Origin of the sequence: Streptomyces sp. PR69, assembly GCF_026420845.1 — a bacterium.
GTDB lineage: Bacteria > Actinomycetota > Actinomycetes > Streptomycetales > Streptomycetaceae > Streptomyces.
The window spans coordinates 56,862-113,903 of the sequence record NZ_JAOWCB010000017.1; the positions used below are offsets into that span (position 1 = coordinate 56,862).

Below are 57,042 nucleotides of genomic sequence, written 5' to 3' on the forward strand. Positions count from 1 at the left end.
GCCCTCGTAGTAGTAGAGGGTGACGACGGTCTTCTCCCGCTCGGGCAGGGTGTTGACGGCCTTGGCCAGCAACCGCCGCAGCTCCCGGTCCTCCGCGACCTCGACGGGGTTGTCCGCCGCGGTGTCCTCCAGGGTGTCCATCACGCTGAGCCCGTCGCCGCCCTCGCCGCCCACATGCAGCAGCTCCTCCAGGGCCACCACATTGGCCAGGGACAACTGGCTGAAAACCGCGTGCAGTTCGTCCACCGCGATGCCCATCTCCGAGGCCACCTCGGCCTCGGTGGGAGTGCGCCTCAGCTGGGCCTCGAGCGTCGCATACGCCCGCTCCACGGCCCGGGCCTTCTGCCGCACGGAGCGCGGAATCCAGTCCAGCGCGCGCAGCTCGTCGATCATGGCCCCGCGGATCCGGGTGATGGCGTAGGTCTCGAACTTGATCGACCGGTCGAGATCGAACTTCTCAATGGCGTCGATGAGCCCGAAGACTCCGGAGGAGACGAAGTCCGCCTGCTCGACATTGGACGGCAACCCCACGCTCACCCGGCCCGCGACATACTTCACCAGAGGCGAGTAGTGCAGGATCAGCTGCTCCCGCAGGCGCTCGTCGCCCGTGGCCTTGTACGACCGCCACAGCTCGTCGAGCGACGAGGGAGCGGAGGGCCGCACGGCGCCACGGGCAGCGGGGGGCGCTGCCGCGCGGTCAGACCCGGAGGTGTGCTGGGGCATGCGTTGCCTTGAGCCGTTCTGCTGTGACGCGGGATGGGGCGGGCGTCGTCTGTGAGGGAATTCCGGTGAGCGTAGCGTGACTGACACGTCGCGGTGGGCGATCCTCGGGGGAGTGAACCTGTGCGGGTACAGCCCGTCGGCCACACCTTCGAACCAGGGCCGACGCCAGACGCGCCGGCCCCTCGGATGCTGACGACGGGGCTGCAGAGGTCATCGGCCTCACCCTGTCACCCGAATGCGTCAGGTCAAGCACCGCCTCGCCACACGTTCGGGCCGTGGCTCGCACACCGCGTCAACTGCCAGCGGTCACCCACCCTTTCGACGAACCCCAGGGAGTGCAGTTCATACAGCCTGCCGCCGGTCTCGTCCGGGGTCAGCCCCACGGCGCGCGCCAGGCCCTCGGGGTCCGCCGTGCCGCGGGCCGGAAACGCCGCGAGCAGCCGCGCGCTGAGCGGGTCGAGCAGATCCCTGGGCAGCACAGGCCCTCGGCGCTCCGGGGCGAGGTCGCCCATCTCGCCGATGAGCTCGACGACTTCGTCGGCGTCCGTGACCAGCGTGCCCTCACCGCGCAGCAGTTCATGCACCCCGGCCGAGAGTCCGCTGGTGACGGGTCCCGGGACGCCCATCGTGTGGCGGCCCAGCCGCTGCGCGGCCCGTGCGGTGACCAGCGAGCCGCTGCGGTACTCGGCTTCGACGACGACCGTGCCGCGGGTGAGCGCCGCGATCACACGGTTCCTGAGGATGAATCTGCTGGGCGTGGGATGGTCGCCTGGCGGCAACTCCCCGATGACCAGGCCCTGTTCCGCGACACGCCGGATCAGCTGCGCATGGCCGCGCGGATAGACCACGTCGACCCCGCAGGCGAGCACGGCGACGGTCGCCCCGCCCGCGGCCAGCGCGCCTCTGTGCGCCGCGCCGTCGATCCCGAAGGCCGCCCCGGAGACCACGACCCAGCCGCGCTCGGCGAGTCCCGAGCCGAGGGAGGCTGCCAGATGCGCGCCGTAGGGCGTGCAGGCCCGGGCGCCGACGACGGCGACCGAGCACAGCGCCCATTTCCGCAGATCCGGGCGGCCCCGCACCCATAGTCCGAGGGGTCTGGCGTCACCGAGGTCGTCGAGCTGGGTGGGCCACTCGGCGTCGCCCGGGACGATGAACCGGCCGTCGGCCGCGGCGGCGGCCGCGAGGTCGCGTTCGGGATCGGCCGCGGCTGCCCGTATGCGGTAGCCGGCCAGCCGTCTCGGGGTGGCCCCGGGCAGCGCGTCCGGTTCGTCCGGCGGCGCGGTGAGGCGCTCCAGCAGCCCGCGCGCCCCGAACTCCCGCAGCCAGCGGCCCCCGCGTTCGTCGCCGGGCTCGATGACCCGGGTGAGCGCCGCCCGTGCCAGCCGCTCTCCGTCGGCGGCCGCCCGCGGGGCCTGCCCTGTATGCCCGGAGCCCGTGGAGCCGTCTGGGGCCACGCCCCTGCTCCCCGGCTCTGCCTCCGGCAAGGGCTTCGCGCCGCCCCTGGAACCGTACGCGGTGACGGCGCCCGGCGCGCTCCCGCTGCGCGCTGCCGCCGCCCCGTCCGCGGGCTCGCCGGGCGGCCCCTCAGCGTGATCGGCCGGCTCGTCGTCGAGCGCCCCCTCGCCCCGCCTCATACGACGCCTCCCGCGGCGGCCATCGGCGCGCCCCGCGCGACGCCGGTGCGCAGTTCCAGGGCGAGGTCGATGTCATGGGACTGCGGGCGGTCCCGTCCGGCGAGGTCGGCGATGGTCCAGGCGACGCGGACGACGCGGTCGAGCCCGCGGGCGGTGAGCAGACCGCGCTCCATGTCCCGCTCGGCGGCGGCGAGGGCGCCGGGGGCGAGGGTCCATCGGGTGCGCAGCTCATGGCCGGGCACTTCGCTGTTGACGCTCCAGGGCGTGCCGCTCAGCCGGGCGGCGGCGCGTTCGCGTGCTGCCAGCACACGGGCCGCGACCCGCTCGGTGGGCTCCCCGCGGCCGCCCTGGCCCATGAGGTCGCCGCGGTCGACGGGCTCCACCTCGACGCGCAGGTCGACGCGGTCGAGCAGTGGCCCGGAGAGCCGTGCCTGATAGCGGCGGATGACGGCGGGCGGGCACTCACAGCCCGCGCCATGGAGGGTGTGCCGGCCGCATGGGCAGGGATTCGCGGCGAGCACCATCAGAAAGCGCGCCGGCAGCCGCACCACTCCCCCGCTGCGGGCGACCACCACATGCCCGGATTCCAGGGGCTGCCGCAGCGCATCGAGGGCTTTTGTGGAGAATTCAGGGGTTTCATCCAGGAAGAGCACTCCTCTGTGCGCCAGGGAGACCGCACCCGGTCTGGGCAGGCCGTTGCCGCCGCCGACCAGGGAAGGCATGGTCGCCGAGTGGTGCGGGGCGCAGTAGGGCGGCGTGCGCACCAGGGGTTCGCCGGGCGGCAGGATGCCCGCGACGGAGTGGACGGCGGTGACTTCGAGCGACTCGCGGCGGGTCAGCGGCGGCAGCGCTCCGGGGAGGCGCTCGGCGAGCATGGTCTTTCCCGCGCCGGGCGGGCCGTAGAGCAGCAGATGGTGGCGGCCCGCGGCGGCCACCTCCAGAGCCGTGCGGGCGGCGCGCTGCCCTGCGACATCGGCCAGGTCGGGGCCGTCGCCGGACGGGGCGGAGATCCCGGCGCCCACGCCCGCACCCGGCACCATCAGACCGGCGAGCATGGAGTCGGGGCGGCCGGGCGGCTCGGCTTCCTCGTGGGGCACGGGCTCCTTGGTCAGGATGGCGATGAGCTGTCGCAGGCTGCGCACACCGAGGACGGACACGCCGGGGACGAGCGACGCCTCGCCGGCGGTCTGCTCGGGGACGACCACCTGGCGGTAGCCGGCTTCCGCGGCCGCGAGGACGGCGGGCAGCACCCCGCGCACGGGGCGGACGCGGCCGTCGAGGCCCAGTTCGCCGATGAGCACCAGATCGGCGATGTCCTCGGGGGCGATGCGCTCGGCCGCTCCCAGGGTGGCCACCGCGACGGCCAGGTCGAAACCGCTGCCCGCCTTGGGCACGGAGGCGGGGCTGAGGCCCACGGTGAGCTTCTTCTGCGGCCACTCCGCGCCGGAGTTGACCACGGCCGCCCGCACCCGGTCCCGGCTCTCGACGAGGCTCTTGTCCGGCAGCCCCACCAGGGTGAAGGCGGCGACGCCGGGCTCAAGGTCGGCCTGCACCTCCACGACCACGCCCTCGACGCCAACCAGCGCCACGGAACACGCACGCGCGAATCCCATCAGGCCACCCCCCGCGCATGCTGCACCACGGGCCCGCCCTGCCGGGGCAGCAGCACACCCACGAGGTCGATGCGCACCCCGCCCGGCGGCGGGCCGCCGTGCCGCTGCAGCCAGCATTCGGCCAGCCGTCTGAGCCGGGCGGCCTTCCGTGGGGTGATCGCGGCCATCGGGTGTTCGAAGGCGGCCGCCCTGCGGGTCTTGACCTCGCAGACGACCAGCGCATCCCCGTCGCGCGCCACGATGTCGATCTCGCCGGACCGGCCGCATCGCCAGTTCCTCGCCAGCACCGCCATGCCGGAGCATGCCAGCAGCCGCGCCGCCAGCTCCTCGCCGTACCGTCCCAGTGCCCCCGTCGCGTTCATCTCGGCACCACCTCCGGCACCGACTGTGACGCGTCACACCGTTACGTGTGGATCTTGGTGGACAACCCGTCCGCTGTGGATAACTCCGTCACCCGATTCAGCGATGGGGGCCCTGACCAAGCGGTCCCCTTCAGCCGCCCGGAAGCTCGAGGTCGCTCTTGTTCAGCTCCTCGATGTTCACATCCTTGAATGTCAGCACACGTACCTGCTTGACGAACCTGGCCGGGCGGTACATGTCCCAGACCCAGGCATCAGCCATCGAGACCTCGAAGAAGACCTCGCCCTGGACCGAGTGCACCTGCATCTCGTAGTCGTTGGTGAGATAGAAGCGCCGTTCGGTCTCGATCACATATTTGAACAGCCCGACGACGTCGCGGTACTCCCGGTAGAGCTTCAGCTCCATCTCGGTCTCGTACTTCTCGAGGTCCTCGGCGCTCATGGCATGTTCCCCTTCAGCCGTGCGTCCCCCCATTGTGCGTCAGCCATCCGCACCCCTAGACGATTTTCCGGGGCCAGGACTGCCGGCGTACGCGGGGGACCCCCGTCGAGCAGCGTGCGCCGCAGCTCGGCGAGCCTGGTCGGATACACCGTCTCATGCGCTGCGGACAGCGTGTCGGCGCCGTGCCACCGGCCCGTACGCCGCCCCGCCCAAGATCAGCGCCACGCCCGCCGCGATCGCCCCGACGATCAGCCGCACCGGTCCCGGCCGGGAGACCCCGCCCGGCAGCGCCGCGAAGGAGCCGGGCCGCTCCACCAGACCGCCGTCGAGCGGCCAGGCCACCGCGTCCAGCCGGGCGCTCACGGCCGACCGCGGCACGGAGCCTTCCCCGGGCTCCTGAAGATGGACGCGGGAGTCGACCGACCCCGTGCGCTCGTCGCCGAGCAGAAACAGCTGTCCCTCCGGGACCGAGGCGCTGAAGCCCTGTGGCGAGGCCGGCCCGCCGCCGCTCAGATACGGCTCCTCCACCGCCGTGCCGTTGACGGTCAGCCGCCCTTGCGCGTCGCAGCAGGCGATCTCATCGCCGCCGACGCCGACGACCCGCTTCACCATCGGCAGATCGCCCCATGTGGAGTCGGTGAAGACGACGATGTCCCCGCGTCTGACCTCGTCGCCGGATATCCGCTCCGCCAGCACCCGGTCGCCCGCCTGCACGGTCGGCGACATCGAATCCGTCGGCACGGTGTAGGGCTGGTAGACGACGGCGCCCCAGCCGAATCCGCCGAGGAAGAGCACACAGCCGACGGCCACGGCCAGCCCCGACAGCGCGCTGCCGAGGCGGCCGCGGCCGCCCGAACGTCCCGTTCCGCCCATCCCCAGCGCTCCCCGCCTCGGCGTTCTCACCGGCCCCCACGCGGCGGGCCGGAGCTCTGGGACGGCACCCTACCTGCCGGTCCTACCCGGCGGTATGCCCCGCGGCGGCCTGCCGTACGGTGCGGGCGGTCAGCCTGCGCCTGCGCCACAGCACGAGCGGCAGCGCGCCCGCCAGGCCCAGCGCCGCCGGAGCAGCCGAGGAGGCCGTGCCGAGCGACCGCGCCGCCAGCGCATTGATCCCTGGCTGATCGAAGGTGTCCGGCACCGGCAGCGTCGACCAACGGTTCACCGGCCAGGCGATCACCACGGCGCGCCCCACGACCTTGTCGACCGGGACGAAGCCGCCGTTCTTGTCCTCCATGTGGTAGCGGGAGTCCTGGGAGTTCTGACGGTGGTCGCCCATCACCCAGATCATGCCGTCCGGCACCTTGAGCGGCCCGAAGGGCTGGTCGTCGCAGGGGGTGTTGCCGGGGAAGACATAGGGCTCGTCCAGCACCTTGCCGTTGACCTTGACCGGGCCGCCCTTCTTGCACTCCACCGTGTCGCCGCCGATGGCGATCGTCCGCTTGATCAGGTCCTTCTCGTCGGCGGACGGCATCAGACCGATGAGGCTGAGGAACCGCTGGATCACGTTCGGGTCGGCCGTGGGCTCGCCCGCGAGCCAGCCGGCCGGGTCCTCGAAGACCACGACCTCGCCACGCTCGGGCTCGGAGCCGAACCACGGAGTGAGCTTGTCGACCAGCACCCGGTCACCGCGCTGCAGGGTGTTCTGCATCGAGTCCGACGGGATCGAGAATGCCTGCAGCAGAAACGTCTTGATCAGCAGCGCGAGGATCAGCGCGATACCGATCAGAAGAGGCAGCTCCTTCCAGAAGGACCGCTGCTTCTTCTGTCCCGTACCGCCGCCGTCCTTGGCCTCACCCTCACCGGACTCCTGAGGCTCTTGCGGCTCCTGCGGTTCCCTCGGCTGATCCGTCACAGCTGGGGGCTGCCTGTCCTCGGACCCATCGTGGCCGGATCGTGCACCGACTGCCACATCCCCCACATCCACTCCTCATCTCCGTGCGAAACCGTCTGCCCCACAGAAGGCGCAGACCCACCACTCCCATAACGAGCGGGAGTTCCGCAGGGCTCGGGAGCAGGACCATTCCCTTGAGATCCTGAGGTGACACCCTATGCGACACGGGCAGGGCGGCGGTCGGCCCGGAGGGCGCGTTGGGCACCGAGGCGTAGGTCTCACGCTCCTCCAGCGTGCGCCAGTGGCTCACCGGCCAGGCGATCACCACGGCGCGCCCGACGACCGAGTCCTCCGACACGGTGCCGCCCTGCTCGTCGAGGTGGAAACGGGAGTCGCCGGAGTTGGAGCGGTGGTCGCCGAGGACGAAGAACCGCCCCTGGGGCACCCGCACGTCAAACGCGATCTCGGAGGGGGCGTCTCCGGGGTTGAGGTACGGCTCGGTCAGAGGCGTTCCATTGACGGTCACGCGGCCGTCCGCATCGCAGCAGACCACCCGGTCGCCGCCCACCGCGATCACCCGCTTGATCAGATCCTGCTCGTCCTCGGACGGCAGCAGCCCGATGAAGCTCAGGACCTGTTTGATCTGTTTGATCCCGACCGGATCCTCTCCGGTCTGCTGGCTCTGCTCCTGCTGCAGCCAGCCGCCCGGGTCCTTGAACACGACGACGTCGCCGCGCTGCGGCTTGGAGCCGAACCACGGGGTCAGCTTGTCGACCAGCACCCGGTCCTGAATCCGTATGGTCTGCTCCATCGAGCCCGACGGAATGACGAACGCCTGCACCAGAAACGTCTTGAGCACCAGGGCTATCAGCAAGGCCACCACGATCAGGAGGGGTATCTCCTTCGCGGCGGAACGGCGACGCCGGCGTTTGACCTTCTGGGCCAGCCTGCGCCGCTCCGCGCGCCCCGGTAGCGCCCGTCCGCCGTCCGTGGGGCGCGTTCCGGTCGGCAGCCGGGTGTCCGCGCGGTGGCTCGCCTGCCGCCCCCGGCTACCCATCGCCGCCGCCCGGACCGCCAAGGGCCCCGCGCACGCCGCCAAAGGCCCCGCCCGCGCCGCCCGCGGAGTCCGGGACCGCGTCGAAGGCGTCCGTCCGGGCCACGGACGACCAGCGGCCCGCCGGCCAGCCGATCCAGTCCGCCCGCCCGACGACCCTGTCCACCGGCACCATTCCTCCGCCGGGCTGTCCCAGGTGGTCACGGGAGTCCTGCGATCTGCTGCGGTGGTCTCCCATCACCCAGAGCCTGCCCTGTGGTACGACGATGTCGAAAGGCACCCGGGAGGGGGCGTCGCCGGGGTGCAGATACGCCTCGTCGACCGGTACGCCGTTCACCTCGACCCTGCCCCCCTCGTCGCAGCAGACCACATGATCCCCGCCCACGCCCACCACGCGCTTCACAAAGTCGGTCTCCGCGGGCTCCGCGAGCCCCACCATGGCCAGCGCGCCGCGGGTGAAGGCGCTGACCGGGTTCTCCTCGGCGCTCTCGCGCACAAAGGACCCCCGCCCGTCGAAGACGACGACGTCCCCGCGCTCGGGCCGGTCACCGAAACGGTACGCCAGCTTGTTCACCAGCACCCGGTCCCCGACTTGGAGCGTGGGCTCCATCGAGCCGCTGGGGATCTGGAAGGGCTGGATGACGAAATGGCTCAGCAGCAGGACGAACACCGCGCAGACCGCGCCGAGCAGCCCCGTGCTGCGCCAGCTCAGCCGGTGCAGCGCCGCGCGACCCGCCGCACGGACCCTCCCGGGCCCAGAACGCCCAGCGTGCGCCGGGGGCGCAGAACGCACGGAGCGCGACCCCTCTCCCTCCTCCCCGGTCTCGGGGGCGGAAGAGCGGTCGCGCTCCGTGTGCAGTGCTTCGGTGTCCATCGGGGCCAGATGCTATCCGGCCCTGCTGTGAACGCGGTGTGAGCCAGCGGCCGACCAGGTCGGCGGCGGGGCTCAGTTCTCGCGCTTCTCCTTGATCTTCGCAGCCTTGCCGCGCAGCTCACGCAGGTAGTACAGCTTGGCACGGCGGACGTCACCGCGGGTGACGAGCTCGATCTTCTCGAAGATCGGGCTGTGCACCGGGAAGGTGCGCTCGACGCCGACGGAGAAGGAGACCTTGCGGACCGTGAAGGTCTCGCTCACACCCGCGCCCTGGCGGCGGATGACCACGCCCTTGAACTGCTGGATACGGGAGCGGTTGCCCTCGATGACGCGCACGTGGACGTTCACGGTGTCGCCGGGGCGGAAGTCGGGGACGTCGGTGCGCAGCGAAGCGGCGTTGACGTCGTCGAGCAGGTGAGCCATGGTGGTCTGCTTCCTCGCCGATGCCACAGGTCATCAGCGGAATGATCGTGATGAGAATCAGGGTGCCGTATACGCCGGGCGGGCGTCGGTCCCCCTGTGGCAGGGGCGCCGGCCGGACGCACAGCAGCGGCTCATTCTTCCACGTCCGCCCGTCTGCGCCAAAATCGGCCGCCGGGCTCCGGCTCCCAGCCCAGTATGGAGAGGATCTCCCGGTCCTTCTTGTCGAAGGCAGCGGAGTCACAGCGCTCGATCAGATCCGGCCGGTTGCGGGCGGTACGGCGGAAGGCCTCGTCCCGGCGCCAGCGTGCGATCTTCCCGTGGTGGCCGCTGAGCAGCACCTCGGGGATGGTGCGGCCGCGCCACTGGGGCGGCTTGGTGTAGACGGGGCCTTCGAGGAGGTTGGCCATCGCGCCGGGGGCGAAGGAGTCGTCGCGGTGGGATTCGGCGTTGCCGAGGACGCCGGGCAGCAGCCGGGCCACGGCTTCGGTGATGACCAGGACGGCCGCCTCGCCGCCCGCCAGCACATAGTCGCCGATCGACACCTCGTACACCGGCATCCGGGTGGCGTACTCGTCGATGACCCGGCGGTCGATGCCCTCGTACCGGGCGGGGGTGAAGATCAGCCACGGCTTCCGGGAGAGCTCGACCGCGACCTCCTGGGTGAAGGGGCGGCCGCTCGGCGTGGGGACGACGAGGACGGGCTCGCGGGCGCCGGACTCATAGCCGTCGGCGAGGGTCTGGTCGAGCGCCTCGCCCCAGGGCTCGGTCTTCATCACCATGCCGGGGCCGCCGCCGTAGGGGGTGTCGTCGACGGTGCTGTGCCGGTCGTACGTCCAGTCCCGCAGGTCGTGGACGTGGACATCGAGCTGGCCGCGGGCGCGGGCCTTGCCGACGAGCGAGACGTTCAGCGGCTCCAGATACTCGGGGAAGATCGTGACGACGTCGAGCCGCATCAGTTCCCGCCCTCGTCCGCCGGAGCAGCGTCCGCCGGGGCGGCGTCCGCCGTCCTGGTGGACGCGATCTCCGCCTGGCTGTCGTCGATGAGACCGGGCGGCGGGGTGATGACGGCCCGCTGCTCTTCGAGATCGATCTCGGCGACGATCTCCTCGACGAACGGGATCATGACCTCGCTGCCGTCGGGGCGCTCCACGATGAACAGATCCTGCGACGGCAGATGCGAGATCTCGGTGATCCGCCCGACGGCCGTCCCGTCGGCGAGGACGACGTCCAGATCCATGAGCTGGTGGTCGTAGTACTCGTCGGGGTCCTCGGGAAGCTCGTCCGGGTCGACCTCCGCGATGAGGAGGGTGTTGCGCAGCGCCTCCGCGGCGTTGCGGTCGCGTACGCCCTCGAAGCGCAGCAGCAGCCTGCCGCTGTGCACCCGGCCGGACTCGATGGTCAGCGGGCCGGCAGAGGCCGGCTCGGTGGCCAGTACGGCGCCGGGGCCGAGCCTCAGCTCCGGCTCGTCGGTCCGCACCTCGACGGTGACCTCGCCCTTGATGCCATGGGCGCGGCCGATCCGCGCGACTACCAACTGCACGCTCAATGCTCCTGTCATACGACGACGGGCCGGGGCGGGCCCATAGGCCCTCCCCGGCCCGTGCCGGCGCTTCTCAAGGCAGAACAGCCAACTGCTCAGCGGACCTGGTCCACGTCGACGAGGTCGACGCGGATGCCGCGGCCGCCGATGGCACCGACGACGGTGCGCAGGGCACGTGCGGTGCGGCCGTTGCGGCCGATCACCTTACCGAGATCGTCGGGGTGGACCCGGACCTCGAGCACGCGTCCGCGGCGCAGATTGCGCGAGGCCACATGGACGTCGTCCGGGTAGTCGACGATGCCCTTCACGAGGTGCTCGAGAGCCTCCTCGAGCATGCTCAGGCCTCGGTCGACTCGGTGGACTCGGCCGCCTCAGCAGCCTCGTCCGCCTTCTTGTCGGCCTTCTTGGCCTTGGGGGTGATGGCCTCGCCCTTGGCCTCGTCGCCCTCAAAGGCCTTGGTGAAGGCCTCGAACGCGGCGCGCTTGTCCTTCGGCTCGGCGACCTTCAGCGGCTCGGGAGCCGGCAGGCCCTTGTGCTTCTGCCAGTCGCCGGTGAGCTTCAGAATCGCGAGGACCGGCTCGGTCGGCTGGGCGCCGACGGACAGCCAGTACTGCGCGCGCTCCGAGTTGACCTCGATGCGGGAGGGGTTCTGCACCGGGTGGTACAGGCCGATCTCCTCGATGGCCCGGCCGTCACGGCGGGTACGGGAGTCGGCGACGACGATGCGGTAGTGAGGCGAACGGATCTTGCCCAGACGCTTCAGCTTGATCTTGACTGCCACGGGAGTGGTGTCTCCTGGTGTTGACGTGGTGGGGCACAACGAGATGCCACGTGGGGTTGCGGTACTCGGGGTGCCCGATGGACGCGCCAGCCGGAGGCGAGAGGGGTCCTGTGCGGCTGTCGAGTACAGCTAGCCATTGTGCCACACCGCGGCGGGGCGCACCGGCCCACCCCCGCAGCCGGCCCACCCCCGCAGCCGGTCCGCACCCCCAGCCGGTTCGAGTCCGGCACGGGGCACGGGGCGCGGGCGCGGGTCAGCCAGCCGCGCCCACGGTCTCCGGAATCCGGAAGGGTTTGCCGCAGCCGCCGCAGACGATCGGCGCCTGGGCCAGCACCGAGGGGACGACCCTGACATTGCGCCCGCAGTCGCACACGGCCTTCACTCGCACGCCGCCGCCCGACGAGCCGTGCCGGGCGGCCGGACCGCGGAAGGAGCGTTTGGTGTCGGCGGCCGTGGCGGCCGTATGCGCCCGCAGGGCGCGCTGCAGTCTCTCGATCGTGGACCGATAGCGCCGCTTCGCCTCGGGGTTGAGCGTCACCAGCGAGAAACCGCTGCTTGGATGCGGCTCCTCCGGATGGTCCAGACCCATCTCCTCGGCGATCGCCAGGAATCGGCGGTTGTGGTAGCGGCCGGCGCGCGAAGTGTCGCGGACGCCGCGCGCGGCGGCGATGCCATGGACTGCCTCATGGAGCAGCCGCTCGAAGGAGAGCTCCGCGCCGCATGCGGACGAGGACTCTCCGATCAGGGACTCTGGCGCAGCGAGATCCGGCAGCTCGGGGTGGTGCCGTTGAATGTCGGCCCACGCCTGCGCCAGCTCCGCTGCGAGAACAGGTGGTGTCGTGCTCACGTCGTGATAACGAGCCGCAGCGCTCACGGGTTCCATTCCGGGGCATCTCAAATAATTTGCACGTACCCGTCAGTTTCCATTGAGCCAACACAGCTCCCACCAAGGTGGTACGTACCTGACAGCGCCGAGGACGGCCGCCGGCGCCCGCCTCGTGTTCCGTACGCTCAGTAGGCGCGCGCCACGACGGCGACCGCGCCGGGCTCGTCGTCCGACGCCGGCACGGAACCGTCCTCCGCGATCAGGCAGCGTACCGACACAGCCTGCTCCGCGAGGACGGCCTCACCCTCCTGGCCCAAAGTCGCCCACGGAATCCGGGCCCAGCCTCCGGCGTTCGCCGCCTCCGCGGCCTCCGCGAGCGTGGAGACATCGCTGGTCCGCGCCTCGCGACGGTCCCGGGACTGCCGCAGCAGCAGCGCCTGGTCCTCTTCGAGGATCTTCGGGAGCAGTTCGGCCAGCGACTCGATGCTCACCGGCTCCTTCCCGCCGGGAATCCGGCGGGCCAGCATCGCGTTCCCGGCCGCCAGATCGCGCGGACCGACCTCGATCCGCACCGGGACGCCCTTGAGCTCCCAGTCCACGGCCCGGCGGCCGAACGGGGTGTCCGTGCGGTCGTCGACCTGCACCCGCACCCCCGCCGCCGTCAGCCGGTCGCCGATCTCACGGACCTTGGCGAGCACCGCGTCGTCGCCCCTGACAGCCAGCACCACCGCCTGGACCGGGGCGAGACGCGGCGGGACCCGCAGTCCGGCGTCATCGCCATGGGACATGATCAGCCCGCCGACCATCCGGGTGGAGGAGCCCCAGGAGGTCTGCCAGGCGAGCTCCTGCTTGCCTTCCTTGGACAGATACGTGGTGTTGAACGCCTTGGAGAAGTTGGTCCCCAGCTCATGGCTGGTACCCATCTGCAGGGCCTTGCCGTCGCCCATCATCCCTTCCAGGGTGAGGGTGTTGATGGCTCCCGCGAACCGCTCACGCGGCGTCTTGCGGCCCAGCACCACGTCGATCGCCAGCACATTCACCATGAAGTCCGCATAGACGTTCCGGTGGATATGGGCCGCATAGTCGCGTGCTTCCTCGTACGTGGCATGGGCGGTGTGCCCCTCCTGCCACAGGAACTCCGTGGTACGCAGGAAGACGCGCGGGCGCATCTCCCAACGGACCACATTCGCCCACTGGTTGATCAGCAGGGGCAGATCCCGGTAGCTCTGCACCCACTTCGAGAAATAGTCATTGATGATCGTCTCGGAGGTGGGCCGTACGACGACGGGCTCCTCCAGCTCCTTGCCGCCGCCGTGCGTGACCACGGCCAGCTCAGGCGCGAATCCCTCGACGTGCTCAGCTTCCCGCGTCAGGTAAGACTGGGGGATGAAGAGCGGGAAGTAGGCGTTCGAAGCGCCCGCCTCCTTGATGCGGGCGTCCATCTCCTGCTGCATCCGCTCCCACAGACCGTATCCGTACGGCCGGATGACCATGGTGCCGCGCACCGGGCCGTTGTCCGCCAGCTCGGCCTTGTTGATCAAGTCCTGGTACCAGCGTGGGAAGTCTTCCGCCTGGGGCGTGAGAACGGGTGCCTTAGCCATGGCGCGCATCGTACGGCGAGAAGCGCCGGGAAAGGGAATCAGGAGGGAAGCAGGCGGCTCAACCGGGGCGCACGCCCGGGGCACGAAGGAATCGCACACACCCTCTGGACGCGGAGAGGCATGCGGAGTTCTCTGGCATACAGGGGGAGGACACCGGGGGGAGCGCAACGCACGCACACGGGGGCTGATCTCACGTCGGCTCGTCAGCTTGTCGGATTGAGGCGCTTTCGATGACTCCTACGCTCGTCCAGCACCGCCAGGACTTCCAGCACCGTCGGCACGGCGGGCACGACACGGCGGCGCAGACCGCGGCGCACGCATCCGCCGCCGTGGCCGCCGCGCGCGACTGGGCCGAGATCCAGGAACGGATGCTGGCGCCGCTGTACGAGGCGGTGTACGAGCGCCTGGAGGTCGGCCCCGGGACCAGAGTGCTGGGCCTGGGCTGCGGCTCCGGGCTGGCGCTGCTGCTCGCCGCGGCGCGCGGGGCGTCGGTGACCGGTGTGGACACGGACTGCGAGCGGCTGGCGCTGGCGCGGCAGCGGCTGGATTCCGCCGGAGACACAGGCGACGGCGGGGACGGCGGACGGGTCCGCGCCGTGCTCGTGGAGGGGGAAGCGGCGGACGCGGCATCGGCGGGCCCCTATGACGTGATCACCGCGTTTCACCCGATCGGGTGTACGGCCGGTGACTGCGAGGCGCTCGTTCCGGAACTCGAAGCAGCCGTGCGGGCGGCGCATCGCGGAGCCGCCGTCGTGCTCACCGGCTGGGGGCCGCCGGAGCGCTGCGCCACCTCCGGAGTCCTGCGGGTGGCCCGCCGGCTGACGGAACGTCTCCGCACCGGGGACGGCCGCCCCGGCGGCGCCTGGCGCCCCGCCCTGCGCGACGACCTGGAGGACGTCGCCGCCAAGGCCGGTCTGCTGCCGGACGGCTCGGGCCGGGTGGCCTGCCCCTTCGGTTACGCGGACGCCGGCAGCGCGGTGCGGGGGCTGCTGTCGACAGGGCTCTACGCGGAGGCGGTGCGGGCGACCGACCAGGCGCAGGTGCGGAAGGAGATCGACGAGGCGCTGGGGCCGCATCGGCGGGGGGACGGGACGGTGTGGATGCCGAATGTCTTCCGCTATCTGATCACCCGGACGGCCTGACCGCCCGAACACGGCCGCAACCCTGTTGCCCCGCCCCGTACAGCGGCAGCTCCGCGCCGCAGACACCGCCGCCCGCGCGGAACGCGGGACGGGGACTGACCCGCTGAACGCCGGGGGGGCGGGGCGGGGACGGCACACCCCCTGAGCGCCCAGAGCGGTCCGGCCCAGGGGCTCAGGCAGGGCTCAGGGCTCCTGGTCCTTCGACAGACGGGGGATGCCCGCGGCGGCGTAGGCGGCCTCCTCTTCGAGGGTTTCGTTCTGCAGGAGCGCCTCCGCCAGAGCGTCCAGGCGGTCCCGGTTGTCGCGCAGCTGACGGCACGCGCTCTCGTAGCACTCGTCGACGATCCGCCGCATCTCCGCGTCCACCGCATCCAGCGTCCCCGGCGCCGCCGACAGCCCGTACGCCTGCTGCGCATCGCCCGGAATCGCCGTCAGCCGCCCCACCCGGTCGCTCATCCCCCACCGCCCGACCATCCCCCGCGCCAGCACGGTCACCTGCTCCAGGTCGCTCTCCGACCCCGTGGTCACCACGCCGAAGACCACTTCCTCCGCCGCCATCCCGCCCAGCGCCCCCACGATGCGGCCGCGCAGATACTCCTCGGTGTACGCGTACCGGTCGGCCTCCGGCGTGGAGAGCGTCACGCCAAGCGCCCGGCCCCGCGGCACGATGGTCACCTTGCGTACGGGGTCCGCGCCCGGCTGGAGCATGCCGAGCAGGGCGTGGCCGCTCTCGTGGTACGCCGTGCGGCGGCGTTCCGCGGGCGGCATCACCAAGGGCCGCTCCGCGCCGAGTTGGACCTTCTCCAGAGCCTCCGACAGATCCGACTGGGTCACCTCGTGCCGCCCCCGCTTGACCGCGAGCAGCGCCGCCTCGTTCGCCAGATTGGCCAGATCCGCGCCCGTCATCCCGGGGGTGGTGCGCGCGACCTGCGCCAGGTCGACGCCTGCGTCGAGCGGAATGTAACGGGTGTGGATGCGCAGGATCGCCTCACGCCCGCCCCGGTCCGGCGGGCTGACGTTCACCGTGCGGTCGAAGCGGCCCGGCCGGGTCAGCGCCGGGTCCAGCACATCGGCGCGGTTGGTCGCCGCGACCACGACCACCCCCTCAGAACCGGTGAACCCGTCCATCTCCGTGAGGATCTGGTTCAGCGTCTGTTCCCGCTCGTCATGGCCGCCCATCGCCGCGCCGCCGCCCCGCGCGCGCCCGATGGTGTCGATCTCGTCGATAAAGATGATCGCGGGGGCCACCTTGCGCGCCTCGGCGAAGAGCTCCCGGACCCGCGACGCCCCCACGCCCACGATCATCTCGATGAACTCCGACGCCGACGCCGAGAAGAACGGCACCCCCGCCTCGCCCGCCACCGCCCGCGCCAGCAGCGTCTTCCCGGTCCCCGGCGGCCCGGACAGCAGCACCCCGCCGGGCATTCGCGCGCCCATCCGCCGGTAGGCGTCGGGGTTCTTGAGGAAGTCGACGACGTCGTTCAGCTCGGCCTGCACCTCGTCGATGCCCGCCACATCGGCGAACGTGGTGCGCCTGCCGGTCTCCAGCTGGACGGGTCTGGGCGGCTCCTTGCGGCCCAGCATCCCTCCGGCGCCGCCCAGCCGCGACGCCATCCGCCGTGTGATGAACACCCACAGCGCGACCAGCAGCAGGATCGGCGCGAGAGAGATCAGCAGATTGGTCAGCAGGCTCGGTTCCTCGAACACCGGCTCCGCCGTGACCACGACGTCCTGCCGGGTCAGCTGCGCCCACAGATCGTCTTCGGCGAAGGCGGGCCGCTGGGTGGTAAACCGGTCATAGGTGCCGTCGTCGCCGTTGGGCACCGGTGCGGCCTGCTTCAGATCGCCCTGGATCTGATCGCCCTTGGCGTAGATCCGCTCCACATTGCCGGCCTCGACCTGCCTGCCGAACTCCGTATACGAGACCGTCGTCGGCTCGTCGTCCCCCATCAGCGACAGCACCAGATTGGTCAGCAGGAAGACCGCGACCACCGCGATCAGCAGCCCGCCCCAGCCGCCCGGCAGCTTCCTCTTCGGCGGGGACGGCGGCGGCGCGCCCTCGGAGCGCCACGGCTGATCCGGGCGGTCGCGTGGGGGTACGGAGTTGGCCACGCCGGCTGCCCTCCTCTGCGCGGACACCTGTGCCCATCTCCCCACAGGTGCGGGTCCGCCGCCAGTCAGCGGCGTCCAACGGCGGGCCTCCGTGGGTGCACCCCCCCCCCGCGGGCACGCCAAGGGCCCGCGGCCGCCCTTCCCGGCCACGGGCCCATGTCGCGGACGGTCAGCCCATGAACTTCTTGAACTCGTCCGGCAGCTCGAAGTCCTTGCCCGGCTGCCCGGCCGGCAGGCCGAACGCCCCGCCCTGCTGCTGCGCGGCCTGCCGACGCGCCGCGGCGGCCTGTTCCTCGGCCTTGCGCTTCATCGGGTTGCCGCTCTTGCGCTTGCCCTTGGCCTGCTTCTGCTGCTTCTTCTGGCGGCCGGGACCGCCCCCCATCCCGGGAATGCCCGGCATTCCCGGCATGCCGCCGCCCTGGGCCATGCGCGACATCATCTTGCGCGCCTCGAAGAACCGCTCCACCAGGTTCTTCACCGCGCTGACGTCCACGCCCGAACCGCGGGCGATACGGGCCCGGCGCGAGCCGTTGATGATCGTCGGGTCATCGCGCTCGCCCGGGGTCATCGACTTGATGATCGCGGCGGTGCGGTCGACATCGCGCTCGTCGATGCTGTTGATCTGGTCCTTCATCTGGGCCATGCCGGGCAGCATGCCGAGGAGCTTGCTGATGGAGCCCATCTTGCGGACCTGCTCCATCTGGGCCAGGAAGTCGTCCAGCGTGAAGTCCTTGCCCTTGCTGGACGCCAGCTTGGAGGCCATCTTGGCGGCCTCTTCCTGGCTGAAGGTCTGCTCGGCCTTCTCGATCAGGCTGAGCATGTCGCCCATGCCGAGGATGCGGGACGCCATGCGGTCCGGGTGGAACGCGTCGAAGTCGTCCAGCTTCTCGCCGTTGGAGGCGAACATGATCTGGCGGCCGGTGACATGCGCGATCGACAGGGCCGCGCCGCCGCGGGCGTCGCCGTCGAGCTTGGAGAGGACGACACCGTCGAAGCCGACGCCGTCGCGGAAGGCCTCGGCGGTGTTGACGGCGTCCTGACCGATCATCGCGTCGACGATGAAAAGGATCTCGTCCGGCTGGACCGCGTCACGGATGTCCGCAGCCTGCTGCATCATCTCCTGGTCGATGCCCAGGCGACCGGCGGTGTCGACGATGACGACGTCGTATTGCTTGGTGCGCGCGTACTCGATGGAGTCCTTCGCGACCTGCACCGGGTCGCCCACGCCATTGCCCGGCTCCGGCGCGTAGACGCCGACGCCGGCCCGCTCCGCGACGACGGAGAGCTGGTTGACGGCGTTGGGCCGCTGAAGGTCACAGGCGACGAGCAGCGGGGAGTGCCCCTGGCCTTTGAGCCACTGGCCGAGCTTTCCGGCGAGGGTGGTCTTGCCGGCGCCCTGCAGACCGGCCAGCATGATCACGGTCGGCGGCTGCTTGGCGAACCGGAGCCGGCGGGTCTCGCCGCCGAGGATGCCGATCAGCTCTTCGTTGACGATCTTGATGACCTGCTGGGCGGGATTGAGCGCCTTGGAGACCTCGGCGCCCGTCGCGCGTTCCTTGATCTGCTTGATGAAGGCCCGGACGACCGGGAGCGCGACATCCGCCTCCAGCAGCGCGATGCGGATCTCGCGGGCGGTGGCGTCGATGTCCGCCTCGGAGAGCTTCCCTTTGCCACGGAGATTTTTGAAGGTGGCTGCAAGGCGATCGGAGAGGGTATCGAACACGGCGGTCGCGGATCCTCGGGTCTAGGGAGCAGGCGGGCAGTCGGACTCAAGGGTATCCGGCCGTGCAAGAGAAGTGCCCTCGCCCGCCGGAACTGGCGGGCGAGGGCATCAGCCCCGCGTGCGCGGGGAGCACGTAACCACGCTGGGCGCGAGCGCCGTCGACGCGGGATCACCCCCGCTGACGCGGGGAGCGCTGCTGCTTGTCCAAGGCGCCGGAGACATCTGGGTCACGCTCAGGACAACGCCTTCTGCACCCTGCTTGCCACCTCAGCCGCCTCCACAGCCGACAGCGGGGCGCCGTCCAGTGATGTCACGTACACCGTGTCGACGGCATTGGCACCCAGCGTGCTCACGTGCGCGCTCCGCACCCGCACATCCGCCCCCTCCAGCGCCCGCCCGATCCGGTGCAGCAGCCCAGGAGCGTCCTGGGCCCGCACCTCCAGCACCGTCGCCCGCGCCGCCGACCCCGCAGGGGCGACCGTCACGCGCGGCGGGGGCGCCTGGAGCCCTCGCCGTCTCGGGTACGCGGCGTCCCGCTCCGCCAGCCGGGCCGCCACGTCCAGGGACCCTTCCAGCACCCGTACGAGATCGGCGCGCAGCCGCGCGGCCTGCGGGAGCGACCCGTACTCGGCCGCCACACGCCAGTTCAGCACCAGGACAGGGGGCCCGGCGGCGCCCATCGCGTCCAGCTCGATGGCCCGCAGGTCAGCCGACCGCACCGTCAGCCGGTGCAGCGCCAGCACCCCGGCGACGGCCGGGAGAACACCCGTCTGGTCCGGCAGGGCGATCAGCAGCTCCACGCCCACCGGCTCGGGCCCGTCGTCCTGCGGGGCCGCCTCGGCGTGCAGGCTCAGCACTGGCTCCCTGGTGCGCAGCGCCTCCACGGCCAGCCGCTCCTCCTCGGCGCTGGGCGCCGCTACCGCCGCGACCGGCGGGGCGTCCCCGGCGAGCGCGCCCGCCACCCGTTGGACCAGGTCCGCGACCAGGGAGGCGCGCCACGAGGACCAGGCGGCGGGCCCGGTGGCCAGTGCGTCGGCCTCGGTGAGGGCGTGCAGCAGCTCCAGGGTGCCCGCGGAGCCGACGGCCTCGGCGACGGAGGCGACGGTCGCGGGGTCGTCCAGGTCGCGCCGGGTGGCGGTGTCGATCAGCAGCAGATGGTGTCGTACGAGAGTGGCGACGACGGCCACGTCCGCGGTGTCGAAGCCGATCCGGGCGGCGACGTCGCGGGCGATGACCTCGCCCGCCACGGAGTGGTCCCCGGGCCAGCCCTTGCCGATGTCGTGCAGCAGGGCGGCGACCAGCAGCAGGTCGGGGCGGCCGACGCGCCGGGTCAGCGAGGCGGCGCGGACGGCGGTCTCGACGAGATGCCGGTCGACGGTGAAGGTGTGCACGGGGTTGCGCTGGGGCCGGCACCGTACGCGTTCCCAGTCGGGCAGCAGCCGGGTGATCAGCCCTTCGGCCTCCAGCGCCTCCCATACGGGCACGGCCGCCTCGCCCGCGCCGAGGAGGGTGACCAGCTCTTCCCGGGCCTCGGCGGGCCAGGGCACGGGGAGGGGCCGGGCGGCGGCGGAGAGGCGGCGGGCGGTGTGCAGGGAGAGGGGCAGTCCGGACTGGGCGGCGGCCGCGGCGGCGCGCAGCGGCAGCACCGGGTCGCGCTCCGGCCGGGCGGCACGCGCCAGCACGGCTTCGCCTTCCTGCTCGACGACGCCTTCGGCGAGCGGGCTGCGCTCCGGCTGCGGGGTGCGCCCGCCGGTGATCAGCGCACGGAGCCGGGGCCGAGCCGAGCGGGCCTTGAGGACCCGGCCGACCTCGCGCCAGGTGACGTCGGAGGCGTACGAGACGGTGCGGGCCGCTTCGTACACCTGGCGGAGCAGGGCGTCGGCGTCGAGCAGGCCGAGCGCTTCGGCGACCTGGTCCTGTTCCTGGAGGGCGAGGCGGTCGGTGGCGCGTCCGGTGGCCAGATGCAGCGCGTCGCGGGCGTCGAGGAGCTGCCTGCGCGCTTCGGCGAGCCCTTCGCGGGGCGCGTCGGCGAGCCAGGAGGCGGCGACGGCGCGCAGTGCGGTGGCGTCGCGCAGCCCGCCGCGGGCCTCCTTGAGATCGGGCTCCAGCAGGAACTGCAGTTCACCCTGGCGCTCTGCGCGTTCACAGCAGAGTTCACGCAGTTCGGGCAGGCGTTTGGGGGCCTGGTTGCGCCAGTCGGCGAGGACGGCGGTGCGCAGTCCGGCGACCATGCCGAGGTCTCCCGCGACCTGGCGGGCGTCGAGCAGCCCGAGTTGGACTTTGAGGTCCTCACCCGCGGTTTTGCGGGCTTCGGCAGGGGTGCGTACGGAGTGGTCCAGGGCCAGGCCGAGGTCCCAGACGGGGTACCAGATGCGGTCGGCGAGGGCGGCGAGCCGGCCGGGGTCGGCCGAGCCGTCGGTGAGCAGCAGCAGGTCGAGGTCGCTGCGCGGGGACAGCTCGCCCCGGCCGTAGCCGCCGACGGCGACCAGTGCGGCGCCGTGGACGCCGGTGTCCTCGGCGGCGGCGGCGGTGAAGAGTGCGGCCAGCCAGGAGTCGGTGAGTTCGGCGAGGGCGGCACGGCGCGGCGGCCCGGGCCGCGCCTTCTCGGTGAGGAGGCGCAGCCGGGCCGCCGCGTAGCCGCTGGGTCCCGAGTCTTCCGCTTCGGCAGTGAGATCGAGGCTCGTCACCCAGCAGCTCCTTTTCTGTGGCCGGTGCTGCAACCGGCGTGGCAGGTCGGGTCCGGCTTACAGTGCGTCCGGGCCGCGTTCTCCGGTGCGGACCCGTACGGCGGTGTCGACGGGCAGGACCCACACCTTTCCGTCGCCGATCTTCTCGGTGCGGGCGGCCTTGACGATCACATTGACCAGTTCGTCGGCGTCGGCGTCCTCGACGAGCACCTCGATGCGGATCTTGGGCACCAGGTCGACCTGGTACTCAGCGCCCCGGTAGACCTCGGTGTGACCGCGCTGCCGCCCGTAGCCGCTGGCCTCGGTGACCGTGAGGCCCTGGACGCCGAAGGCCTGGAGGGCCTCCTTGATCGCGTCCAGCTTGTGCGGCTTCACGACTGCGGTGATGAGCTTCATGCGTCCACCTTCTTGTTCTGCGACTGCTGCGTCTGCTGCGGCGCGGCAGTGGAGGTCCCGTCCTGGACGGCGGCCGGCGCGGCGGCGGCACGGCCCGCGGGCGAGCCTCCCACAGCGCTGAAGTCATAGGCGGACTCGGCGTGGAACGCCTGGTCGACCCCGCTGACCTCGTCGTCCTCGGAGGCCCGGAAGCCGATCGTCGCATCCACGAGCTTGGCGAGGATCCAGGAGACGACGAAGGAGTAGGCCATGACCGAGAAGGCGCCGATGGCCTGCTTGCCGAGCTGGGAGAAGCCGCCCACGCCGTCGATGGCGAGGAGCCCGACGAGCAGGGTGCCGACGACGCCGCCGACGAGGTGGACGCCGACCACGTCGAGGGAGTCGTCATAGCCCAGCTTGAACTTGAGGCTGACGGCCCAGGAGCAGACGGCGCCGGCGACGACGCCGATGAGGAGCGCGCCGAAGGGGTTGACATGGGCGCCGGACGGGGTGATGGCGACCAGACCGGCGATCGCGCCGGAGGCGGCGCCCAGCGTGGTGAGCGCGCCGTGGCGGATGCGCTCGTAGATCAGCCAGCCGAGCATGGCGGCGCCGGTGGCGATCTGGGTGTTGAAGGCCATGGTGGCCGCGGTGCCGTCGGCGGCGAGCGCGGAGCCGGCGTTGAAGCCGAACCAGCCGAACCACAGCAGTGCGGCGCCGAGGACGACGAGCGGCAGGCTGTGCGGCCGCATGGCGTCCTTCTTGAAGCCGATGCGCTTGCCGACGACGAGGACGGCGGCGAGCGCGCCGATGCCCGCGTTGATGTGGACGGCGGTGCCGCCGGCGAAGTCGATGACCTCAAGCTTGTAGAGCCATCCGTCGGACTGCCACACCCAGTGCGCGACCGGGAAGTAGACCACGGTCACCCACAGGGCGATGAACAGCGACCAGGCGGTGAACTTCACGCGGTCGGCGAGGGCGCCGCTCATCAGGGCGGGGGTCAGGACGGCGAACATCAGCTGGAAGAGGGCGAATGCGAAGACGGGGATGCCGCCCTCGCCGGTCAGCGTCTCCGCTGTGATGCCCTGGAAGCCGATGTGGTCGAAGTTGCCGAGCAGGCCCGCGCCGATGTCGTCGCCGAAGGTGAGCGAGTACCCGTAGAGCACCCACAGCACGCTGACGATGCCGAGCGAGATGAAGGACATCATGAGCATGTTGAGGGCGCTCTTCACGCGGACCATGCCGCCGTAGAAGAAGGCCAGGCCGGGCGTCATCAGCATGACGAGCGCGGCACTGATCAATACGAATGCTGTATCTGCGCCATTCAAGGCCAGCGTCTCCTCAGTGGGTCGGAAACGGCCCGTGCGGATGCCGTGGGGGTGGGCCGACTGTGCTGAGGAGCGTGGCGCAGCGCGGTTTCGGCGAGAGCAGCTCGATGTTTCGCGCCAGTGACGAAGGGGTCCGGCGTGTTACGGGCCCATGAACCGCCGGGTGGGGGCGGGGGGCCGTGGATACCATCTCCGGCACATCGCACGGCCGACCGCGACGTCCACCTGTCTGACCTGGCGTGGGGGAGCCGAGTCGGGCTGTGAGGGGTGGGCGCCGCGGCCGGGGTTCCGGGTTTCCGGAGTCTGCGCCGGTGCTCAGACGGCCTCGGCCGTCTCGGGGAGCTGAGTGGTGAGGTAATCGGTGAACTGGACGACTTCCGGTACGTCTCCGAAGTCGCGTGCGGCGGTGTCCACGGTCTTGCGCAGCCGGGTGTTGACCCGCTCGGAGCGGACCGACTTCGCGGTGCTGAGCGCCTTCCCGGCCAGTGTGGTGGCCTGCTCGGGCTCCCGCTTCAGCAGATGGACGGTGGCCATGCCGATCAGATTGAGTGCGTACGACCGCTGGTGCACCTCGTCCTTGCCGAACAGCTCGACGGCGCGTGCCATCAGCGGTTCGGCGAGCGAGGCGTAGGTGGGGCTGCGGCCTGCGACATAGGCGAGGTCGCGGTAGGAGTGGGCGTTTTCGGCGTTGAGTTCCGCTTCGGAGAAGAAGCGGATCCAGTCGGGCTCCGGCTCGCCGTCGAGGCCGATGTCGGCGAAGGTGTCCTCGGCCATGCGGACGGCTCGCTTGGTCTTGCTCGGCTGGCCCATATTGGCGTAGGCGCGGGCCTCCATCGCATACAGCATGGCCTGGGTGCGCGCGGTGGCGCAGTCACGGCTGCCGTACTGGGCGAGATGGATGAGTTCCAGGGCGTCGTCGGGCCGCCCGAGGTGGATCATCTGGCGGCTCATGGAGGAGAGGATGTAGGAGCCGAGGGACTTCTCCCCTGCTTCCTTGGCGGCGTGCAGCCCGAGCACGAAGTACTTCTGGGCGGTGGGCTGGAGTCCGACGTCGTAGCTCATCCAGCCGGCCAGCTCGGCCAGTTCCGCGGCGCATTTGAAGAGCCGCTTGGCGGTGGCGGGCGGCTGGGGCTCCTGCAACAGGTCGGTGACCTCGTGCAGTTGTCCGACGACGGCTTTGCGGCGGAGTCCGCCGCCGCACTGGGCGTCCCAGGTGCGGAACATGGCGGTGGTGGTCTCCAGCAGGTCCAGCTCGGGCTGGGAGAGCCGGGCGGGCCGGCCGCCCGGGTCGGGGGCCGGGCTCTCGCCGGGCGGGGTGGGGACCAGCCAGCGCTGCATGGGTTCGATGAGCGCGGGCCCCGCGGCCAGGGCCAGCGAGGTGCCGAGGAAGCCCCGGCGGGCCAGCATCAGGTCGCTGCGGGAGAAGTCGCTGAGCATGGAGACGGTCTGCGGGCCGGCCCATGGGAGGTCCACTCCGGATACGGAGGGTGACTGATGGCCTGCGCGCAGGCCGAGGTCCTCCACGGCGACGACGCTGCCGAAGCGTTCGGAGAACAGTTCGGAGAGGATGCGCGGAATCGGCTCGCGCGGCTGCTCGCCGTCGAGCCAGCGGCGCACCCGGGAGGTGTCCGTGCTGATGTGATGTGCGCCCATCTGGCGCGCCCGGCGGTTCACTTGACGCGCGAGCTCGCCCTTGGACCAGCCGCTGCGCACGAACCACGAGCTCAAGTGCTCGTTCGGGCGCTTGCCGGCGGATGTACCGTCTGCGCCGCTGCCGCCCACTGCCGTGCCCCCTATTCGCCTTCGCCGATGTCATGACGCCTGTCTGACACGTCGTGACGCTCGGCCTCTTCGTCTTTGCGGCCTGCCGCGCCCGGTCGGGCCGAGCTGCCGGTCGCCGTCTGTCCTGTGTGTGCTGTGCCCTGCGGTTCCGCCCCGCCCGGAACCGGCTGTCTGCTCTCCCGATCCGGCCGGCGCTCGCTCGCTTCCCGCCGGATCGCTCGAAATCCCTATCAGAATGCGGCCTGTTGCCGCTGTCCGTGACGGACTCGGTGCTCCGTCGGACGGACCGCATGATTCGCACACGATGGCGAGTTGCCTCCGGCATACCCGCTGATGCGCTGAACTCCAGAGTTCATGCACCCAAAGTAATCCTACGATCACCGGTCCAGCGAGGGGGTTTGAGTAAACGCCACCATTCGCCACCCCTTTGAATGAACTCGATTGCTGTGAGCCGCGATTCACTTGACATACGACGATCGGGAGGCAGTGCACTGTTGCCCCCAGGGGCGCGCGCAGCAGTCCGCACTACCCCTCGCGCCACCGTGCGCCGCCGAATCCCTACCGGCGGCGACGCTCGGTCACAGGGAGACTTCGGGTCGTAACCACCGGCGATTTCCACCCGTTGGAGGGGGCATGGGCTTCACGATCGGCGGCAGCCGGGGGATCAGTGGGATCGGCCAGCTCCGGCCCGGCTCACGGCGGCGCAGCCGGGCGAACGACTGCACGGCGGTCGCCGAGTACACCGGACTGTGGGGCTGGTCCGTGGTCCCGGGGGCACGGGCCGCGGACGGCGCGTGCTCATGCGGCGATCCGCGCTGTACGTCCCCGGGGGCGCATCCGCTCGACTTCGCACTGGAGGTCCCGGCCGGCGCGACACTCGACGAGGCGGCCAAGGCCTGGTCGGAAGTCCCGGGCGCGGCGCTGCTGCTGCCGGTGGGCCGCGACTTCGACGTCCTCGACGTCGCCGCGCCCGCCGGGCGGCGCGCGCTGCTGCGACTGGAGCGCATGGGACTGCCGCTCGGGCCGGTCTCGGCCACTCCCGACGGGCGCTGCCAGTTCTTCGTCGCCCCGGGGGCCGCAGCCGAACTCCCCGAGCTGCTCTACCGCATGGGCTGGGACGACGCGGATCTGGATCTGCGCTGCATGGGCCCGGGGGCGTACATCACCGCCCCGCCCTCGGACCACGCCGGTCTGGGGCCCGCTCGCTGGCTGCGGCCGCCGTCGCTGGACACCGCCGCCGCTCCGCCGCAGGCCAGACTGCTGCTGGGCACCTTGGCGTATATCTGCCATCGATCCCCGGCAACACCGTGACCGACGCCTATGTCGGTATATACATGGAAGCGCCCCACTGCATCTGCACCATGCGGTGGGGCGCTTGCCCGCGGAAGGCTTCCGCTCAGTCGCCGATCAGGGCGTCGACAAACGCCTCCGGCTCGAAGGGCGCCAGATCGTCCGGGCCCTCGCCCAGCCCCACCAGCTTCACCGGCACACCCAGCTCACGTTGGACGGAGACGACGATGCCGCCCTTGGCCGTGCCGTCCAGCTTGGTCAGCACGATGCCGGTGATGTCCACGACCTCCGCGAAGACCCTTGCCTGGACCAGACCGTTCTGACCGGTCGTGGCGTCCAGGACCAGCAGGACCTCGTCCAGCGGGCCGTGCTTCTCCACGACGCGCTTGACCTTGCCCAGCTCGTCCATCAGACCGGTCTTGGTGTGCAGCCGGCCCGCCGTGTCGATCAGGACGACATCGGCGCTCTCCGCGATGCCCTCCTTGACCGCGTCAAAGGCGATCGAGGCCGGGTCGCCGCCCTCGGGGCCGCGCACGGTGCGTGCGCCGACCCGCTCGCCCCACGTCTGGAGCTGGTCCGCGGCCGCGGCGCGGAAGGTGTCCGCCGCGCCCAGCACGACCGAGCGCCCGTCGGCGACCAGGACCCGCGCCAGCTTGCCGGTGGTGGTGGTCTTTCCGGTGCCATTGACCCCGACGACCATGACGACGCCCGGGGTGTCCAGTCCGCTCTCCGTCTTGACCTCGCGGTCCAGGTCGGCGCCGACCAGGGTGAGCAGCTCCTCGCGGAGCAGGGTGCGCAGCTGCTCGGGGGTGCGGGTGCCGAGGACCTTCACCCGCTCACGCAGCCGCTCGACCAGCTCCTGGGTCGGGGCGACGCCCACGTCGGCGGTGAGGAGGGTGTCCTCGATCTCCTCCCAGGTGTCCTCGTCGAGGTGCTCACGGGACAGCAGGGTGAGCAGCCCCTTGCCCAGGGAGTTCTGCGAGCGGGCGAGGCGGGCGCGCAGCCGGACGAGACGGCCTGCGGTCGGCTCGGGGACCTCGATCTCGGGGGCGGCGGGCTCGGCGGCAGCCGGCTCCTCTGCCGCCGCCGGCGTCTCGACCGCCTGCTCGGCGTCCGGGAGGCCGACTTCTTCGATCGTGCGGCGCGGCTCGTCGCGCGGTGTCTCCGCCTCGTCGCCGACGTGTGGCTCGGCGGGCGGAGCGGTGATGGTCGGCGCGCTGGGCGGCGGGGACGGCAGCTGCTTCTTTCTGCGGCTGCCGACCACCAGCCCGCTGATCGCGCCGATCGCGACCAGGGCGATGACTACAGCAAGGATGACGGTTTCCATAACGCCACCCAGTATCGGCCACGGCGGGCAGCGGTCGACGGCCTGGGAGGATCGCACAAGAACTTCTGGCCCCGTTTGGACCTTTTGGGGGTTCCATACGATCCTGGTGTTTCTGCCCTTTGTCATCGGCTGCCCCGGGCCCCGGATGTGGTGCCCGCACTGGCCGCCCCGTCGTACGGAGCTCCTGCATGCCCCACGCCTCCGAGTCCGAAGGCGCGATAGAAACCCGTGGCCTTGAGCCCGTACCCGACGAGGAGCGCACCGGCCGGGTGCGCGAGCTGTTCCCCACCTGGGTGGCGGCCAATATCAGTGTGCTGCTGCTCACCATGGGCGCAGGTCTGATCGTCTTCAACGGCCTCAACTTCTGGCAGGTCCTCGTCGTCGCGATCGCGGCGCCCGTCGTCTCATACGGCCTGGTGGGGCTGATCTCCATCGCCGGAAAGCGCGGCGGCTCGCCCGGCATGGCGCTCTCGCGCGCGGTCTTCGGGCAGCGCGGAAATCTCTTCCCCGGTGCGCTGATCTGGGCGGCACGCTGGGGCTGGGAGACGATCAACGCGGTGACCGGCGCATACGCCGTGCTGACCGTGCTGGATCTGCTGTTCGGCGTGCGCAGCAATATGGCCCTGATCGTGGTCACGCTGCTGCTGTTCGTCGGCGGCACCTTCCTGGTGTCGGGGCTCGGCATCAATGCGCTGCGGCGGTGCAGCACCTGGTCGACGTATCTCTTCGGCGCGTTCAGCGTGCTGGTGCTGGGCTATCTGATCGCGGAGACGGACTGGTCGGCGGTGTTCGCCAAGCCGTCCGGGTCGACGGCGATGATGATCGCGGGCATCGGCACCCTGGCGGCCGGCGGGATCAGCTGGGTGCCGTCCGCGCCGGACTTCACCCGCTATCTGCCGCGGACGGCCTCGTCACGGGGGATGGTCGGCTCGACGGTCGGCGGCGCGGGGATTGTGGTGGTACCGATGGTGCTGATGGGCGCGGTGATGGCGGTGGGCACCCCGGATCTGGCGTCGGCGCAGGATCCGGTGTCGTTCATCGGCGAGCTGCTGCCGATGTGGCTGTCGGTGCCGTATCTGCTGATCGCGCTGGCCGGCATGCTGCTGATCAACTCGATGTCGATGTATTCGGCGGGCTTCACCGCGCAGACGCTGGGAATCGATGTGCCGCGCGCCTGGGCGGTCAGCGTCAACGCGGTGATCTCGCTGGTCTTTGGTTTTCTGCTGATGGCGGTGGCGACCAGCTTCATCGGCTCGTTCATCTCGTTCCTGACGCTGCTGGCGGTGGCGTTCTCGGCGTGGATCGGGGTGTTCGGCGTGGACATGCTGCGGCGGACGTCGTACGACGGCGAGGCGCTGATGGACACCGGCCGCACCAGTGCGTACTGGTACCGGGGCGGCTTCGCCTGGCAGGCGATGACCGCGTGGGGCGTCGCGCTGCTGACAGGGCTGCTGTTCACCAAGGTGGACTGGTTCAGCGGCCCGCTTGCCTCCTCCTGGCTGGGGGCGCATGGGCTGGGCTGGGCGGTGACCGTCGTGATCGCGGCCGCGCTGTATGCGGTGCTGCCGCGCGACCGGGGCGGGGCGCGGACCCGGCGGGAGGCCGCCGAGGAGGCGCGGGCGGCCCTCGGCGCGGATTCGGCCGCTCGCGAGGAGCCGGCTGCCGGCGGGGAGCCGGGCGCCGACGATGAGCCGGCTGCCGGCGGGGAGCGGGAGCCCGCACCCCTGTCCAACTGACGCCGCGTCAGCTACCGTCGCCCTTCGCCAGGTTCACTCGGCTTCAGGGGGCTGCCTCATGGCGTTCACCGTGGTCCGGTTCAATCTCGTCGACCCCGCCGGAACGCCCGAGGCGCTGGCGGAGCGCTACCGGGCGGCGCTGGAGATGGCCGCGTACGCCGACGACCGCGGCATCGACACCGTGCAGACGGAGGAGCACCACGGCGCGGAGAACAACTGGCTGCCCTCCCCCTTCGTCTTCGCGGGCGCGGTGCTCGGCTCCACCCGCCGGATCTCGGTCACCGTATCGGCGATCATCGGCCCGCTGTACGACCCGCTGCGGCTGGCCGAGGACATCGCCGTACTGGATCTGATCGGCAAGGGGCGGCTGATCACGGTGGCCGGGATCGGCTACCGGCCCGCGGAGTACGAGCAGCTGGGCGTCGAGTGGGGCAGCCGCGGCCTGCTCCAGGACGAGCTGATCGAGACGCTGCTCACGGCCTGGCGGGGCGAGCCGTTCCCCTTCCGGGGCCGTACGGTGAGGGTCACCCCGCGCCCGTACACCCGGCCGCATCCCGCCCTGCTGATCGGCGGCTCCTCACGGGCGGCGGCCCGGCGTGCGGCGCGCTTCGGGCTGCCGTTCTTCCCCAGCGCGCATCTGCCGGAGCTGCGGGCGTACTACGAGGAGGTGTGCGCGCGGTACGGGACGGAGGGCTTCTGCATGATGCCCGCGGAGCGCACGCCGCTGGTGCATGTGGCGGAGGATCCGGACCGGGTGTGGGGCGAGTACGGGGAGCGCTTTCTGCACGAGGCGCGGACGTATGCCTCCTGGCAGTCGAAGGACGTCAGCTCGGCGGTGCGGTCGGCGGCGACGACGGTCGAGGAGCTGCGGCGCGAGGGGGTCTACCGGGTGCTGACGCCCGCCCAGTGCCTTGAGGAGGGCGGGCCGGGTGTGGTGCTGCATCCGCTGTGCGGCGGGCTGCCGGTGGACGAGGGCTGGCGCAGCATGCATCTGTTCTGCGAGAACGTGCTGCCCCGGCTCAGGGGGTGAGCCGGGGCAGCAGCGGTTCGAGGAGAGGGGCAGCGGGGACTTAGCCCATCTCCTCCAACGCCTTGCCCTTGGTCTCCTTCACGAACTTGAGCACGAAGGGGATGGAGAGCATGGCGAAGGCCATGTAGATGACGTACGTCCCGGAGAGGTTCCAGTCCGCGAGGCTGGGGAAGCTCGCGGTGATCACCCAGTTGGCGATCCACTGTGCGGAGGCGGCGACGCCGAGGGCGGCCGCCCGGATGCGGTTGGGGAACATCTCGCCGAGGAAGACCCACACCACGACGCCCCAGGAGAGGGCGAAGAAGAGCACGAAGGCGTGGGCGGCGACCAGGGCGACGGCGCCCTGTGTCCCGGGCAGCTTGCCGTCCACGAGGTCGGCGGAGAAGGCCCAGGCCTCGACGGCGAGGGCGAGCGCCATGCCGGCGGAGCCGACGAGGGCGAGGGGGCGGCGTCCGACGCGGTCGACCAGGACCATCGCGATCACCGTGCCGATGATGTTGATGATCGAGGTGGTGAAGGAGTAGAAGAACGAGCTCGACGGGTCGATGCCGACGGACTGCCAGAGGGTGGCGGAGTAGTAGAACGCCACATTGATGCCGACAAGCTGCTGGAAGACCGAGAGGCCGATGCCGACCCAGACGATGGGCAGGAAGAAGAAGCGGTTGCCGAGCAGGTCGCGGAAGGTGGACTTGTGCTCGCTGTGCATGGCGCGTTCGATCTCGGCGACACGGGCGTCCAGATCGACGTCCTTGCCCTCGACCTCGGCGAGGACCTCCTTGGCGCGGCTGAGCTTGCCGACGGAGATCAGGAAGCGGGGCGACTCGGGGATGGCGAAGGAGAGCAGCCCGTACAGCACGGCCGGGACGACCATCACGCCGAGCATCCACTGCCAGGCTTCGAGCCCGGCGATCTCACCGCGCTGGTCGCCGTCGGCGAGCTGCAGGATGCCGTAGTTGACCAGCTGGGACACGGCGATGCCGATGACGATCGCGGCCTGCTGGAAGGCGCCGAGGCGGCCGCGGTAGGCGGCGGGGGCGACCTCCGCGATATAGGCGGGGCCGATGACGGAGGCCATGCCGATGGCGAAGCCGCCGACGACCCGCCAGAAGGCGAGGTCGACCAGGGAGAAGGGCAGCGCGGAGCCGATGGCGCTGACGGTGAACAGCACGGCGGCGATCTGCATACAGCGGATGCGGCCGATGCGGTCGGCGATCCGGCCTGCGGTGGCGGCGCCGACGGCACAGCCGATCAGGGCGATCGCGATGACCTGGGCGAGGGTGGCGGAGCCGATGTCGTAACGGTCGCGGACGGCCTCGACCGCGCCGTTGATGACGGAGCTGTCGTATCCGAACAGGAAGCCGCCCATGGCGGCGGAGGCCGTGATGAAGATGACATGGCCGATGTGTTCGGGGTGGGCTTGCCGGGCCCGTGCGGCGGGCGGCTGCGCTGTGCTGGTCACATGTACTCCTGAAGGCGAACCCTTTGAGTGGCGCACACCAAGCGGCCGCCCACCACTTAAAGGTAAAAGCAACGTTGCAGAGACTATGCCTTCAAGTTGCGAAGTCAAGAGGATCATCCTCGGCGCAGTCTGAGCACAATAGGGCATGTAGCGTTCAAGACTTGAAGATGCGGAGCCCCGGGGGCTGCTGATCAGCGAAGACGCTGACTGATCACCTTGGAGACGCCGTCCCCCTGCATGGAGACGCCGTAGAGCGCGTCCGCGACCTCCATGGTGCGCTTCTGGTGAGTGATCACGATCAGCTGTGAGCTCTCCTGGAGCTCCTGCATGATCCGGATGAGCCGCTGGAGATTGGTGTCGTCCAGCGCCGCCTCGACCTCGTCCATCACATAGAACGGGCTGGGCCTGGCCTTGAAGATCGACACCAGCAGGGCGACGGCGGTCAGCGAGCGCTCGCCGCCGGAGAGCAGCGACAGCCGCTTGACCTTCTTGCCCGGCGGACGGGCTTCCACGTCCACGCCCGTGGTGAGCATATTGTCCGGGTCGGTGAGCACCAGGCGGCCCTCGCCGCCGGGGAAGAGCCGGGAGAAGACGCCCTCGAACTCCCGGGCGGTGTCCCGGTATGCCTCGGTGAAGACCTGCTCGACCCGCTCGTCGACCTCCTTGACCACCTGGAGCAGATCCGCCCTGGTCTTCTTCAGATCCTCAAGCTGCTCGGACAGGAACTGATGGCGCTCCTCCAGCGCCGCGAACTCCTCCAGCGCCAGCGGGTTGACCTTGCCGAGCTGCTGATAGGCCCGCTCGGCGGACTTGAGCCGCTTCTCCTGCTCCGCGCGGACGAACGGCCTCGGCTGATGGCGCGGGTGCGCCGGGTCCTCCGGCAGCTCCTCGCCCTCGGCGGGAGGCGACGGGGGCACCGGCTGGTCGGGGCCGTACTCGGCGACCAGCCCGGCCGGCTCCACGCCCAGCTCCTCCAGCGCCCTGGTCTCCAGCTGCTCGATCCGCAGCCGCTTCTCGGCGCCCAGCACCTCGCCGCGGTGCACCGAGTCGGTGAGCTTGTCGAGTTCGGCCTTCAGCTCACGGCCGTCGTTGCGGGCGGCGGTCAGCGCCTGCTCACGCTCGGCCTTGGCCGTCTCCGCGGCGGCGCGCTCCTGTTCGGCGCGGACGAGCGAGACCTCGATATGGGCGAGCAGCTGGCGGGCGCCCGCCGCGACGGCGGAGGCGACGGCGGCCTCGTGGCGCAGCCGGGCGCGCCGCTGCTCGGCGCGCGTCCGCGCCTCCCGCTCGGCGCGCGCGGCCCGGTCGAGCGCGTCCGCGCGACCCGCGAGCGCCTTGACGCGCTCCTCGTGCGTACGGGCCTGGAGCCGGGCCTCCATCTCGGTCTGCCGTGCGTTCGCGCCGTCGGCGGCGAGCCGGTCGCGTACGGAGGTGTCCGGCTCGTCGTCGGCCGGCAGCTCCTCGGCCGCCAGCAGCCGCTCGGCCAGCTCCTCGGCCTCCTCACGGGCCCGCTCCAGCGCCTCCTGCGCCCTGGCGGCGGATGCGCCCGCCCGTTCGGCCTCGCCGGCGGCGGCGCGCGCCTGGCCGGCGAGCCGCCCCAGCTGACCGGAGACGGCCGACTTCTCCCGGTCGGCGGCCCTGCGCCGGTCGGCCAGCTCCTCGACGAGCGCGGCGCGGTCGGCGCGGCGGGCGGCGGCCCTGTCCTTGCGCGCGGCCAGCTCTGCGCAGCGCCGCTCCAGCTCCTGAAGCTCCGCCTCCGCCTCGTCCACGGACGCCTGGACCTCCAGCAGGCTGGGCGCGCCCGCCGAGCCGCCCTGCGCGAAGTGCGCCCCGAGCACATCGCCTTCGGCGGTGACGGCGGTCAGCCCGGGGCGCGCGGCCACCAGCTCCTCGGCGTCCTCCAGCGTCCCGACGACCACCATGTCCCGCACCAGGTGCCGCACGGCCGCGAGGAGCCCTTCCGGCCCCTGCACCAGGCCGCCCACGGGGGCGGCCGCGGCGAGGGGCCCGGCGCATCCGGCCGCGCGTCCCGCCGGGGTCAGGTCGCCGGCCGACTCGGGCCCCGCGCCTGCAACGCCCCCGGCGCCCCCGGGCTCCGGAACGACTCCACCGCCCCCGGCGCCCGCGGGCTCCGGAACGACTCCACCGCCCTGACCCGCGGTGGCTGCTCCGGCGCCGCTTCGCCCCGCGGAGTCACGGGCGCCGGCCTGTCCGGGCACGCCTGTCCCGGCGCCGGCGGGTGCCGAGAGGGAACCTTCCGCCTCCGGGCGGCAGGCGGGCACCGGCTTGCCGCCGGAGGCACGCGGGCTTCCGTCCGAAACCGCGCCAGCGGCGGCGGCCGTGCGGACGCCGAGTTCGCCTTCCCCGTCCCGGCTGCCGGGCGGAACCGCTCCGGGCGCACTCGGCATGCCGCCATCCGGGCGGGCGCGGCCGTCGGATTCCCGGCGGCCCCGTGGGATCGCGGCCGCGGAGGCGGAACCTTCCGGCAGGGGGGCGGCGGGGTGGGGCCGGTCCGGCCCCGGCGGGCCGGTGAGCAGCAGTGTGGCGCGGCCCGCGTCCTGTTTGCGCAGGAGGCGGATCGCTTCTGCCGCCGTGGCCGGGTCGGTGGCCGCCAGGGCGTCCGCGGCCGCGCCGAGGGCCGCGGCGACCGGCGCCTCGTACCCCGGGGCCACGGTCAGCAGTTCGGCCGCGGGGCCGAGCAGACCGCCCAGCCGGTCGCGGGCGGCCAGCAGCGCGCCGGTGCCGTCCTTGCGGCGCAGGCCGAGCGCGAGGGCCTCGCGGCGGGCGGCGACGGCGGCGCGGCCCCGTTCGGCCGCGGCCAGTTCGTCGCGGGTCTCGCTGAGCGCCGCCTCCGCCGCGGCCAGCTCCCGCCTGGCCGCCTCGTGCCGCTCCGTGAGCTCCGCGTCGCCCGCGTCGAGGCCGTCGACCTCGGCCTTGAGCTGCTCGTACTCCTCCTGCGCGGCGACGGCCCGCTCCTGGGCCTCGTCACGGGCCGCGGCGAGGCGGTCGATCTCGGCCTGGGCGGAGGCGGCCCGCGAACGGGCCGCGCCCACCTTGCCGCCCAGCCGCGCCAGCTCCTCGCGCCGGTCCGCGATGACCCGCGCGGCGTCCTTGAGCCGCCGCTCTTCGAGGGCGAGCTGCCGCTCCAGCTCGGCACGGTGGGCGACGGTGTCCTCCAGGGCGCGTTCGGCGGCCTCCAGCGCGGCCTCCAGCTCCGCCTCCTGCTCCCGGATGCGGGCGGCCTCGCGCTCCAGGTCCTCGGGGTCGCGGCCGCGCCGCTCCTCCGGCGGCTGGGCGGTCGCGCTGGTGACCCGGGCGTCGGCGAGCGAGATCGTGCCGCGTACCCGCTCGGCCAGCTGGGAGAGTTCGTACCAGCTCTGCTGCGCCCGCGTCAGCCGCGGGGCCAGCCGGCGGACGTCGTCCTCAAGGGCCGCCTCGCGCGTGAGCGCGGCCTTGAGCTCTGCCTCGGCGGCCTCCTTGCGATCCTTGAGCGCGGCCTCGTCGGCGATCTCGGCGCGCAGCGCCTCCTTCAGACGTACGAGGTCGTCGGCGAGCAGCCGCAGCCGCGCGTCGCGCAGGTCGGCCTGGATGACGGCGGCGCGCCGGGCCACCGCGGCCTGCCGGCCCAGCGGCTTGAGCTGGCGGCGCAGCTCGTCGGTCAGATCCTGCACCCGGGCCAGATTGGCCTGCATCGCGTCCAGCTTCCGCAGCGCCTTCTCCTTGCGCTTGCGGTGTTTGAGGACGCCGGCCGCCTCCTCGATGAAGGCGCGCCGCCCCATGGGGTCGGCGTGGAGTACGGAGTCGAGCTGGCCCTGCCCGACGATGACGTGCATCTCGCGGCCGATGCCGCTGTCGGAGAGCAGTTCCTGGATGTCGAGCAGTCGGCAGGTGTCGCCGTTGAGCTGGTATTCACTGCCGCCGTTGCGGAACATGATCCGCGTAATGGTGACTTCGGCGTAGTCGATGGGCAGTGCGCCGTCGGAATTGTCGATGGTGAGGGAGACCTCGGCGCGGCCGAGCGGGGGCCGCCCGGTCGTCCCGGCGAAGATGACGTCCTCCATCTTGCCGCCGCGCAGCGACTTGGCGCCCTGCTCGCCCATGACCCAGGAGAGCGCGTCCACCACATTGGACTTTCCGGAGCCGTTCGGGCCCACGACACAGGTGATGCCGGGTTCAAAGCGCAGCGTGGTGGCGGAGGCGAAGGACTTGAAGCCTCGCAGGGTCATGGCCTTGAGGTGCACGCCGCCGGACTCTACCTTTCGCTGCCGGTTTCACCTATGAAGGTGCAGGGCACATCAGACGGTAAGGCTTGTCGGTTCGGGGGGACCGGGGAAAGCAAGAAGGGACGCCGAAGCGTCCCTTGCATATCGTGCGCGATGAATCTCCAGCGGAGACGTGCTCAGGTGAGCGCGGGCTCCGCTTTGGAAACGTCGATGTCGATGCCGTCGAGCAGCGACTCTCCAGGGTGCTGTGCGACGGCAGCGTTCAGCGCGTCGTTCTCGGACTGGATCCGTACCAGCTCGGATTCGAGGTCCTGGACGCGCTGCTGCAGCCGTCGCATCTCGGCGAGGAGTCGCGGGTCGGAACCGCCGACGTAACCGAGAAGCGCCTTTGCCATGATGGATGGTCCTCCACACTGAGTGACCGACCGAAGCGGTGGTGGGTCGTGAGGGATTCGCACCCGCGGTGTTCGGCAGCGGGGGGATACTGCTTGATATTACTGCGGTTCTTACTGCCAAACAGCTAAGGTGCGCGGGGCTTCCAGCGTCTCACCAAAAAGTTTGACGGTCAACACGATCACGCCCCGTATCGAGGGGCAACCCGGGGGCATACGGCCGCTGAGCGTGCGGCGGAGCCTCTCCTGCGGGGCCCTGGGGGCGTGGAGATCATCCTTCTTGGCGCAGCCTCGCATGACAAGCCGTTCTTGGCAACCACCAGGTCTTTTCCACCCCGGGCGTACGACCTGGGGCACACCCGACCGCCGGCGCGCGGGCGAGTGCGCCCACGCACTCAGCGGATCGCGAAGCCGTCGTAGCCGCCGCGGGGCGTGGCCCAGATCTCAGTGACTCCGGAAACCTGCCCGGGAGTGTCGCCGGAGCGAAGCCACTCCAGCAAACGGTGGCAATTCTCACGTGGGCCCTCTGCCACGATCTGCACCCTGCCGTCGTCGAGATTCAGGGCGAAACCGGTCAGGCCGCCGATCTCCAGAGCGTTTGCCCTGGTGAACCAGCGGAAACCCACTCCCTGTACTCGGCCGCGTACCCAGGCCGTGAACCGTGCGACGTCATGCATGCGTGCACGGTAGCCGCCCAATTGCGCAGAGAGCACTTCACCCCCACGCGTCATGGCGTACAGTCCCGTCGCAATGAGCCTCACCCGTATGGGTGACTCGATCTGGCTTGACGTCCGACGTCCAGGACGACGTCGCGCATCAGGAAGGCACAGCAGATGGGACGCCATCGACGGAAGCGCGGGCGCAGGCCCGTACGCACCGGGTTGCTCGGCGCCTCCGCCGCCATGGCGATCGGCGCCGTGGCCGTGACCTCCGGGCTGCTGCCGGGCGGCGACACATTCACCTTCGGGGGCCTCGGCGGCGGTTCGAGCACCAAGGTGCGCACCGAGGGTTCCGGGCAGCTCGACGCCCAGGGCGGCGCGAGCGCGTCCCCGACGGACACCCCCGCGGCCTCGCCGGGCCTGAACACGGGTCCGGACTCCGACGCCGGCCCGTCGAAGTCTCCGGCGTCCGGGTCAAAGACCGCCTCCCCCACCCCCGCCAAGCCTTCGGCGACGCCCTCCCAGAAGACCAAGGCCCCGGAGCCGGAGAAGTCGCAGGCCAAGACCGAGACGGCCGCTCCGCCGCGTACCCAGCCCCCCTCCTCCAGCCGGTCGGCCGAGCGGACGAGCCCGGCCGCCGAGGCCGCGTCCAGGGCGGAGGCCGAGGCGGCGACGGTGCTGAGCATCGTCAACGCCGAACGCGGGAAGGCCGGCTGCAGCGCGGTGCGCGCCGACGGCGCCCTCGCGGATCTCGCCGAGGGCCACAGCCAGGACATGAAGGACCGCGGCTTCTTCGACCACACCAACCCGGACGGCGAGACCCCCTGGGACCGCGCCGACGAGGCGGGCGTGTCGCACCTGGGCGGCGAGAACATAGCCCGCGGCCAGGCGGACGCGAAGGCGGTCATGAACGCCTGGATGAACAGCGACGGCCATCGCGCCAACATCCTGAACTGCGAGTACAAGACGCTGGGCGTGGGGGTCGTCCTGGGGTCAGGCGGCCCCTGGTGGACGCAGAACTTCGGCTTCTGACGGCTCCCGGGCGGCTGCTGGGCGCTGACGGGCCCGGCTATGGCCGGGGGCGGGGGGTGCGCTGGCAGCGCGGGCAGAAGTAGCTGGACCGGTTCATCCAGGCGCGGCGGCGCATGGGGGCACCGCAGCGGCGGCAGGGCTCGCCCTCGCGGCCGTAGGCGTCGAGGGAGCGCTCGAAGTAGCCGGACTCGCCGTTGACGTTGACGTACAGGCTGTCGAAGCTGGTGCCGCCGACGGCGAGGGCGGCGGACATCACCCCGCGTACATGGCCGAGGAGTTCGGCGGTGCGCGGGCGGGTGAAGCCGGCCGTGGGCCGTTCGTAGTGCAGCTTGGCACGCCACAGGGCCTCGTCGGCGTAGATGTTGCCGACGCCGCTGATCAGGGACTGGTCGAGCAGGGCGCGCTTGATCGTGGTGCGGCGCAGGCGCAGCGCGGCGTGGAAGGCGGCGTCGTCGAACGCCGGGTCGAGCGGATCGCGGGCGATATGGGCGATCACGTCGGGCAGGCCGTCCGGGGTGTTGTCATGGACCGAGAGGCCGCCGAAGGTGCGCTGGTCGACGAAGCGGAGTTCGGTGCCGGCGGTGTCGTCGAAGCGGAGACGGATCCGGAGGTGCTTTTCGTCCGGCGCGGTCTCGGGCTGGACGAGGAGCTGGCCGCTCATGCCGAGGTGGCCGAGGATCGAGGCGTCGGCATCGGCGAGCGGGAGCCAGAGGTACTTGCCGCGGCGGCGGGCGACGCCGATGCGGCGGCCCTTGAGGCAGGCCGCGAAGTCCTCGCCGCCGGCCGGGTGGCGGCGTACGGCGCGGGGGTGCAGGACCTGGACCTCGGCGACGGTCCGCCCGCTGACCCAGCGCTCAAGCCCCCGCCGTACCACCTCGACCTCGGGCAACTCGGGCACGGCGCGCTCTCCTTCTCTGCCGGGGACGTCTGAAGCCTAACGCGGGCGCGAGGGGCCGCCCCCAAGGACGGCGGCACGCGCCGCCGGGACACCAGACCGCCGTCTGCGCCACCGCGGCGGCCTTCGGGGGGAGGTCCCGCGGACAGGCCGGCACGCCGTGCTCCGGGGTGTACCGGAAGCCGCGCGTACGCGCCCGGGCGGGCTGGTCGTCCTGCCGCGCGGGGGTGTCGGGTGGTGGCAGACAAAAGCGTCCCGCCGCCCCAGTGGGCGGCGGGACGCAAGGAAGCGGCGGCGGCGCAGGCGGGTCAGGCCGAGGCGCGGTCCGCGGAGGGCTGGGAAGGCGAAGGGGTGTCGGCGGACCCTTCGCTCTGGGATGCCTCTTCCGCGGCCGCCTGCGCGGCACGCTCGTCCGCAGCCGCGCGGATCTCCCGCCACGCGGACTCCGCGGCCTGCTGCTCCGCTTCCTTCTTGCTGCGGCCGGTGCCGGTGCCGTACGAGACACCACCGACGCGGGCGGCAGCAGTGAAGGTCTTCTCGTGGTCCGGACCGGTCTCGGTGACCAGATACTCCGGCACCCCGAGGCCCTCGGCCGCAGTCAGCTCCTGGAGGCTGGTCTTCCAGTCCAGGCCCGCGCCGAGGTTCGAGGACTTCTCGATCAGCGGGTCGAACAGCCGGTGCACCAGCTCCGACGCCGCTTCGAGGCCCTTGTCGAGATAGACCGCGCCGATCACCGCTTCCAGGGTGTCGGCGAGGATGGACGCCTTGTCCCGCCCTCCGGTGCCTTCCTCGCCCCGGCCAAGCCGGATGAAGGAGCCCAGCTCAAGGCCGCGGCCGACCTCGGCCAGGGCGCGCGAGTTGACCACCGCGGCCCGCAGCTTGGCCAGCTGGCCTTCGGGCAGGTCGGGGTGGGTGCGGTACAGCGTGTCGGTGACCACCAGGCCGAGCACCGAGTCCCCGAGGAACTCCAGCCGCTCGTTGGTGGGCAGACCGCCGTTCTCATAGGCGTACGACCGGTGGGTCAGAGCACGCACCAGAAGGGCGGACTCGACCTGATAGCCGATCCGCCCTTCCAGAAGCGTGTGGGACGAGGCTGCGTTGACGTTGTTGTCAGACATCGGGCCTCTCACCAGCCGCTCAGACCTCGAGAACCTGGCGCTTGTTGTAGGTGCCGCAGCTCGGGCACGCGATGTGCTGCTGCTTCGGCTCCTGGCACCGCTCACACGAAACCAGGGTGGGGACCGCAGCCTTCCACTGCGACCGGCGGTGGCGCGTGTTGCTGCGCGACATCTTCCGCTTCGGAACAGCCACGGCTACTTCTCCTGCTTCTCGTCGACGCGTGCTGATCCAGGCGCGTCGCCGCTCATGTCGTCCTTCTCGCCGTCCCTGATGGATTCGGCGAGTCCCTGCAGTGCCGCCCAACGGATGTCGGCGGCGTCATGGTGGTGGTCCGGGTCGTCTTCCAGCCTGACCCCGCAGTCGGGGCACAGACCGAGGCAGTCCTCCCGGCACACCGGCTGCATCGGCAGTGCGAGCACCACCGCATCGCGCAGCACGGGTTCGAGGTCGAACAGGTCGTCCTCGAGGAAAAGCCGCTCCTCGCCCTCGTCGTCGTCTCCGGGCTCCGCGGCGCGGCCCCGGTCGTCGGCGTCAGGGTAGGAGAACAGCTCCTGGAAGTCCGCTTCGACATCAAGGCGCAGCGGCTCCAGACACCTTACGCACTCCCCCTCGGCCGTGGCACGGGCGGCGCCTGTGACAAGCACCCCTTCCATGACGGACTCAAGACGGAGGTCCAGCTCCACGGGCGCGCCTTCCGGCACCCCGACGACCCCTTCGATGCCGAAGGCCGTGGGCGCACCGGGCGCCTCGACCGTGCGGGTCAGCCGCTGGAGCGCACCGGGCCGCCGGTCCAGCTCGTGCGTGTCGAACACGAGGGGGTTGCGGTGGTCGAGACGGGCGTTCAGGGCTCTTCCTGCTTTCGGATCGTGAGGCGGGGCCGACCGTATTTTCGGGGGGCCGAAACGGGCAGCCGTGATCGCGGACGTACGCGCGACCGAAGAGCCAGGATACTGGACGCTTCGCCCAGGACCCAATCCGCTCCCGCCGTCCGGCCGGGCCGCGGCCGGAAGGACGCCCGCGTCAGCGCCCTTCTTCGTAACGGCGCAGCTGGTCGAGGTCGATCATGCTGGTGTCGAAGAAGCTGGTCTCGTCCAGCGCGGGCTGGGTCTGCGGCTGCTGCTGGTAGCCGTAGGCGGGCTGCTGGGACGCATACCCCTGTCCGTAGTCCGCCTGGCCGGTCTGGGCCGGCTGCTGCTGGTAGGCGGCGTACGGGTCCTGCTGGTACGCGTAGGCGTCCTGCGGCGGGTAGGTGTACGGGTCCGGCTGCTGCGGGATGCCCGGCTGCAGCGGCTGGCCCTGCGGCTGCTGGGGCTGGGCTTGCGGTGTCTGCTGTGCCTGGGCCTGCTGGGCCTGCGGGTCCGGGTCGGCGAGCTCCGCCAGGCCCGCCAGATAGTCGGCGTCGCTGGAGTGCCGGGGCGCGCCCGCCGCGTCCTGGGCGGCGATATGCGCGCCCAGCTCATCGGTGGCGATACGGCCGTGCAGCTTCTGGCGGCCGCGGCCGACGGCCTCAAGCGTCTTGGAGAGCACCGCTTCGAAGGCGCCGAGCTTGGCGTCCACGTAGTCGTCGGCCCGCTGGATCAGGGTGGCGGGGTCGGCGCTGTACTCGGGGGCGTCCGCGTCGGCGTCGGCGTCGTACCCCCCGGACAGGGCGTTGCCGCGGCCGAGCAGCTTCTCGCGGCCGCGGTCGACGGAGCCGATGGTCTTGGTGAGGACCACCTCGAAGTTGGCGAGCTTGGAGTCGACGTAGTCGTCGGCCTCGGCGCGGATCTCCTCGGCCTCCCTGCGGGCCTCGGCCAGGATGCGGTCGGCCTGGTCCCGGGACTGGCGCGCGACCTGGGTGTCGGAGATCAGGGAGCCGCGCTCGGCGTGGGCCGACTGGATGATCCGCTCGGCCTCCTGGCGGGCCTCCTCGACGAGCTGCTCCCGGCCGCCGATCAGCTCCCTGGCCTGGGCGAGCGAGTCGGGCAGCGCCTGGCGCACCTCTTCGAGCATGGCGAGCAGCTCGGCGCGGTTGACCACGCAGGAGGCCGACATGGGCATGGAGCGGGCGCTGCTGACCGACTCGACGATCTCATCGAGCTTCTTCTGCACATCCACGGCGTGCTCGCCACTCTCTACAGCGGGTTGGAGACGGACGGCACGACTTTAAGGGCAGTCGGCGCTGTGTGGCTCACTTCTCGGCAAGCCGCTCGATCAGGGCCCGGTGGACGGCGGGCGGCAGCAGGTGGGAGACGTCGCCGCCCCAGGCCGCGACCTCCTTGACCAGGCTGGAGGAGAGGAAGCTGTAGGTGGGGTTGGTCGGCACGAACAGGGTCTCGACGCCCGAGAGCCCGTTGTTCATCTGGGCCATCTGCAGTTCGTAGTCGAAGTCGCTGACGGCGCGCAGGCCCTTCACGATGGCCGGGATGTCGCGCTCCTTGCAGAAGTCGACGAGCAGGCCGTGGTGGGACTCGACCACCACATTGCCGTACTCGCTGGTCACCTCGCGGATGAGCGCCATGCGCTCCTCGACGGTGAACAGCCCCTTCTTGGACTGGTTGATCATCACCGCGACGTATACGACGTCATACAGCTTGGAGGCGCGAGCGATGATGTCCAGATGTCCATTGGTGATGGGGTCGAACGACCCCGGACAGACTGCGCGGCGCAACTGAAGTCCCTCGCTCTCCGGTCCGGTCATGGTGCGTCTTCGCACGTAGAGGCGGCGCGACCGTACCAAAGCGTGCCCTCGCCGTAGCGGCGGGCCCGCAGCGGCTCAAATCCCTTGGGCCAGTTGAATTCCCCGCCTCTGGTGCTGCGCTCCACGGTGGCGACGGCGTCGTCCGCAAGCCACCCCTGAAAGCGGAGTGTGAGGAGGATCTCCCGAAGATCGTCATCGGAGACGGCGTAGGGAGGGTCGAGGAAGACCAGGTCGTACGGTTCGGCCGGGGCCGGTCCCGCGACGATCTGCTCCGCTCTGCCCGTGCGCAGCTCCGCGCCGGGCAGCCCGAGCGTGCGGACGTTCTCACGGACGGTGCGGGCGGCGCGGGGGTCCGCCTCGACGAGGAGGGCATGGGCGGCGCCGCGGGAGAGCGCTTCGAGCCCGACGGCCCCCGAGCCGGCGTACAGATCGGCGACCCGGATTCCGTGGAAGCCGCCGAGCAGCGACTCCCAGCTGGAGAACAGGCCCTCACGGGCCCGGTCGGAGGTGGGCCGGGTGCCGTTGCCCGGCGGGACGGCCAGGCGGCGTCCGCCGGCGGCGCCGGCGATCACGCGGGTCATGGTGTGTCGATCCTCGTCGGGGCGATGGTGCAGGGGTGCTGTCCCCACGATATGCCGCGATCCGCCGCGCGGGCCGTACGCGGGGTGTTCGGTCCGTACGCCAGGTGCCTCGGTCCGTACGCGAGGTGCTCAGCCCTTGTCCAGATACTGCTCGCGCTCCTGGTCGAGCAGGGCGTCCAGGGCGGTGCGCAGCTCCGGGAAGCCCGCCAGCTCCGGGTCCGCTGTGACGATCTTCGTGGCTTCCTCGCGGGCCGCGGCGATGACCTCCTCATCGTCGATGACCGTGAGCATCCGCAGCGAGGAGCGGACGCCGGACTGGGCCTGTCCGAGGACATCGCCCTCGCGGCGCTGTTCGAGGTCGATGCGGGACAGCTCGAAGCCGTCGAGCGTGGCGGCGACCGCGCCCAGCCGGGCGCGGGCCGGGCTGGCCTCGGGCATCTCGGTGACCAGCAGGCACAGGCCGGGGGCGGAGCCGCGGCCGACCCGGCCGCGAAGCTGGTGGAGCTGGGAGACGCCGAAGCGGTCCGCATCCATGATCACCATAACGGTGGCGTTGGGCACATTGACCCCGACCTCGATGACGGTGGTGGCGACCAGCACATCCACCTCGCCCGCGGCGAAGCGGCGCATCACGTCGTCCTTCTCGTCCGGCTGCATCCGCCCGTGCAGCATGGCGAGGCGCAGCCCGGCGAGCGGGCCCTCGGCGAGCTGCTCCAGCACATCGACCACCGCGAGCGGCGGGCGCTTCTCCGCTTCGTCCTCGGGGGACTTCGCGCGCGCGGCGGCGCTCTCGTCGAGGTCGTCGCCGATGCGGGGGCACACCACGTAGGCCTGATGGCCCTTGGAGACCTCTTCCCGCACCCGCTCCCAGGCGCGGGCCAGATAGTGCGGCTTGTCCCGGGCGGGGACCACATGGCTGGCGATCGGCGAACGGCCGGCGGGCAGCTCGTCCAGGACGGAGGTCTCCAGATCGCCGAAGACGGTCATGGCGACGGTGCGCGGGATAGGGGTGGCCGTCATCACCAGCAGATGCGGGGTCCGGCTTTCCCTCTGGGAGTGTCCTTTGGAGCGCAGGGCGTCGCGCTGCTCCACGCCGAAGCGGTGCTGCTCGTCGACCACGACCAGGCCGAGGTCGTGGAACTGCACCTTGTCCTCGATGAGCGCATGCGTGCCGATGACGACGCCGGCCTCGCCGGTCGCCAGGTCGAGCAGGGCCCGGCGGCGGGCTGCCGCGCCCATGGAGCCGGTGAGCAGCACCACCTTGGTGGCCTGCTCGGCGCCGCCGAGCATCCCGCCTTCGGCGAGCTCGCCCATCATCTCCACGACGGAGCGCCAGTGCTGCTGGGCGAGGACCTCGGTCGGAGCGAGCATGGCGGCCTGGCCGCCGGCGTCGACGACGGCGAGCATCGCCCGCAGCGCCACCATCGTCTTGCCGGAGCCCACTTCGCCTTGCAGGAGGCGGTGCATCGGGTGCTCTGTCGCCAGATCGCCGAAGATCTCCCCGGAGACCTTCTGCTGTCCCTCGGTGAGGGTGAAGGGCAGTTTGGCGTCGAAAGCGGCGAGCAGCCCGTCCGGCTTCGGGGTGCGGGCCACGGCCGGGAGCTGGGTGTCGGCGAACCGGCGGCGGGCGAGGGCGACCTGGAGGACGAACGCCTCGTCCCACTTGAGCCGCTCACGGGCGGCGGCGACGTCCGCCTTGGTGCGCGGGCGGTGGACCTTGCGGAGGGCGTCCGGCAGGGAGGCCAGCCCGCGGCCCTCCCGCAGGGCGGACGGCAGCGGGTCGGCGGCCTCCGCGGCGCTCGGCAGCACCGCGTCGACCGCCTTGGAGATCTTCCAGGACTCCAGCTTGGCGGTGGCCGGGTAGATCGGGATCAGCGCGTTCGCCCAGGCGTCGGCCGCAGAGTCGCCGTCGCGGCCCTCGCGCAGCAGCTCGTACGCGGGGTGGGCGAGCTGGAGCTTGCGGTTGAAGACGGACACCTTGCCCGCGAACATGGCGCGGGTGCCGGGCAGCAGGTCCTTGTGCGGCTTGTGGACGCCGCGGCCGAAGAACACCAGCTGCAGCTGACCGCTGCCGTCGGTGATGGTGACCTCCAGGCGCTGGCCGCGCCCGCCGTTGAACTTCAGGATGCGGGCGGTGGCGACTTGGGCGACGACCGTGACGTGCTCGTCGAGAGGCAGCTCGGCGAGCCGGGTCAGCTCGCCGCGCTCGGCGTACCGGCGGGGGTAGTGGTGCAGCAGATCGCCGACGGTGTGCAGGTCGAGGTGCTCGGCCATGACCTTGGCGGTGGCGGGGCCGAGGGTGGTCTTGAGCGGTTCGTCGAGGGCGTGCACGGATCCATTGCACACCACGTGACTGACAACCGGGGCGGTGCGGGGTGCGGCGGCCGGGGTGCCTTTTCCCCTACCCGCCCCTACCCGTAACTGGGGGCAAGCCCCCAGACCCCGTACGGCCTTCGGCCGTGTCCTCAATCGCCGGACGGGCTGGAAAATCCAGCCCGTTGGGGGCACCTCCGTGGGGGTACCCCCGGACGGAGTCTGGGGGAGGTAGCTGGGGGAGATTGAGGACAAAAGAAGCCCCGCCGGCGATTGAGGCGCGGGGTCTGGGGCGGAGCCCCAGTTCGGGAAGGGGAGGGGTGGGGAAAGCTACTCAACCCCTATCCGCAGCGGCGCCTCGTCCGCTCCCCCGGCATACGCCACCGTGTCCACCGCCAGGTGCGTCTCCCGGACATGCGATTCCAGCCGCGCGGTCAGCCCGGCCGGTGCGGAGTCCGCGGCGATGAGGGTGACCAGTTCGCCGCCCGCGGAGAGCATGCGGTCGAGGACCGTCTCGGCGGTGGCGGCGAGGTCGTGGCCGATGACGGCGACGTCGCCGTCGATCAGGCCGAGGATGTCACCGGCCTGGCAGACGCCGGCGGTGGTCCAGGACTGGCGTTCCGCGACGGCCAGCTCGGCGTAGCGGGTCGCGCCGGCGGCCGCGGTCATGGCGACCACGTCCTCGTCGAAGCGGCGGCCGGGCTCGTGGACGGCGAGGGCCGCGATGCCCTGGACGGCGGCGCGGGTGGGGATGAGGGCGACGCGCACGCCCTCCGTACGGGCCTGTTCCGCCGCGGCGGCCGCGGTGTGGCGCAGGTCGGGGTCGTTCGGCAGGAGGACGACCTCGCGGGCGTGGGCGCGCCGGATCGCGTCGACGAGTTCGCCGCTGGCGGGCGGTTCTCCGGGCCGCGCCAGCACGGTGGTCGCGCCGGCCTCGGCGCACAGGGCGGCCATCCCCTCCGCGGGGACGACCGCCACGACGGCCCGCTGCACCGGCTCGCGGCGGGGCGCCGCGGCCGCAGCGGCGGCAGCGAAGTGGGTGATGCGGATGCGGTACGGGCGGCCCGCCTCGACGCCCGCCTCCACGGCCGCGCCCGCGTCGTCGACATGGACGTGGACATTCCACAGGCCGTCGCCGCCGACGACGACCAGGGAGTCCCCCAGGCCGTCGAGGCGGGTCCGCAGCCGCGACACCGCCGCGTCGTCCGCTTCCAGGAGGTAGATCACCTCGAAGGCGGGGCCGCCTTCGGCGCCGCACTGCTCCGGCGGCGGCGCGGGGTGGGCGACCCGCTCATGCCGTGCCGGGACCGCCGCGCCGGAGACCGTCTCCACCAGCGCCCCCAGGACCGTGAGCAGCCCGCGTCCGCCCGCGTCCACGACGCCCGCGCGGGCCAGCACCTCCAGCTGCCCGGGGGTCGCGTCGAGGGCCGTCCTGGCGCCTTCGTACGCGGCCTTGGCAACCGCCCCGGCGTCCTCCGGGGCCGTGCACGCGCCCGCCGCGTCGGCCGCCGCGCCCGCCACGCTGAGGATGGTGCCCTCCACGGGGTGTGCGACGGCTTCCCGCGCCAGCTGGGCGGCGCGGCGCAGGGCGCCGGGCAGCTCGTCCCCGTCGGCGAGCCGCTCGGCCATGCCGCGCAGCAGCTGCGCCAGGATCGTGCCCGAGTTGCCGCGGGCCCCGATCAGCGCGCCGTGCGCCATCGCGCGGACGGCCTCGCCGGGGGCGGGGCTGGAGGATCCGACCTCGTGCGCCGCGAAGACCGCCTCGACCGCCCGGGCCGCCGATTCCACGGTCAGATACAGATTCGTGCCGGTGTCGGCGTCCGCGACCGGGTAGACGTTGATCGCGTCGATTTCCTCGCGCTCCCGGCCCAGCGCGTCCAGCGCCCGTGCGCACCAGCTGCGTACCGCGACGGCGTCGAGGGTCTGCGGCACCGGGCAATCCTCCTTGATCGGGCTGGGCTGCACCGCAGGGTAGACCCGGTTCCGGCCGGTGGGCAGGGCGGGGGCAGGGCGAACCATGGTAGTTTCGTATCCCGGACGCAGCCGTTGTATGCTGCTCCGGTTGCCCGATGAGAGTCGGGCCCTTTCCCGGCAAAGCCACCATCAGACCACTGATTCCGGCATGCCGGAATTCACTGTAAGTGCATCTGAAGTCTTTGGAGTGACCCGTGGCTGCCAACTGCGACGTCTGCGGCAAGGGGCCGGGCTTCGGCAACAACATCTCGCACTCGCACCGCCGTACGTCCCGTCGCTGGAACCCGAACATCCAGCGCGTCCGTACTGTGGTCGGCGGGACGCCGAAGCGCGTCAATGCCTGCACCTCGTGCATCAAGGCCGGCAAGGTCTCGCGCTAACGCCGACGCTTCGTCGTAGCGCAGCCCTCCGGTTGCCCTGAAAGCCGGTCCATCAGCCGATGGACCGGCTTTCTGCCTTTCTCCGGCAGGTCGCGGCGCTTCCCGCGGAGCGCTCAGCGCAGGCGCCAGGCGTGGTCCACCGGGCCGATCCCCGCACCCAGCGCGAAGCCGCCCGCGATCGCGCCCGTCACATACTCCTTGGCCTGCCGCACCGCCTCCGGCACGCCCAGCCCCTTCGCCAGGCCCGCCGCGATCGCCGAGGCGAGCGTGCAGCCCGTGCCGTGCGTATGGCGGTTCTCACTGCGGGGAGCGCGCAGCCAGTGCTCCTCGGAACCGTCCGTCAGCAGGTCGACCGCGTCTCCCGCCAGATGTCCGCCCTTGATGAGCGCCCACCGCGGGCCGTACTCCAGCAGGGCCTCGGCCGCCCTTGGCAGATCCGCCTCGCTCTCCACTCGTACGCCGGTGAGCTGCGCCGTCTCGTCCAGGTTCGGGGTGGCCACGGTCGCCGTCGGCAGCAGCCGGGTGCGTACGGAGCCGAGCGCCGAGGCGGCGAGCAGCGCGTCCCCGTGCTTGGAGATCCCCACCGGGTCCACGACCACGGGGGCGTCCGTCCCGGCCAGCAGCTCCGCGACCGTCTCCACGAGCTCCGCGGACGCCAGCATGCCGGTCTTCACGGCCTGTACGCCGATGTCGTCGACGACGCTGCGGTACTGGGCGCGGACCGCCTCGGCGGGCAGCTCCCACGCGCCCTGCACGCCCCGCGAGTTCTGCGCGGTGACGGCGGTGACGACGCTCATGCCGTGCACGCCGAGCGCCAGCATGGTCTTGAGGTCCGCCTGGATGCCGGCGCCGCCGCCGGAGTCGGACCCGGCGACGGTCAGCACCCGAGGAGGTGCGCCCGTCATTCGCTCTCCCTGAAGTGGTCCCAGCCGCTCTTGCTGGTCCAGGGCGCGCCGTCCACCGTCACCTGCGGCAGCGCCGACGGGTTGAGCACCTCGCCGATCACCTTCCAGCGGGCGGGCAGCTTCACATCCGGCGGGAAGGTGGCGACGATCGCATGGTCCTCGCCCCCGGTCAGCACCCACTGGATCGGGTCGACGCCGACGGCCTGCCCGATGTCGTTCATCTGGCTCGGGATGTCGATGCTGCCGGACCGCAGATCGATCCGGACCTTGCTGGCCTCCGCGATGTGCCCGAGGTCGGCGACCAGTCCGTCGCTGATGTCGCACATGGCGGTGGCGCCCAGACCGGCGGCCGCGGGGCCCGCGTGGTACGGCGGCTCGGGCCTGCGGTGGGCCTCGACGAAGGCGCGCGGGGAGCGGAAGCCGCGGGAGAGGACCGCGTGCCCGGCCGCCGACCAGCCCAGCCATCCGGTGTAGGCGACGACGTCGCCGGGCTGGGCCCCGGACCGGGTCACCGGCTCGTGGTTGCGCAGATCTCCCAGCGCGGTGATCGCGAGCGTGATGACATCGCCGCGTACGACATCGCCGCCGACCACGGCCGCCCCCGCGACCTGGCATTCGTCGCGGATGCCGTCCATCAGCTCGGTCGCCCAGGTGACCGGCAGCTCTGCGGGCACGACGAGGCCGAGCAGCAGCGCGGTGGGCACGGCGCCCATCGCCGCGATGTCGGCGAGGTTCTGCGCGGCGGCCTTGCGGCCCACGTCGTACGCGGTCGACCAGTCGCGGCGGAAGTGCCGTCCCTCCAGGAGGAGGTCCGTGCTGGCCACGACCCTGCGGTCGGGGGCGGCCACGACCGCGGCGTCGTCGCCCGGTCCGAGCCGCACCGCGGGAGTGGAGGTGAGCCGGGAGGTGAGCTCTCTGATCAGCCCGAACTCCCCCAACTCGCCCACAGTGCCCTTCACCGAGTCCCACCTCTCCATGGCCCGGCCGGGCCGTCCGGCCGGGCTGTCCGCTCGCTCCGCCCGCGGTCGCGGGCGTCTGTCGTCCTGGGTACCGTCAAGAGACCCGGTCACCGTCGACAGACACGTCAACTTCTCTTATCCCCTGCGCCGCCTGGTACGCCAGCCTGCGCGGCGTGCGGCCCACACGGCACCGGGCCGCACGGCGTGCGGCGCCCCGGCGTCCGGCCGGTGCGCGCCACGCTTCGCGCGTCCACAGGGCCCGGGTCTCCCCCTGACCCGCGGCGACGCGATACCGTGGCGTCCCTTTCCCCCGAACACGAATCCTCGTGGCCGCCCTGGAGGTTCCGTGGTACAGGCGTACATCCTCATCCAGACCGAGGTGGGCAAAGCGTCGGTCGTCGCCGAGGTCATCAGCAAGATCCCGGGAGTGATCCAGGCCGAGGACGTGACCGGACCCTATGACGTGATCGTGCGCGCCCAGGCGGACACGGTAGACGACCTCGGCCGTATGGTGGTCGCCAAGGTCCAGCAGGTGGAAGGCATCACCCGTACGCTGACCTGCCCGGTCGTGCACCTGTAGCCCCCGTCTACGCTTGGCCGGTGACGTTTTCGCGCCGTCGGCCCCTCTGTCTGCCCGCCGCTGCCGCCGCTGCCGCTGTGCTGCTGCCGGCGGCTGTGGGCTGCTCCCCCGCGGACGCGACGGTGCGGGCAGCGGTTCCCAGCCCCCCGCCCGCCGAAGCAGCGGTCTGCCGTGCACTGGACGAGGAGCTCCCCGAGTCCGTCGCCGGCCAGAGCCGCCGGGACCCGCAGCCGGCCTCCGCGTACACCGCCGCCTGGGGCGATGGCGCGATCGTACTGCGCTGCGGCGTGCCGCGGCCCCCGGCCATGGACGACCCCCAGTCCCAGGGGCTGGAAGTGAACGGGGTCGGCTGGCTGGTGGAGGAGCACACCGGCGAGGAGGACGCCGGTCCCCGGTTCACCACGACGTACCGCACCGCCTATGTCGAGGTCGTGCTGGACAAGCGGTACGCGCATGACGCCGGACCGCTGGCCGGGCTGGCCGAGGCCGTCGAGAAGACGGTCCCCGCCAGCCTGTAGGCCGCGGCGCCGGGTTTCCCACGTGTGTCAGCGCAGCCCGGTCGAGCGGCGCAGCGCGGCCTGGATCAGCTGGTCCACCAGCTCCGGGTAGCTCACACCGCTCTCCTCCCACATGCGCGGGTACATCGAGATGGGGGTGAAGCCGGGCATCGTGTTGATCTCGTTGATCACAAACCGGCCGTCCTCGGTGAGGAAGAAGTCGGCCCGGACCAGACCCTCGCAGGAGGCGGCGTCGAAGGCCTCGATCGCGAGACGGCGCACCTCGGCGGTCTGCTCGTCGGTCAGCGGCGCGGGCACCACTCCGGAGGCCGAGTCGATGTACTTGGCCTCGAAGTCGTAGAAGTCATGCGAGCTGACCGGCGGGATCTCGGCGGGCACACTGGCCCGCGGCCCGTCCTCGAACTCCAGCACCCCGCACTCGATCTCCCGGCCGCGGACCAGCGCCTCCACAATGATCTTGGGGTCATGACGCTGCGCCTCCTCGACCGCGGCGTCAAGGCCGGAGAGATCGTCGACCTTGGTGATGCCGATGGACGAACCGGCGCGCGCGGGCTTGACGAAGAGCGGCCAGCCGTGGTCCCCGGCGAAGTCGATGATCTTCTTCCGGGCGGCGGACGCGTCCTGCTCCCACTCGCGGGGGCGGATCACCGTGTACGGGCCGACCGGGAGTCCGAAGGAGATGAAGATCCGCTTCATATACTCCTTGTCCTGCCCGACGGCGGAGGCCAGGACGCCGGAGCCGACGTACGGGACGCCTGCGAGCTCCAGCATGCCCTGAAGGGTGCCGTCCTCTCCGTACGGGCCGTGCAGCACGGGGAAGACCACGTCGACTTCGCCGAGCGCCTTGGGCACGGCGCCGGGCTCCGTGTAGACGACTTCGCGGCTGCCGGGGTCGACGGAGAGGACGACACCGCCCTCCCCGGACTCGGCGAGCCGGGCGACATCCGGCACCGTGCGGTCGGCGATCGTCATCCGGTCCGGATCGTCGCCGGTGAGCGCCCAGCGGCCGTCGGCGGTGATGCCGATGGGCAGCACGTCGTACTTGGCCCGGTCGATGGCGCGCAGGACGGCGCCGGCGGTGACGACCGAGATGCCGTGCTCGGAACTGCGTCCGCCGAACACGACGGCCACGCGCGGCTTGCGGAGCGACTGCCCTCCGGGGTGGGGAGGGTGGGGGCTCTGGGAGTGGTTCTCGGTGCTCATATCGCGACGAGAGTACCTTGCGGGGTGCGGGGCGGGGAGCCCTGCGGACAGTGCGTCGGCCTGCCAACTGGGGGCTCCGCCCCCAGACCCCCGGCACATTCAAGCCCCGCCTGGGGGTACCCCCAGCGGCAGCTGGGGGAGACTGAGGCGCGGGGGTCCGGGGGCGGAGCCCCCGGGGAAACGCTCAGCGGCGCTCTGACTTGGCGCTGCGCGACATCAGTTCCTTCAGCGCCACCGCCGGCGGCTTGCCCTCGTGGACGATGCCGACGACCGTCTCGGTGATCGGCATGTCGACGCCGTGGCGGCGCGCCAGATCCAGCACGGACTCGCAGGACTTGACGCCCTCGGCGGTCTGCTTGGTGACGGCGATGGTCTCCTGGAGCGTCATCCCGCGCCCCAGGTTGGTGCCGAAGGTGTGGTTGCGGGAGAGCGGCGAGGAGCAGGTGGCGACCAGGTCGCCCAGGCCCGCGAGGCCCGAGAAGGTCAGCGGGTCGGCGCCCATGGCGAGGCCGAGGCGCGTGGTCTCGGCGAGGCCGCGGGTGATCAGCGAGCCCTTGGCGTTGTCACCGAGACCCATGCCGTCCGCGATGCCGACGGCGAGGCCGATGACGTTCTTGACCGCGCCGCCCAGTTCGCAGCCCACCACGTCGGTGTTGGTGTACGGCCGGAAGTACGGGGTGTGGCAGGCGGCCTGCAGGCGCTGGGCGACGGATTCGTCGACGCAGGCGACGACCGCGGCGGCCGGGCGGCGTTCGGCGATCTCCTTGGCGAGGTTGGGGCCGGTGACGACGGCGACCCGCTCGGGCGGGACGCCCGCCACCTCCTCGATGACCTCGCTCATCCGCTTGGCGGTGCCGAGTTCGACGCCCTTCATCAGGGAGACGAGGATCGTGTCGGGGGGCAGCAGCGGGGCCCACTCGGCGAGGTTGGCGCGCAGGGTCTGGGAGGGGATGGCGAGCACCGCGAAGTCCGCGCCGCGCAGCGCCTCGGCCGGGTCGGTCGTGGCCGTGATCCGGGCCGGGAGTTCGATGCCGGGAAGGTAGTCGGGGTTGGTGCGGGTGGTGTTGACGGCTTCGGCGAGCTCCGCCCGCCGGCCCCACAGGGTCACCTCGCAGCCGGCGTCGGCGAGGACCATGGCGAACGCCGTCCCCCACGAGCCGGTTCCGAACACGGCCGCCTTGGCGGGCTCTGTCACTTGCTTCCCTCCCCGGCGGCCTTGCGCCGCTGTTCTGCACGTGCCTTGCGGTGGTCGTAGGGCCGGTCCGGGGCCTTCTCGCCGCGCACGTCCTCCAGCAGCGAGGTGATCTCCGCCATGATGGCCTCGGTCGCCTCGCGGAGCACCTCGGGGGTGGGTTCGACGCCGTAGAAGCGGCTCAGATCGACCGGCGGACCCGCCTTGACTCTGAGGGTCTTGCGGGGGAAGAGCCGGAACTTCTTCTCCTTGGCGTACGGCGGCATCGCCAGGTTCGCGCCCCACTGGGCCACGGGGATGACGGGGGCCTTGGTGAGCAGCGCGACCCGCGCGACCCCGGTCTTGCCCGCCATGGGCCACATCTGCGGGTCGCGGGTGAGCGTGCCCTCGGGGTAGAAGGCGACGCACTCGCCCCGCTCGATGGCGTCCACGGCGGCGCGGAAGGCGTCCACGGCGTTGGTGGTCTCGCGGTACACCGGGATCTGCCGGGTGCCGCGCAGCATCATGCCGACGAACGCGCCCTTGAACAGCCCGTCCTTCGCCAGGAAGCGCGGCACGCGTCCGGTGTTGTACTGGAAGTGGGCGTAGGAGAGGGGATCGAGATAGGAGTTGTGGTTGACCGCGGTGATAAATCCGCCCTGGGCCGGAATGTGTTCCATTCCCCGCCAGTCCCGTTTGAACAGAATCAACAGCGGCGGTTTCGCGATGACCGCCGCCAGGCGGTACCAGAAGCCGATTCTACGGCGGGACACTCGGACACCTTCCTCTTTGACCGGGCTACTGCCTGGCTGCTGGGGGTCAAGTGTCGCCCCAGGCCCCTGGTCTGTCGAGGACACCGTACGCCTCGTCTGTCAGCCCGGCGCTGTGGGCCTTCCCGCGCACGGGCCACAATGGGCCCGATGCGCACGGACGGAGAGCTTGCCACGAACGCCATTCGGGCCACGGACGCCACGGCCGCCGCATGGGGCGATGCGGCGGTCCGCTGGTCGCTGATCGTCCCGCTGAAGCCGCTGGCGCTGGCCAAGAGCCGGCTCTCGGGTGCGGCCGACGAGCTGCTGCGGCCCCGCCTTGCGCTCGCCTTCGCCCTGGACACGGTGGCCGCGGCGCTGGCCAGCCCCGCTGTCGCCGATGTGGCGGTCGTCACGGACGATCCCGCGGCCGCGGCCGGGCTGGCGGCCCTGGGGGCGCGCATCGTGCCGGACTCCCCGGGCGCGGGGCTCAATGCGGCGCTGGTGCACGGGGCGCGCGCGGTGCGCTCCCTGCGGCCGGGCGCACCGCTCGCCGCGCTCAACGCCGATCTTCCCGCATTGCGCCCCGGAGAATTGGCGCGCGTACTGGCGCACGCTTCGGTATTTCCACGGGCATTTCTGACGGATGCGGCGGGAATCGGCACCACATTGCTGGCAGCCGCACCGGGGAAGGAATTGCGCCCGGCTTTCGGCGGCCCCTCGCGGCGTCGCCATTTGGCGTCGGGGGCCGTGGAAATCGTGCTGGACGGGGTCGATTCGGTACGGCAGGACGTGGACACGGAGGCGGATCTGGCGGCGGCGTTCGCGCTGGGGGTGGGCCCGCGGACGGCGGAACGGTGGGCGGCGGCCGCGCCGGGGCTCCCATAACTGGGGCTCCGCCCCAGACCCCGTACGGGGGCGCTGCCCCCGAACCCCCGCGCCTCAATAGCCGGCGGGGCTGCATTTCCAGCCCGTCTGGGGGCACCTCCCAGCGGTAGCTGGGGGAGTTTGAGGACCGGGGGTCTGGGGGCTCAAGCCCCCAGGTACAGAAGCGCCGCGGCGGATAGGCTGGCCGCATGCAGGCGACCTCCTACACATACGACCCCGACACCCGCCGCGGCAGCGTGCTCCTCGACGACGGCACGCCGGTCGAATTCGACGCCGCGGCGTTCGACGCGGGCGGTCTGCGGCTGCTCCGGCCCGGGCAGCGGGTGCGCATCGAGACCGAGGGCGAGGGGGAATCTCTGCGGATCACGCTGGTGACGCTGCAGACGCTGTGACGAGCGGCGGCTGAGCTGAACGGCCCGGCCCCAGAACGCGCCGCGGGCCGGGTTCCCATGGGGAGCCCGGCCCGGCGCGTGAGTGGGCGTGGCGTCGCGTCGCGTGCTGTCGGCCGTCGGCCGATTCCGCGGCGGTTACCTCTTGCGCGCCGTCGTCTTCTTGGCGGTGGCCTTGCGCGTGGTGGCCTTCTTGGCCGGCGCTTTCTTCGCGGTGGCCTTCTTCGCAGGCGCCTTCTTCGCCGCGGCCTTCTTGGCCGTGGTCTTCTTGGCGGCCGCCTTCTTCACCGTGGCCTTCTTGGCCGCGGTCTTCTTGACCGTGGCCTTCTTCGCCGCGGCCTTCTTCGCGGGCGCCTTCTTGGCCACGGCCTTCTTGGCGGCCGCCTTCTTCACCGCGGCCTTCTTCGCGGCCGCCTTCTTCACGGTGGCCTTGCCTCCGGTCAGGCTGCCCTTGGGAGCCTTCTTGACGGAGATCTCGCCGCCCTTCGGGAGCTTCTTCGAGCCGCTGACCAGGTCCTTGAAGCCCTGGCCCGCGCGGAAGCGCGGAACAGAGGTCTTCTTGACCCGCACACGCTCACCTGTCTGCGGGTTGCGGGCGTAACGGGCCGGACGCTCGACCTTCTCGAACGAGCCGAAGCCGGTGACCGAAACCCGGTCTCCGCCGACCACCGCGCGGACGATCGCGTCAAGTACCGCGTCAACGGCCTCCGCCGCCTGCTGGCGGCCGCCGAGCTTGTCGGCAATCGCTTCTACGAGCTGCGCCTTGTTCACGTCTTCCCCTTCGGAGACATTGGCCGAACGAATGCGTTCGGCCTTTTTCGCACGTTAGGCAGATATATACCGCAAATCAAACACGAAACGGGCTAATCACCCTAGTGCCGCAACGAAGTCGACCGTCGCAGCCACACAGCGGAGCCGCATATCGGCACAGCACCGGGTGTCAGTCGCCTTCAGGGAATCGGCCCTCGTCGAGGTCCTTCATCAAGCGGTCCAGACGCCTTGCCGCATCCGGGAGATCGTGCTTCGCCGCTGCCGTGACGACCAGCAGCTTCCGGGACAGCGCCATCCTTACGCCCTCCGGGACTTGCAGTTGGCGCACTCTTGTGTGCGCTTCTTTCAGCCGGGCGGCGACGGCCTCGTAGAGCTCGAGTTGGCTGTCGCGTTCCATGCACCGATTGTGCCATCTGGGGCGAGTTGTCGCCCGACGGGGTCTCAACAAGCGACTGCGCCCCCCGCCGGGCGGCGGGGGGCGCAGTAGGGGAAAACCGCTGCTCAGGCCTTTAGCGTACGCGGTTTGAAGGCCGGCCGTGAGGCCTCGTAGGCGGCGATGTCCGCTTCGTTCTGAAGGGTGAGGGAGATGTCGTCCAGCCCGTTCAGCAGCCGCCAGCGGGCGTTCTCGTCAAGCTCGAAATCGGCCATGACTCCTTCGGCGGTCACCTTCCGCTCGACCAGGTCGACGGTGATCTCCGCCGCCGGGTCGGCCTCGGTCAGCTCCCACAGCCGGTCCACGACGGACTGCTCCAGAACCACGGTCAGCAGACCGTTCTTGAGCGAGTTGCCGCGGAAGATGTCGGCGAAGCGGGAGGAGATCACCGTCTTGAAGCCGTAGTTCTGCAGGGCCCAGACCGCGTGCTCACGCGAGGAGCCGGTGCCGAAGTCGGGTCCGGCGACCAGCACGGTGGCGCCCTGCCGCTCGGGGCGATTGAGCACAAACTCCGGGTCCTTGCGCCAGGCCTCGAACAG

General features: G+C 71.5%; 54 protein-coding genes and 1 pseudogene (2 of these 55 running past the window's edge). 10 read left to right on the forward strand and 45 right to left on the reverse strand.

All coding sequences use genetic code 11. From position 1 onward, the window contains the following. The 17 genes and pseudogenes from whiG to proS all read right to left on the reverse strand — a co-directional run. Window positions 1-723, reverse strand: partial view of an RNA polymerase sigma factor WhiG gene (whiG, locus tag OF819_RS18025; RefSeq protein ID WP_267244596.1) — the 5' portion only. It extends 114 nt beyond the left edge of the window; the window shows 723 of its 837 coding nt (coding positions 1-723); its start codon is at window positions 721-723; its stop codon lies beyond the left edge, outside the window. Window positions 724-968: 245 nt separating this feature from the next. Continuing rightward, window positions 969-2,357, reverse strand: coding sequence for a DNA-processing protein DprA (gene dprA, locus OF819_RS18030; protein WP_267244597.1), 1,389 nt, complete (start codon window positions 2,355-2,357; stop codon window positions 969-971). Next, window positions 2,354-3,970, reverse strand: a complete 1,617-nt coding sequence (locus OF819_RS18035) for a YifB family Mg chelatase-like AAA ATPase (RefSeq protein WP_267244598.1) — start codon at window positions 3,968-3,970, stop codon at window positions 2,354-2,356. The genes dprA and OF819_RS18035 overlap by 4 nt, the downstream gene beginning before the upstream one ends. Then, window positions 3,970-4,332: a YraN family protein gene (locus OF819_RS18040; protein ID WP_267244599.1), complete on the reverse strand. Its 363-nt coding sequence runs from the start codon at window positions 4,330-4,332 to the stop codon at window positions 3,970-3,972. The genes OF819_RS18035 and OF819_RS18040 overlap by 1 nt, the downstream gene beginning before the upstream one ends. Window positions 4,333-4,462: 130 nt before the next feature. Further along, window positions 4,463-4,771: a DUF2469 domain-containing protein gene (locus tag OF819_RS18045; RefSeq protein ID WP_003965949.1), complete on the reverse strand. Its 309-nt coding sequence runs from the start codon at window positions 4,769-4,771 to the stop codon at window positions 4,463-4,465. A 65-nt stretch (window positions 4,772-4,836) separates the two neighbouring features. Beyond that, window positions 4,837-4,944, reverse strand: a pseudogene (locus OF819_RS18050) (DNA mismatch repair protein MutT); the annotation flags it as partial. Continuing rightward, on the reverse strand, window positions 4,925-5,644 hold the full coding sequence (gene lepB / locus OF819_RS18055; protein WP_267244600.1) for a signal peptidase I: 720 nt from the start codon (window positions 5,642-5,644) through the stop codon (window positions 4,925-4,927). The gene lepB (OF819_RS18055) and the pseudogene OF819_RS18050, both read right to left, overlap by 20 nt. A gap of 82 nt (window positions 5,645-5,726) precedes the next feature. Then, the gene (gene lepB / locus OF819_RS18060) at window positions 5,727-6,680 is read right to left on the reverse strand and encodes a signal peptidase I (protein ID WP_267244601.1); all 954 of its coding nucleotides are present in this window, start codon (window positions 6,678-6,680) and stop codon (window positions 5,727-5,729) included. Then, a complete protein-coding gene (lepB, locus tag OF819_RS18065; protein ID WP_267244602.1) occupies window positions 6,568-7,659 on the reverse strand; it encodes a signal peptidase I in 1,092 nt (363 codons plus the stop codon). Before lepB (OF819_RS18065) ends, lepB (OF819_RS18060) begins: the two co-directional genes overlap by 113 nt. Then, the gene (lepB, locus tag OF819_RS18070) at window positions 7,652-8,530 is read right to left on the reverse strand and encodes a signal peptidase I (RefSeq protein WP_267244603.1); all 879 of its coding nucleotides are present in this window, start codon (window positions 8,528-8,530) and stop codon (window positions 7,652-7,654) included. Before lepB (OF819_RS18070) ends, lepB (OF819_RS18065) begins: the two co-directional genes overlap by 8 nt. Window positions 8,531-8,602: 72 nt before the next feature. Further along, window positions 8,603-8,953 (reverse strand): 50S ribosomal protein L19, encoded by a 351-nt coding sequence (rplS, locus tag OF819_RS18075; protein ID WP_267244604.1) that lies wholly within the window; start codon window positions 8,951-8,953, stop codon window positions 8,603-8,605. A gap of 131 nt (window positions 8,954-9,084) precedes the next feature. After that, window positions 9,085-9,906, reverse strand: a complete 822-nt coding sequence (gene trmD / locus OF819_RS18080) for a tRNA (guanosine(37)-N1)-methyltransferase TrmD (protein ID WP_267244605.1) — start codon at window positions 9,904-9,906, stop codon at window positions 9,085-9,087. After that, window positions 9,906-10,493 carry a ribosome maturation factor RimM gene (gene rimM / locus OF819_RS18085; RefSeq protein ID WP_267244606.1) on the reverse strand — a complete coding sequence of 196 codons (588 nt, stop codon included), beginning with the start codon at window positions 10,491-10,493 and terminating at the stop codon, window positions 9,906-9,908. The genes trmD and rimM overlap by 1 nt, the downstream gene beginning before the upstream one ends. Before the next feature lie 95 nt (window positions 10,494-10,588). After that, window positions 10,589-10,828 (reverse strand): RNA-binding protein, encoded by a 240-nt coding sequence (locus OF819_RS18090; protein ID WP_240136832.1) that lies wholly within the window; start codon window positions 10,826-10,828, stop codon window positions 10,589-10,591. Between the two features lie 2 nt (window positions 10,829-10,830). Continuing rightward, on the reverse strand, window positions 10,831-11,274 hold the full coding sequence (gene rpsP / locus OF819_RS18095) for a 30S ribosomal protein S16 (RefSeq protein ID WP_267244607.1): 444 nt from the start codon (window positions 11,272-11,274) through the stop codon (window positions 10,831-10,833). Between the two features lie 253 nt (window positions 11,275-11,527). Next, window positions 11,528-12,157: a hypothetical protein gene (locus tag OF819_RS18100; protein ID WP_416370565.1), complete on the reverse strand. Its 630-nt coding sequence runs from the start codon at window positions 12,155-12,157 to the stop codon at window positions 11,528-11,530. A gap of 128 nt (window positions 12,158-12,285) precedes the next feature. After that, a complete protein-coding gene (gene proS / locus OF819_RS18105; RefSeq protein ID WP_267244609.1) occupies window positions 12,286-13,701 on the reverse strand; it encodes a proline--tRNA ligase in 1,416 nt (471 codons plus the stop codon). A gap of 230 nt (window positions 13,702-13,931) precedes the next feature. Between proS and OF819_RS18110 the strand changes: the two genes are divergently transcribed. Next, window positions 13,932-14,843, forward strand: coding sequence for a class I SAM-dependent methyltransferase (locus OF819_RS18110; protein ID WP_416370566.1), 912 nt, complete (start codon window positions 13,932-13,934; stop codon window positions 14,841-14,843). Between the two features lie 183 nt (window positions 14,844-15,026). Here the strand turns inward: OF819_RS18110 and ftsH are convergent, their stop codons facing one another. From ftsH to OF819_RS18140, 6 genes are all read right to left on the reverse strand, one after another. Continuing rightward, window positions 15,027-16,955 carry an ATP-dependent zinc metalloprotease FtsH gene (gene ftsH, locus OF819_RS18115; RefSeq protein WP_267244610.1) on the reverse strand — a complete coding sequence of 643 codons (1,929 nt, stop codon included), beginning with the start codon at window positions 16,953-16,955 and terminating at the stop codon, window positions 15,027-15,029. 169 nt (window positions 16,956-17,124) lie between these two features. Continuing rightward, window positions 17,125-18,678, reverse strand: coding sequence for a signal recognition particle protein (gene ffh, locus OF819_RS18120; RefSeq protein ID WP_267244611.1), 1,554 nt, complete (start codon window positions 18,676-18,678; stop codon window positions 17,125-17,127). Between the two features lie 233 nt (window positions 18,679-18,911). Then, the gene (locus OF819_RS18125) at window positions 18,912-21,365 is read right to left on the reverse strand and encodes a [protein-PII] uridylyltransferase (protein WP_267244612.1); all 2,454 of its coding nucleotides are present in this window, start codon (window positions 21,363-21,365) and stop codon (window positions 18,912-18,914) included. A 57-nt stretch (window positions 21,366-21,422) separates the two neighbouring features. Then, entirely contained in the window at window positions 21,423-21,761 is a 339-nt protein-coding gene (locus OF819_RS18130) for a P-II family nitrogen regulator (protein ID WP_267244613.1), read from the reverse strand. Next, the gene (locus tag OF819_RS18135) at window positions 21,758-23,068 is read right to left on the reverse strand and encodes an ammonium transporter (RefSeq protein WP_267244614.1); all 1,311 of its coding nucleotides are present in this window, start codon (window positions 23,066-23,068) and stop codon (window positions 21,758-21,760) included. Before OF819_RS18135 ends, OF819_RS18130 begins: the two co-directional genes overlap by 4 nt. A 315-nt stretch (window positions 23,069-23,383) precedes the next feature. Continuing rightward, a complete protein-coding gene (locus OF819_RS18140; protein WP_267244615.1) occupies window positions 23,384-24,850 on the reverse strand; it encodes a hypothetical protein in 1,467 nt (488 codons plus the stop codon). Window positions 24,851-25,483: 633 nt separating this feature from the next. Here OF819_RS18140 and OF819_RS18145 point away from each other — a divergent pair. Beyond that, window positions 25,484-26,161, forward strand: a complete 678-nt coding sequence (locus OF819_RS18145) for a bifunctional DNA primase/polymerase (RefSeq protein WP_267244616.1) — start codon at window positions 25,484-25,486, stop codon at window positions 26,159-26,161. An 85-nt stretch (window positions 26,162-26,246) separates the two neighbouring features. Here OF819_RS18145 and ftsY read toward each other — a convergent pair whose 3' ends face one another. Then, window positions 26,247-27,467, reverse strand: coding sequence for a signal recognition particle-docking protein FtsY (gene ftsY / locus OF819_RS18150; RefSeq protein ID WP_267244617.1), 1,221 nt, complete (start codon window positions 27,465-27,467; stop codon window positions 26,247-26,249). Window positions 27,468-27,655: 188 nt separating this feature from the next. On the opposite strand from ftsY, the gene OF819_RS18155 reads away from it, so the two are divergent. Next, complete coding sequence (locus tag OF819_RS18155) at window positions 27,656-29,203, forward strand: cytosine permease (RefSeq protein ID WP_267244618.1); 1,548 nt, start codon at window positions 27,656-27,658, stop codon at window positions 29,201-29,203. A gap of 58 nt (window positions 29,204-29,261) precedes the next feature. Next, window positions 29,262-30,233, forward strand: a complete 972-nt coding sequence (locus OF819_RS18160) for an LLM class flavin-dependent oxidoreductase (RefSeq protein WP_267244619.1) — start codon at window positions 29,262-29,264, stop codon at window positions 30,231-30,233. Between the two features lie 40 nt (window positions 30,234-30,273). Here the strand turns inward: OF819_RS18160 and OF819_RS18165 are convergent, their stop codons facing one another. From OF819_RS18165 to OF819_RS18180, 4 genes are all read right to left on the reverse strand, one after another. After that, complete coding sequence (locus OF819_RS18165; RefSeq protein ID WP_267244620.1) at window positions 30,274-31,692, reverse strand: sugar porter family MFS transporter; 1,419 nt, start codon at window positions 31,690-31,692, stop codon at window positions 30,274-30,276. A 191-nt stretch (window positions 31,693-31,883) separates the two neighbouring features. Next, a complete protein-coding gene (locus OF819_RS18170; RefSeq protein ID WP_267244621.1) occupies window positions 31,884-35,930 on the reverse strand; it encodes an AAA family ATPase in 4,047 nt (1,348 codons plus the stop codon). Between the two features lie 158 nt (window positions 35,931-36,088). Then, the gene (locus OF819_RS18175; RefSeq protein WP_267244622.1) at window positions 36,089-36,307 is read right to left on the reverse strand and encodes a hypothetical protein; all 219 of its coding nucleotides are present in this window, start codon (window positions 36,305-36,307) and stop codon (window positions 36,089-36,091) included. A gap of 392 nt (window positions 36,308-36,699) precedes the next feature. Then, window positions 36,700-36,981 carry an acylphosphatase gene (locus OF819_RS18180; protein WP_267244623.1) on the reverse strand — a complete coding sequence of 94 codons (282 nt, stop codon included), beginning with the start codon at window positions 36,979-36,981 and terminating at the stop codon, window positions 36,700-36,702. Window positions 36,982-37,137: 156 nt separating this feature from the next. Between OF819_RS18180 and OF819_RS18185 the strand changes: the two genes are divergently transcribed. Then, window positions 37,138-37,995, forward strand: a complete 858-nt coding sequence (locus tag OF819_RS18185) for a CAP domain-containing protein (RefSeq protein WP_267244624.1) — start codon at window positions 37,138-37,140, stop codon at window positions 37,993-37,995. Between the two features lie 37 nt (window positions 37,996-38,032). On the opposite strand, the gene mutM is transcribed toward OF819_RS18185, so the two are convergent. From mutM to OF819_RS18230, 9 genes are all read right to left on the reverse strand, one after another. Beyond that, window positions 38,033-38,893 carry a bifunctional DNA-formamidopyrimidine glycosylase/DNA-(apurinic or apyrimidinic site) lyase gene (gene mutM / locus OF819_RS18190; RefSeq protein WP_267244625.1) on the reverse strand — a complete coding sequence of 287 codons (861 nt, stop codon included), beginning with the start codon at window positions 38,891-38,893 and terminating at the stop codon, window positions 38,033-38,035. 305 nt (window positions 38,894-39,198) lie between these two features. Continuing rightward, window positions 39,199-40,008, reverse strand: coding sequence for a ribonuclease III (gene rnc, locus OF819_RS18195; protein WP_267244626.1), 810 nt, complete (start codon window positions 40,006-40,008; stop codon window positions 39,199-39,201). Between the two features lie 19 nt (window positions 40,009-40,027). After that, entirely contained in the window at window positions 40,028-40,201 is a 174-nt protein-coding gene (gene rpmF / locus OF819_RS18200) for a 50S ribosomal protein L32 (RefSeq protein WP_026165248.1), read from the reverse strand. Between the two features lie 2 nt (window positions 40,202-40,203). Further along, window positions 40,204-40,896, reverse strand: coding sequence for a YceD family protein (locus OF819_RS18205; protein WP_267244652.1), 693 nt, complete (start codon window positions 40,894-40,896; stop codon window positions 40,204-40,206). A gap of 133 nt (window positions 40,897-41,029) precedes the next feature. Continuing rightward, window positions 41,030-42,106 (reverse strand): ATP synthase F0 subunit B, encoded by a 1,077-nt coding sequence (locus OF819_RS18210; protein WP_267244627.1) that lies wholly within the window; start codon window positions 42,104-42,106, stop codon window positions 41,030-41,032. A 73-nt stretch (window positions 42,107-42,179) separates the two neighbouring features. After that, window positions 42,180-42,659, reverse strand: a complete 480-nt coding sequence (gene coaD / locus OF819_RS18215) for a pantetheine-phosphate adenylyltransferase (protein WP_267244653.1) — start codon at window positions 42,657-42,659, stop codon at window positions 42,180-42,182. Between the two features lie 26 nt (window positions 42,660-42,685). Continuing rightward, window positions 42,686-43,303 carry a 16S rRNA (guanine(966)-N(2))-methyltransferase RsmD gene (rsmD, locus tag OF819_RS18220; RefSeq protein WP_267244654.1) on the reverse strand — a complete coding sequence of 206 codons (618 nt, stop codon included), beginning with the start codon at window positions 43,301-43,303 and terminating at the stop codon, window positions 42,686-42,688. Window positions 43,304-43,399: 96 nt separating this feature from the next. Further along, the gene (gene recG, locus OF819_RS18225; protein WP_267244655.1) at window positions 43,400-45,544 is read right to left on the reverse strand and encodes an ATP-dependent DNA helicase RecG; all 2,145 of its coding nucleotides are present in this window, start codon (window positions 45,542-45,544) and stop codon (window positions 43,400-43,402) included. Window positions 45,545-45,913: 369 nt separating this feature from the next. Beyond that, window positions 45,914-47,515: a DAK2 domain-containing protein gene (locus tag OF819_RS18230; RefSeq protein WP_267244656.1), complete on the reverse strand. Its 1,602-nt coding sequence runs from the start codon at window positions 47,513-47,515 to the stop codon at window positions 45,914-45,916. Between the two features lie 236 nt (window positions 47,516-47,751). On the opposite strand from OF819_RS18230, the gene rpmB reads away from it, so the two are divergent. After that, the gene (rpmB, locus tag OF819_RS18235) at window positions 47,752-47,937 is read left to right on the forward strand and encodes a 50S ribosomal protein L28 (protein ID WP_003993230.1); all 186 of its coding nucleotides are present in this window, start codon (window positions 47,752-47,754) and stop codon (window positions 47,935-47,937) included. Between the two features lie 113 nt (window positions 47,938-48,050). Here the strand turns inward: rpmB and thiD are convergent, their stop codons facing one another. Continuing rightward, window positions 48,051-48,842, reverse strand: a complete 792-nt coding sequence (gene thiD / locus OF819_RS18240; protein ID WP_267244628.1) for a bifunctional hydroxymethylpyrimidine kinase/phosphomethylpyrimidine kinase — start codon at window positions 48,840-48,842, stop codon at window positions 48,051-48,053. Continuing rightward, window positions 48,839-49,801 (reverse strand): thiamine-phosphate kinase, encoded by a 963-nt coding sequence (locus OF819_RS18245; RefSeq protein WP_267244629.1) that lies wholly within the window; start codon window positions 49,799-49,801, stop codon window positions 48,839-48,841. The genes thiD and OF819_RS18245 overlap by 4 nt, the downstream gene beginning before the upstream one ends. A 346-nt stretch (window positions 49,802-50,147) precedes the next feature. Between OF819_RS18245 and OF819_RS18250 the strand changes: the two genes are divergently transcribed. Beyond that, window positions 50,148-50,381: an Lrp/AsnC family transcriptional regulator gene (locus OF819_RS18250; protein WP_267244630.1), complete on the forward strand. Its 234-nt coding sequence runs from the start codon at window positions 50,148-50,150 to the stop codon at window positions 50,379-50,381. Between the two features lie 20 nt (window positions 50,382-50,401). Then, window positions 50,402-50,899: a DUF3515 domain-containing protein gene (locus tag OF819_RS18255; RefSeq protein WP_267244631.1), complete on the forward strand. Its 498-nt coding sequence runs from the start codon at window positions 50,402-50,404 to the stop codon at window positions 50,897-50,899. A gap of 27 nt (window positions 50,900-50,926) precedes the next feature. Here the strand turns inward: OF819_RS18255 and OF819_RS18260 are convergent, their stop codons facing one another. From OF819_RS18260 to OF819_RS18270, 3 genes are all read right to left on the reverse strand, one after another. Continuing rightward, window positions 50,927-52,102, reverse strand: a complete 1,176-nt coding sequence (locus tag OF819_RS18260) for a D-alanine--D-alanine ligase family protein (protein ID WP_267244632.1) — start codon at window positions 52,100-52,102, stop codon at window positions 50,927-50,929. A 184-nt stretch (window positions 52,103-52,286) separates the two neighbouring features. After that, window positions 52,287-53,297 (reverse strand): NAD(P)H-dependent glycerol-3-phosphate dehydrogenase, encoded by a 1,011-nt coding sequence (locus OF819_RS18265; RefSeq protein WP_267244633.1) that lies wholly within the window; start codon window positions 53,295-53,297, stop codon window positions 52,287-52,289. Beyond that, window positions 53,294-54,046 carry a lysophospholipid acyltransferase family protein gene (locus OF819_RS18270; RefSeq protein WP_267244634.1) on the reverse strand — a complete coding sequence of 251 codons (753 nt, stop codon included), beginning with the start codon at window positions 54,044-54,046 and terminating at the stop codon, window positions 53,294-53,296. Before OF819_RS18270 ends, OF819_RS18265 begins: the two co-directional genes overlap by 4 nt. A gap of 147 nt (window positions 54,047-54,193) precedes the next feature. Between OF819_RS18270 and cofC the strand changes: the two genes are divergently transcribed. Both cofC and OF819_RS18280 read left to right on the forward strand, forming a co-directional pair. Beyond that, window positions 54,194-54,910, forward strand: coding sequence for a 2-phospho-L-lactate guanylyltransferase (cofC, locus tag OF819_RS18275; RefSeq protein WP_267244635.1), 717 nt, complete (start codon window positions 54,194-54,196; stop codon window positions 54,908-54,910). A 188-nt stretch (window positions 54,911-55,098) separates the two neighbouring features. Further along, a complete protein-coding gene (locus OF819_RS18280) occupies window positions 55,099-55,302 on the forward strand; it encodes a hypothetical protein (RefSeq protein WP_267244636.1) in 204 nt (67 codons plus the stop codon). A gap of 135 nt (window positions 55,303-55,437) precedes the next feature. Here the strand turns inward: OF819_RS18280 and OF819_RS18285 are convergent, their stop codons facing one another. The 3 genes from OF819_RS18285 to leuD form a co-directional block, all read right to left on the reverse strand. Continuing rightward, a complete protein-coding gene (locus OF819_RS18285) occupies window positions 55,438-56,070 on the reverse strand; it encodes an HU family DNA-binding protein (protein WP_267244637.1) in 633 nt (210 codons plus the stop codon). 169 nt (window positions 56,071-56,239) lie between these two features. After that, window positions 56,240-56,467 (reverse strand): hypothetical protein, encoded by a 228-nt coding sequence (locus OF819_RS18290; protein WP_240136798.1) that lies wholly within the window; start codon window positions 56,465-56,467, stop codon window positions 56,240-56,242. Between the two features lie 104 nt (window positions 56,468-56,571). Next, window positions 56,572-57,042, reverse strand: partial view of a 3-isopropylmalate dehydratase small subunit gene (gene leuD, locus OF819_RS18295; protein WP_267244638.1) — the 3' portion only. It continues 123 nt past the right edge of the window; only the last 471 of its 594 coding nucleotides appear in the window; its start codon lies off the right edge, out of view; its stop codon occupies window positions 56,572-56,574.

Bases quoted from the DNA above. Each gene is read 5' to 3' on its own strand.
- cofC (WP_267244635.1), top strand. From the start codon at position 54,194: ATGCGCACGGACGGAGAGCTTGCCACGAACGCCATTCGGGCCACGGAC.
- OF819_RS18145 (WP_267244616.1), top strand. From the start codon at position 25,484: ATGGGCTTCACGATCGGCGGCAGCCGGGGGATCAGTGGGATCGGCCAG.
- rplS (WP_267244604.1), bottom strand. From the start codon at position 8,953: ATGGCTCACCTGCTCGACGACGTCAACGCCGCTTCGCTGCGCACCGAC.
- lepB (WP_267244602.1), bottom strand. From the start codon at position 7,659: ATGGGTAGCCGGGGGCGGCAGGCGAGCCACCGCGCGGACACCCGGCTG.
- OF819_RS18110 (WP_416370566.1), top strand. From the start codon at position 13,932: ATGACTCCTACGCTCGTCCAGCACCGCCAGGACTTCCAGCACCGTCGG.
- trmD (WP_267244605.1), bottom strand. From the start codon at position 9,906: ATGCGGCTCGACGTCGTCACGATCTTCCCCGAGTATCTGGAGCCGCTG.
- ftsY (WP_267244617.1), bottom strand. From the start codon at position 27,467: ATGGAAACCGTCATCCTTGCTGTAGTCATCGCCCTGGTCGCGATCGGC.
- OF819_RS18175 (WP_267244622.1), bottom strand. From the start codon at position 36,307: ATGGCAAAGGCGCTTCTCGGTTACGTCGGCGGTTCCGACCCGCGACTC.
- OF819_RS18130 (WP_267244613.1), bottom strand. From the start codon at position 21,761: ATGAAGCTCATCACCGCAGTCGTGAAGCCGCACAAGCTGGACGCGATC.
- rnc (WP_267244626.1), bottom strand. From the start codon at position 40,008: ATGTCTGACAACAACGTCAACGCAGCCTCGTCCCACACGCTTCTGGAA.
- lepB (WP_267244600.1), bottom strand. From the start codon at position 5,644: ATGGGCGGAACGGGACGTTCGGGCGGCCGCGGCCGCCTCGGCAGCGCG.
- proS (WP_267244609.1), bottom strand. From the start codon at position 13,701: ATGGCTAAGGCACCCGTTCTCACGCCCCAGGCGGAAGACTTCCCACGC.
- OF819_RS18260 (WP_267244632.1), bottom strand. From the start codon at position 52,102: ATGAGCACCGAGAACCACTCCCAGAGCCCCCACCCTCCCCACCCCGGA.
- OF819_RS18180 (WP_267244623.1), bottom strand. From the start codon at position 36,981: ATGCATGACGTCGCACGGTTCACGGCCTGGGTACGCGGCCGAGTACAG.
- OF819_RS18280 (WP_267244636.1), top strand. From the start codon at position 55,099: ATGCAGGCGACCTCCTACACATACGACCCCGACACCCGCCGCGGCAGC.
- OF819_RS18100 (WP_416370565.1), bottom strand. From the start codon at position 12,157: ATGGAACCCGTGAGCGCTGCGGCTCGTTATCACGACGTGAGCACGACA.
- OF819_RS18040 (WP_267244599.1), bottom strand. From the start codon at position 4,332: ATGAACGCGACGGGGGCACTGGGACGGTACGGCGAGGAGCTGGCGGCG.
- OF819_RS18290 (WP_240136798.1), bottom strand. From the start codon at position 56,467: ATGGAACGCGACAGCCAACTCGAGCTCTACGAGGCCGTCGCCGCCCGG.
- lepB (WP_267244603.1), bottom strand. From the start codon at position 8,530: ATGGACACCGAAGCACTGCACACGGAGCGCGACCGCTCTTCCGCCCCC.
- OF819_RS18185 (WP_267244624.1), top strand. From the start codon at position 37,138: ATGGGACGCCATCGACGGAAGCGCGGGCGCAGGCCCGTACGCACCGGG.
- recG (WP_267244655.1), bottom strand. From the start codon at position 45,544: ATGGCCGAGCACCTCGACCTGCACACCGTCGGCGATCTGCTGCACCAC.
- OF819_RS18090 (WP_240136832.1), bottom strand. From the start codon at position 10,828: ATGCTCGAGGAGGCTCTCGAGCACCTCGTGAAGGGCATCGTCGACTAC.
- thiD (WP_267244628.1), bottom strand. From the start codon at position 48,842: ATGACGGGCGCACCTCCTCGGGTGCTGACCGTCGCCGGGTCCGACTCC.
- dprA (WP_267244597.1), bottom strand. From the start codon at position 2,357: ATGAGGCGGGGCGAGGGGGCGCTCGACGACGAGCCGGCCGATCACGCT.
- OF819_RS18160 (WP_267244619.1), top strand. From the start codon at position 29,262: ATGGCGTTCACCGTGGTCCGGTTCAATCTCGTCGACCCCGCCGGAACG.
- OF819_RS18155 (WP_267244618.1), top strand. From the start codon at position 27,656: ATGCCCCACGCCTCCGAGTCCGAAGGCGCGATAGAAACCCGTGGCCTT.
- OF819_RS18045 (WP_003965949.1), bottom strand. From the start codon at position 4,771: ATGAGCGCCGAGGACCTCGAGAAGTACGAGACCGAGATGGAGCTGAAG.
- OF819_RS18035 (WP_267244598.1), bottom strand. From the start codon at position 3,970: ATGGGATTCGCGCGTGCGTGTTCCGTGGCGCTGGTTGGCGTCGAGGGC.